The 57,671-nt window shown below is 50.5% G+C and carries 51 protein-coding genes, 1 pseudogene and 1 riboswitch (2 of these 53 cut by a window edge); of the genes and pseudogenes, 36 read left to right on the top strand and 16 right to left on the bottom strand.

Features of this window, described 5'->3' with window-relative positions; all coding sequences use genetic code 11:
• Positions 1–601: the 5' portion of a glutamine--fructose-6-phosphate transaminase (isomerizing) gene (gene glmS / locus MYS68_RS11705; RefSeq protein ID WP_248926009.1), read on the bottom strand. The gene continues 1,226 nt to the left of window position 1, outside the view; 601 of the gene's 1,827 nt are visible here — the first part of the coding sequence; its start codon is at positions 599–601; the stop codon falls past the left edge of the window.
• 419 nt (positions 602–1,020) lie between these two features.
• Between glmS and MYS68_RS11700 the strand changes: the two genes are divergently transcribed.
• The 5 genes from MYS68_RS11700 (at position 1,021) to MYS68_RS11680 (ending at position 6,807) form a co-directional block, all read left to right on the top strand.
• Positions 1,021–1,929, top strand: coding sequence for a decaprenyl-phosphate phosphoribosyltransferase (locus MYS68_RS11700; protein ID WP_275983463.1), 909 nt, complete (start codon positions 1,021–1,023; stop codon positions 1,927–1,929).
• Between the two features lie 15 nt (positions 1,930–1,944).
• The gene (locus MYS68_RS11695) at positions 1,945–2,298 is read left to right on the top strand and encodes an SMR family transporter (RefSeq protein ID WP_248926008.1); all 354 of its coding nucleotides are present in this window, start codon (positions 1,945–1,947) and stop codon (positions 2,296–2,298) included.
• Between the two features lie 24 nt (positions 2,299–2,322).
• Positions 2,323–2,766 (top strand): divergent PAP2 family protein, encoded by a 444-nt coding sequence (locus tag MYS68_RS11690; protein WP_248926007.1) that lies wholly within the window; start codon positions 2,323–2,325, stop codon positions 2,764–2,766.
• 73 nt (positions 2,767–2,839) lie between these two features.
• Positions 2,840–4,516, top strand: coding sequence for a hypothetical protein (locus tag MYS68_RS11685; RefSeq protein ID WP_248926006.1), 1,677 nt, complete (start codon positions 2,840–2,842; stop codon positions 4,514–4,516).
• A gap of 17 nt (positions 4,517–4,533) precedes the next feature.
• Positions 4,534–6,807, top strand: coding sequence for a glycoside hydrolase 5 family protein (locus tag MYS68_RS11680; RefSeq protein ID WP_248926005.1), 2,274 nt, complete (start codon positions 4,534–4,536; stop codon positions 6,805–6,807).
• Here MYS68_RS11680 and MYS68_RS11675 read toward each other — a convergent pair.
• Together MYS68_RS11675 and MYS68_RS11670 are read right to left on the bottom strand one after the other, a co-directional pair.
• Complete coding sequence (locus MYS68_RS11675) at positions 6,804–7,661, bottom strand: hypothetical protein (RefSeq protein WP_248926004.1); 858 nt, start codon at positions 7,659–7,661, stop codon at positions 6,804–6,806. The two genes, MYS68_RS11680 and MYS68_RS11675, sit on opposite strands and share 4 nt — an antisense overlap.
• A gap of 85 nt (positions 7,662–7,746) precedes the next feature.
• Positions 7,747–8,910, bottom strand: a complete 1,164-nt coding sequence (locus MYS68_RS11670; RefSeq protein WP_248926003.1) for an iron-containing alcohol dehydrogenase — start codon at positions 8,908–8,910, stop codon at positions 7,747–7,749.
• Between the two features lie 235 nt (positions 8,911–9,145).
• Between MYS68_RS11670 and MYS68_RS11665 the strand changes: the two genes are divergently transcribed.
• Positions 9,146–9,904 (top strand): glycosyltransferase family 2 protein, encoded by a 759-nt coding sequence (locus MYS68_RS11665; protein ID WP_248926002.1) that lies wholly within the window; start codon positions 9,146–9,148, stop codon positions 9,902–9,904.
• Positions 9,901–11,328, top strand: a complete 1,428-nt coding sequence (locus MYS68_RS11660; RefSeq protein ID WP_248926001.1) for an ArnT family glycosyltransferase — start codon at positions 9,901–9,903, stop codon at positions 11,326–11,328. The genes MYS68_RS11665 and MYS68_RS11660 overlap by 4 nt, the downstream gene beginning before the upstream one ends.
• Before the next feature lie 153 nt (positions 11,329–11,481).
• Here MYS68_RS11660 and MYS68_RS11655 read toward each other — a convergent pair.
• Both MYS68_RS11655 and MYS68_RS11650 read right to left on the bottom strand, forming a co-directional pair.
• Positions 11,482–12,839, bottom strand: a protein-coding gene (locus tag MYS68_RS11655) for an IS1182 family transposase (protein ID WP_248924449.1) whose coding sequence is annotated in 2 segments (ribosomal slippage) — positions 11,482–12,275 and positions 12,275–12,839 — 1,359 coding nt in all. Because the reading frame shifts where the segments join, the coding sequence is not laid out codon by codon here.
• A gap of 143 nt (positions 12,840–12,982) precedes the next feature.
• Positions 12,983–13,084, bottom strand: a complete 102-nt coding sequence (locus tag MYS68_RS11650; RefSeq protein WP_248926000.1) for a sporulation protein YjcZ — start codon at positions 13,082–13,084, stop codon at positions 12,983–12,985.
• 161 nt (positions 13,085–13,245) lie between these two features.
• Here MYS68_RS11650 and MYS68_RS11645 point away from each other — a divergent pair, with 161 nt between their 5' ends.
• A complete protein-coding gene (locus MYS68_RS11645; RefSeq protein WP_248925999.1) occupies positions 13,246–15,183 on the top strand; it encodes a TOMM precursor leader peptide-binding protein in 1,938 nt (645 codons plus the stop codon).
• 37 nt (positions 15,184–15,220) lie between these two features.
• Here MYS68_RS11645 and MYS68_RS11640 read toward each other — a convergent pair whose 3' ends face one another.
• Entirely contained in the window at positions 15,221–16,009 is a 789-nt protein-coding gene (locus MYS68_RS11640; protein ID WP_248925998.1) for a polysaccharide deacetylase family protein, read from the bottom strand.
• Between the two features lie 223 nt (positions 16,010–16,232).
• Between MYS68_RS11640 and MYS68_RS11635 the strand changes: the two genes are divergently transcribed.
• The 5 genes from MYS68_RS11635 to MYS68_RS38510 all read left to right on the top strand — a co-directional run bounded on the left by MYS68_RS11635 (position 16,233) and on the right by MYS68_RS38510 (position 19,031).
• Positions 16,233–16,577, top strand: coding sequence for an ATP-grasp domain-containing protein (locus tag MYS68_RS11635; RefSeq protein ID WP_248925997.1), 345 nt, complete (start codon positions 16,233–16,235; stop codon positions 16,575–16,577).
• Between the two features lie 82 nt (positions 16,578–16,659).
• Entirely contained in the window at positions 16,660–17,406 is a 747-nt protein-coding gene (locus MYS68_RS11630; protein WP_248925996.1) for an IclR family transcriptional regulator, read from the top strand.
• 176 nt (positions 17,407–17,582) lie between these two features.
• Positions 17,583–18,404 carry a class I SAM-dependent methyltransferase gene (locus MYS68_RS11625; RefSeq protein ID WP_248925995.1) on the top strand — a complete coding sequence of 274 codons (822 nt, stop codon included), beginning with the start codon at positions 17,583–17,585 and terminating at the stop codon, positions 18,402–18,404.
• A gap of 159 nt (positions 18,405–18,563) precedes the next feature.
• Entirely contained in the window at positions 18,564–18,899 is a 336-nt protein-coding gene (locus MYS68_RS11620; RefSeq protein ID WP_248925994.1) for a YciI family protein, read from the top strand.
• A 6-nt stretch (positions 18,900–18,905) separates the two neighbouring features.
• Complete coding sequence (locus tag MYS68_RS38510; RefSeq protein WP_275983462.1) at positions 18,906–19,031, top strand: hypothetical protein; 126 nt, start codon at positions 18,906–18,908, stop codon at positions 19,029–19,031.
• Between the two features lie 68 nt (positions 19,032–19,099).
• Here MYS68_RS38510 and MYS68_RS11615 read toward each other — a convergent pair whose 3' ends face one another.
• Positions 19,100–19,693 carry an HAD family hydrolase gene (locus MYS68_RS11615; protein WP_248925993.1) on the bottom strand — a complete coding sequence of 198 codons (594 nt, stop codon included), beginning with the start codon at positions 19,691–19,693 and terminating at the stop codon, positions 19,100–19,102.
• 291 nt (positions 19,694–19,984) lie between these two features.
• Here MYS68_RS11615 and MYS68_RS11610 point away from each other — a divergent pair, with 291 nt between their 5' ends.
• The 10 genes and pseudogenes from MYS68_RS11610 (at position 19,985) to MYS68_RS11565 (ending at position 31,221) form a co-directional block, all read left to right on the top strand.
• On the top strand, positions 19,985–21,133 hold the full coding sequence (locus tag MYS68_RS11610; RefSeq protein ID WP_248925992.1) for a GntR family transcriptional regulator: 1,149 nt from the start codon (positions 19,985–19,987) through the stop codon (positions 21,131–21,133).
• A 432-nt stretch (positions 21,134–21,565) separates the two neighbouring features.
• Complete coding sequence (locus MYS68_RS11605) at positions 21,566–23,455, top strand: ABC transporter substrate-binding protein (RefSeq protein WP_248925991.1); 1,890 nt, start codon at positions 21,566–21,568, stop codon at positions 23,453–23,455.
• Positions 23,456–23,560: 105 nt separating this feature from the next.
• On the top strand, positions 23,561–24,544 hold the full coding sequence (locus MYS68_RS11600) for an ABC transporter permease (RefSeq protein ID WP_248925990.1): 984 nt from the start codon (positions 23,561–23,563) through the stop codon (positions 24,542–24,544).
• Between the two features lie 14 nt (positions 24,545–24,558).
• Positions 24,559–25,707, top strand: a complete 1,149-nt coding sequence (locus MYS68_RS11595) for an ABC transporter permease (RefSeq protein ID WP_248925989.1) — start codon at positions 24,559–24,561, stop codon at positions 25,705–25,707.
• A 45-nt stretch (positions 25,708–25,752) separates the two neighbouring features.
• Positions 25,753–26,334 (top strand): annotated as a pseudogene (locus MYS68_RS11590) (ATP-binding cassette domain-containing protein); the annotation flags it as partial.
• A 51-nt stretch (positions 26,335–26,385) separates the two neighbouring features.
• The gene (locus MYS68_RS11585) at positions 26,386–26,832 is read left to right on the top strand and encodes an oligopeptide/dipeptide ABC transporter ATP-binding protein (RefSeq protein WP_338043669.1); all 447 of its coding nucleotides are present in this window, start codon (positions 26,386–26,388) and stop codon (positions 26,830–26,832) included.
• Positions 26,814–27,821 carry an ABC transporter ATP-binding protein gene (locus MYS68_RS11580; RefSeq protein ID WP_248925988.1) on the top strand — a complete coding sequence of 336 codons (1,008 nt, stop codon included), beginning with the start codon at positions 26,814–26,816 and terminating at the stop codon, positions 27,819–27,821. Before MYS68_RS11585 ends, MYS68_RS11580 begins: the two co-directional genes overlap by 19 nt.
• A 44-nt stretch (positions 27,822–27,865) precedes the next feature.
• Positions 27,866–28,573, top strand: coding sequence for a hypothetical protein (locus MYS68_RS11575; protein ID WP_248925987.1), 708 nt, complete (start codon positions 27,866–27,868; stop codon positions 28,571–28,573).
• A 135-nt stretch (positions 28,574–28,708) separates the two neighbouring features.
• A complete protein-coding gene (locus tag MYS68_RS11570) occupies positions 28,709–30,079 on the top strand; it encodes an AbfB domain-containing protein (RefSeq protein ID WP_248925986.1) in 1,371 nt (456 codons plus the stop codon).
• Between the two features lie 101 nt (positions 30,080–30,180).
• The gene (locus MYS68_RS11565; protein ID WP_248925985.1) at positions 30,181–31,221 is read left to right on the top strand and encodes an FUSC family protein; all 1,041 of its coding nucleotides are present in this window, start codon (positions 30,181–30,183) and stop codon (positions 31,219–31,221) included.
• A 71-nt stretch (positions 31,222–31,292) separates the two neighbouring features.
• Here MYS68_RS11565 and MYS68_RS11560 read toward each other — a convergent pair whose 3' ends face one another.
• Positions 31,293–31,949: a CAP domain-containing protein gene (locus MYS68_RS11560; RefSeq protein ID WP_248930883.1), complete on the bottom strand. Its 657-nt coding sequence runs from the start codon at positions 31,947–31,949 to the stop codon at positions 31,293–31,295.
• Between the two features lie 6 nt (positions 31,950–31,955).
• Positions 31,956–32,090, bottom strand: a riboswitch (cyclic di-AMP (ydaO/yuaA leader).
• A gap of 314 nt (positions 32,091–32,404) precedes the next feature.
• Here MYS68_RS11560 and MYS68_RS11555 point away from each other — a divergent pair.
• A complete protein-coding gene (locus MYS68_RS11555; RefSeq protein ID WP_248925984.1) occupies positions 32,405–33,922 on the top strand; it encodes a malate:quinone oxidoreductase in 1,518 nt (505 codons plus the stop codon).
• A 132-nt stretch (positions 33,923–34,054) separates the two neighbouring features.
• Here MYS68_RS11555 and MYS68_RS11550 read toward each other — a convergent pair whose 3' ends face one another.
• The 3 genes from MYS68_RS11550 to MYS68_RS11540 are packed head-to-tail and all read right to left on the bottom strand — an operon-like array spanning position 34,055 to position 35,895.
• Positions 34,055–34,963, bottom strand: coding sequence for an alpha/beta hydrolase (locus MYS68_RS11550; RefSeq protein WP_248925983.1), 909 nt, complete (start codon positions 34,961–34,963; stop codon positions 34,055–34,057).
• A gap of 13 nt (positions 34,964–34,976) precedes the next feature.
• Complete coding sequence (locus MYS68_RS11545) at positions 34,977–35,435, bottom strand: CBO0543 family protein (RefSeq protein ID WP_248925982.1); 459 nt, start codon at positions 35,433–35,435, stop codon at positions 34,977–34,979.
• A 16-nt stretch (positions 35,436–35,451) separates the two neighbouring features.
• Complete coding sequence (locus MYS68_RS11540) at positions 35,452–35,895, bottom strand: CBO0543 family protein (RefSeq protein ID WP_248925981.1); 444 nt, start codon at positions 35,893–35,895, stop codon at positions 35,452–35,454.
• A gap of 205 nt (positions 35,896–36,100) precedes the next feature.
• Here MYS68_RS11540 and MYS68_RS11535 point away from each other — a divergent pair, with 205 nt between their 5' ends.
• From MYS68_RS11535 to cysI, 3 genes are all read left to right on the top strand, one after another.
• Entirely contained in the window at positions 36,101–37,366 is a 1,266-nt protein-coding gene (locus MYS68_RS11535) for a M48 family metallopeptidase (protein WP_248925980.1), read from the top strand.
• A gap of 173 nt (positions 37,367–37,539) precedes the next feature.
• Positions 37,540–39,363, top strand: a complete 1,824-nt coding sequence (locus tag MYS68_RS11530; RefSeq protein WP_248925979.1) for an assimilatory sulfite reductase (NADPH) flavoprotein subunit — start codon at positions 37,540–37,542, stop codon at positions 39,361–39,363.
• Positions 39,364–39,391: 28 nt separating this feature from the next.
• Entirely contained in the window at positions 39,392–41,110 is a 1,719-nt protein-coding gene (gene cysI, locus MYS68_RS11525) for an assimilatory sulfite reductase (NADPH) hemoprotein subunit (RefSeq protein WP_248925978.1), read from the top strand.
• 46 nt (positions 41,111–41,156) lie between these two features.
• On the opposite strand, the gene MYS68_RS11520 is transcribed toward cysI, so the two are convergent.
• A complete protein-coding gene (locus MYS68_RS11520; protein WP_248925977.1) occupies positions 41,157–42,206 on the bottom strand; it encodes a sigma-70 family RNA polymerase sigma factor in 1,050 nt (349 codons plus the stop codon).
• 360 nt (positions 42,207–42,566) lie between these two features.
• On the opposite strand from MYS68_RS11520, the gene MYS68_RS11515 reads away from it, so the two are divergent.
• The 4 genes from MYS68_RS11515 to MYS68_RS11500 all read left to right on the top strand — a co-directional run bounded on the left by MYS68_RS11515 (position 42,567) and on the right by MYS68_RS11500 (position 47,431).
• Positions 42,567–42,929, top strand: a complete 363-nt coding sequence (locus tag MYS68_RS11515) for a hypothetical protein (RefSeq protein WP_248925976.1) — start codon at positions 42,567–42,569, stop codon at positions 42,927–42,929.
• A gap of 739 nt (positions 42,930–43,668) precedes the next feature.
• A complete protein-coding gene (gene ltrA / locus MYS68_RS11510) occupies positions 43,669–44,994 on the top strand; it encodes a group II intron reverse transcriptase/maturase (protein ID WP_248924450.1) in 1,326 nt (441 codons plus the stop codon).
• Between the two features lie 154 nt (positions 44,995–45,148).
• Positions 45,149–46,506 (top strand): IS1182 family transposase gene (locus tag MYS68_RS11505; RefSeq protein WP_248924449.1). Its coding sequence is split into 2 segments (ribosomal slippage): positions 45,149–45,713 and positions 45,713–46,506, totalling 1,359 coding nucleotides; the frame shifts between segments, so codons are not numbered across the junction.
• A 232-nt stretch (positions 46,507–46,738) separates the two neighbouring features.
• A complete protein-coding gene (locus tag MYS68_RS11500) occupies positions 46,739–47,431 on the top strand; it encodes a hypothetical protein (RefSeq protein WP_248925975.1) in 693 nt (230 codons plus the stop codon).
• A 32-nt stretch (positions 47,432–47,463) separates the two neighbouring features.
• Here MYS68_RS11500 and MYS68_RS11495 read toward each other — a convergent pair whose 3' ends face one another.
• Positions 47,464–47,727 carry a GTP-binding protein gene (locus tag MYS68_RS11495; protein WP_248930882.1) on the bottom strand — a complete coding sequence of 88 codons (264 nt, stop codon included), beginning with the start codon at positions 47,725–47,727 and terminating at the stop codon, positions 47,464–47,466.
• 606 nt (positions 47,728–48,333) lie between these two features.
• Between MYS68_RS11495 and MYS68_RS11490 the strand changes: the two genes are divergently transcribed.
• The 5 genes from MYS68_RS11490 to MYS68_RS11470 are packed head-to-tail and all read left to right on the top strand — an operon-like array spanning position 48,334 to position 53,288.
• Entirely contained in the window at positions 48,334–49,878 is a 1,545-nt protein-coding gene (locus MYS68_RS11490; protein ID WP_248930881.1) for an ABC transporter substrate-binding protein, read from the top strand.
• 20 nt (positions 49,879–49,898) lie between these two features.
• Positions 49,899–50,888 carry an ABC transporter permease gene (locus tag MYS68_RS11485; protein ID WP_248925974.1) on the top strand — a complete coding sequence of 330 codons (990 nt, stop codon included), beginning with the start codon at positions 49,899–49,901 and terminating at the stop codon, positions 50,886–50,888.
• Positions 50,885–51,730, top strand: coding sequence for an ABC transporter permease (locus MYS68_RS11480; RefSeq protein ID WP_248925973.1), 846 nt, complete (start codon positions 50,885–50,887; stop codon positions 51,728–51,730). The genes MYS68_RS11485 and MYS68_RS11480 overlap by 4 nt, the downstream gene beginning before the upstream one ends.
• A 33-nt stretch (positions 51,731–51,763) precedes the next feature.
• Positions 51,764–52,687, top strand: a complete 924-nt coding sequence (locus MYS68_RS11475; RefSeq protein ID WP_248925972.1) for an ABC transporter ATP-binding protein — start codon at positions 51,764–51,766, stop codon at positions 52,685–52,687.
• A complete protein-coding gene (locus MYS68_RS11470; protein ID WP_248925971.1) occupies positions 52,677–53,288 on the top strand; it encodes an ABC transporter ATP-binding protein in 612 nt (203 codons plus the stop codon). The genes MYS68_RS11475 and MYS68_RS11470 overlap by 11 nt, the downstream gene beginning before the upstream one ends.
• 78 nt (positions 53,289–53,366) lie before the next feature.
• Here MYS68_RS11470 and MYS68_RS11465 read toward each other — a convergent pair whose 3' ends face one another.
• The 3 genes from MYS68_RS11465 to MYS68_RS11455 all read right to left on the bottom strand — a co-directional run.
• The gene (locus tag MYS68_RS11465; RefSeq protein ID WP_248925970.1) at positions 53,367–54,842 is read right to left on the bottom strand and encodes an HD-GYP domain-containing protein; all 1,476 of its coding nucleotides are present in this window, start codon (positions 54,840–54,842) and stop codon (positions 53,367–53,369) included.
• A 185-nt stretch (positions 54,843–55,027) separates the two neighbouring features.
• Complete coding sequence (locus tag MYS68_RS11460; protein ID WP_248925969.1) at positions 55,028–55,936, bottom strand: hypothetical protein; 909 nt, start codon at positions 55,934–55,936, stop codon at positions 55,028–55,030.
• Positions 55,937–55,954: 18 nt separating this feature from the next.
• Positions 55,955–57,671, bottom strand: partial view of a zinc dependent phospholipase C family protein gene (locus MYS68_RS11455; protein ID WP_248925968.1) — the 3' portion only. 98 nt of this gene lie beyond the right edge of the window; the window shows 1,717 of its 1,815 coding nt (coding positions 99–1,815); its start codon lies beyond the right edge, outside the window; the stop codon is at positions 55,955–55,957.

Genomic DNA, 57,671 nt, shown 5'->3' with positions numbered 1-57,671 from the left:
GGGTATGCTCCAAAATGGCCGGGATGTCGGAGCCGATGAAATTTTCGCCTTCGCCGACGCCGATGATGAGCGGGCTCGCCCAGCGGACCGCAATCAGCTTGTCCGGCTCGTGCGCAGAAAGCACCGCAATCGCGTAAGCGCCCCTTAAATGGCTGACAGCCTTCCGGACGGCTTCGGGCAAATCCCCTTTATAATGATGCGCGATCAAATGCGAGATGACTTCAGTGTCGGTTTCCGAGACAAAACGGTACCCGAGCTGCTCCAGCTCCGCCTTCAGCTGCAGGTGATTTTCGATGATGCCGTTATGTACGACGGAAATGTTCATCTCGTTATCGGTGTGCGGATGCGAATTCGCATCCGAAGGCTTTCCGTGGGTAGCCCAGCGGGTATGGCCGATGCCGGCGAATCCGGACAACGGCTGCGCCTCAAGCCTCGTTTCGAGCTCGCTGATTCTTCCTTTCGACTTGCGGAGTTCCAGCCCTGTTTTCGTGTGAATAGCCACTCCGGCGGAATCGTATCCGCGGTATTCCAATTTTTTTAATCCGCCGAGCAAGATGCCTTGCGAATCCCGTTTGCCGATATAGCCGACAATGCCGCACATGCTTACTCCTCCTCTTTTCCAATAGGTCGATTGATAGTGTGTGTTCTGTATAACGAACACATGTGAGAAGTATAACGCAAAAAAAGTTAAAATAAAAATGTAGAAAATCGAATTAATTCATGTTAACGAACAAAAAACGCAATTATTCTTCCAAATACTCCAAAATACAACCGAATATTGTTCTTTATAAAGAATATTTTGTTCGTTATAATGAATTCCGGACGAGGGGCTGTCCGGCACCCGATTAGGCCGCCTCGTCACTCAAAATAAAAACACGTCTTAAAGAAGGCTGTTTTGCCGGCGCAAAAAATGAATCGAATGCTTACAAAATCGGTTTTTCGCCGGCGTCAAAAAACTAAGCGAATGCTTACGAAGTCAGTTTTTTGCTGGCGCAAAAAAAAATCTTAGGAGGTTTGCTCATGTCCCAAACCAAAGTGCACGTCAAGCTGGACGGCTGGGGAGCCCGGCCGGTTCCGCTCCGTTTTTTGGCTCTGATGCGACCCCGGCAGTGGACGAAAAATTTGCTCGTATTCGCCGCCCTGATCTTTTCCATCCGGCAAGCGAATATGGCCATGCTCGGACAAGCATTGGCCGGCTTCGTCCTGTTCTGCCTCGTTTCCAGCTGCGTGTATGTGCTGAACGATTTCGTCGACCGCGAACGCGACCGGATGCATCCGGAGAAAAAATACCGGCCGCTGGCGTCCGGCGCAATCCATCCGCAGACCGCACTGCTGTTTGGCTTCGTCCTGCTTGCGTGCTGCCTGCTTCTCGCGTTCCGGTTTCAGTTTGCTTTCGGCTGCGTGCTGTCCGTTTATTTTGCCGTCAATGTGCTGTATTCGCTGAAGCTCAAGCATGTCGTGATCATCGATCTCATCATCGTAGCGTCCGGGTTCGTGCTTCGCGCGGTAGGCGGAGGGCTGGTGATCGGCGTGCCGCTTACGCCATGGTTTCTGCTTTGCACGATGCTGCTCGCTTTATTTCTGGCCATCGGCAAACGCAGGCACGAGCTTGCATTGATGCAAAGCGGCTCGGGCTCGCACCGAAAAGTGCTGGAATCGTATTCGATGGAGATGCTGAATCAAATGTCGGTTGTCGTGACGACAGCGACCATCATGAGTTATGCGCTGTTTACTTTCACCGCGGGGCATACGATCCATCTGATGTGGACGCTTATTTTTGTGCTGTACGGATTGTTTCGGTACTTGTATTTAATTCATATGGAAGGCAAGGGCGGGCGTCCGGAGAAGCTGCTGCTCGAGGATAAGCATATTTTGCTGACCGTGGTGTTATACGGGTTTTCCGTCGTCTGCATTTTGCTGTTTTTGTAAGGGGGGGAAGCTGCGGTGATCCACTATGTATGGTTGATCGTTTCCGTTGCGCTTGGCGCTGCGGGACAAGTATTGATGAAATGGGGGGTCAGCGTCTCCAGGCCGGCCGGCAGCGGATGGTTGACCTGGTCCGCGGTGGCCGCTTGTTGGCCCGTTGCGGCAGGGCTTGCCTGTTACGGGTTAAGCTCGGTGTTCTGGTTATTCGCGCTCAGGAGATTTCCGCTCAGCACCGCTTATCCGATGGTCAGTCTCGGGTATATTGTGGTCATGGTGCTCGGTTATGCATTGTTTCAGGAATCGTTGTCGATGCAAAAATGGTTCGGCGCCGCCTTCATCTCCTTCGGCGTTTTGCTTATTGCGCGCGCGTAATCGGAAAGGGGGAAAGAAGGTCCTATGCAGTTGCAAATAAGTTCAGGTTTGCTGTACCCGCTGCTGCCTTTCATTGCCTGGCTTGCATCGGGAACGCTCAAGTATGCGATAAACACTATCCGACACGGGCAGGAAGCCCGGAAGCTGATCGGCAACGGCGGCTTTCCGAGCACGCACACGGCGGTCGTTTCGTCAGTCGCGATGCTGACGGGCTTCGATCAAGGCTGGAGTACGCCTCTGTTCGGCCTTGCCGTCGCCTTGACGTTTATCGTCATGATCGATGCGGTCGGCATTCGCCGTGCCGTTGGAGAGAGTGCCGAACGAATCAACGCGCTGACGCTCGAAATCTCAGCCGCTGCGGAAACAAAGAAGCTGAGGGAGAGGCAGGGACATACCCGGCTGGAGGTGTCGGGCGGTCTTGCGCTGGGAATGCTGCTTGGCTTCGTCGCCTCTCGGCTGCTCGTCTAGGGCAGATACATAAACCAAGGCGCGACCAATCGGCGTCCTGGATCATCAAAAAATCGGATGTGGGGAGTTGCTGATGAAAAACCGTATCGTATCCATAAGTTTGGTCACCGGAATCACGCTGCTCACTTTCGTAGCCGCCGCTTTTATGGTGCCGTCGCTGCTGTTTCTTCTCGGACTGCCGATCATGAAGGCGGACTTATGGCTGGCGGCAGGGGCAGCAGTCCTGATCTGCCGGATCTCCTCCATGAAGCTGGCGGAGGAAGGGCAGACAAACGTATTCGCCGTTTCGGCCGTACTGTCCGTTATCTTGTTTATATGCGCCTTCATGGTATGCGGGATGTTTTACGATTTGTCCTACGACGGGCAGTCTTACCATCAAGAAGCGATCATTCATCTGGCCGAAGGCTGGAATCCGGTTTACGATCAGCCGATCGATCTGCCGACGGGACAAAGCATCTGGATCAATCATTACGCCAAAGCAGCCGAAATTGCCGCTGCGTCCATCTACAAGGCGACCGGACTGCTTGAGCACAGCAAGGTCATCAACCTGCTGGCGATGGCGGCTTCCGCCATGCTCAGCCTGGCCGCTCTGCTGGTCTTAAGGCCTCAAAGCCGAGCTGCCGCACCGGTCGTAGCGCTGCTGCTGGCACTCAATCCGGTCAGCGTGTACCAGTCGTTCACCTTTTACGTCGACGGGCTTATCGGCTCGCTGCTGCTCTGTCTTCTTGCTTTAGGGTGTTTGATTGTTGCCCGGTCTGGCTGGCTGCTGCTGTCGGTATACACGCTGACGATGATCATGACGATGAATGTGAAATTTACCGCCATCGGCTACGCGGGAGTGCTGACTGTAGGACTGCTTGCTGCGCTGTACATGAGCGAGCAATTCACCGTGCTGAAGCGGCTTTTTCGCGTGGCGGCGCTCGGGGGACTGGCCAGCGTGCTGCTTTTCGGCTATAACCCGTACGTCACCAATACGGTCCGGGACGGGCATCCCTTTTATCCGCTCGCCGGGGAAAACGCCATCGACGTCGTGAAGAACTTTACGCCGCGCAATCTGGAGCGGATGAACCGCTTTGAGCAGGCTGTCGCCTCCTACTTCGCCGAGCCGATGGGCAACAGCACGGAAAAGAAGCCGACACGCTTCCAATGGCCGTTTACATTCAGCGCGAAAGATCTTCCCACCTACGCGGAAACGGACGTGGCGGTAGCCGGCTTCGGTCCTCTGTTCAGCGGTGCGATTGTACTCGCATTGATCGTATTGGCACTGGCGTTCCGCAAACGGCCCGGCATCACCTTGGCCGCCGTCGGAGTCATCGCCGTGCTCGCCGCTTCTTCCTTCATCAACCCCGCGGCCTGGTGGGCGCGGTATGTGCCTCAGCTGTGGGCAGTACCGCTTGTCGGCGCTTGGCTCGCATTCTGCTTCAGCGACAGCCGGATGCTGCGAGGAGCGGGCGCGGCGCTCACTGTCGTCCTTGCGGTAAATACGCTGCTCGTCGGCGCAACGTACACGTCGAAGCAGTGGGCTTGGAGCGAGGAGCTTCGCGGCCAACTGGCGCAGCTGCAATCGGCGCCTCAGCCGGTAAAAGCCGAATTTACGTACAGCTGGTCCAACCGGGAGCGGCTCAAAACGTACGGCATTCGGTTTACCGAGGAAACGCCGCTCTCCTGCAGCAGCGAGAAGGTGACGCTGATCAAATCGGGCACGACCCTTTGCGTGGAAAACAAAGGAGCGCAGGCTAAGGCGCAATGAAGACAGGGGAGGGTACCATGCGCGTCATTTCGGTGAAAAAAAACATTTTGTCCGGCCTTGTCATTTTGGTCCTTCTTGCCATTGCTGCGGCTTGCGCCGCGTTTTGGTTATGGGGGGGAGCGGTTCGAAAGGAAATGACCGGCGGAGAGAAAAACGTTCCCGCCTCCACCGTACCGGTGTACGAGGAGGGAGGAGTGAAGATCGTCTCCGCCGCGAAGGAAGGGCATTTGGAGGTATACGACGGGGCGGGTTGGCGGCCGCGATTTTGGTCCGGCGTGAACATGGGCGCTACGACCCCGGGCCATGCCCCGGGCGAACTAAGTCCGACCAAGGAGGATTACATGCGCTGGTTCGGACAAATCAAAGAGATGCATGCGGATGTCGTTCGGATATATACGATTTTGCCGCCGCATTTTTACCAGGCGCTGGAGGAATTCAATGCCGGCAGGGACGATCCGCTGTATATATTGCAAGGAATATGGGCGCCCGAGGAACAGCTTGCCGGTACGTCCGGCATGGGCGGCGATGTGCTGCAAAGCGATGCAACCGAGCTGTTCGGCAGCGAAATCCGCGACGCCGTTCGGGCCGTTCACGGACAGCTGAAGAGAAAATCCGAGCCCGGCCATGCTTCCGGCAAGTTCGACGCGAATGTTGCGCCTTATGTGCTCGGCTGGGTAATCGGCAATGAGTGGGACCCTTACACCGTGAAAGCGACGAACGATGCGCACCCCGGCATGAAGCCTTTCCAAGGTACATATTTCCAGGCGGCAGAGGGCGCCTCCCCGTTTGAAAGCTGGCTGGCTCAAATGATGGATACGCTCGCGCAGGAGGAGATGAAATTCGGCTGGCAGCATCCCGTCTCGTTTACGAACTGGGTGACGACCGACCCGCTGGCTCATCCGAACGAGCCGCTTGAAAACGAGGATATGGTCCCGGTAGATCCGATGCATGTAAGTCCGCAAGCGGACTGGAAGGCGGGGTATTTCGCCTCGTATCACGTTTATCCGTATTATCCGGATTTGCTGCGGTTTGAGGACAAGTATCAAAAGTATACAGACATCGAAGGGAACGTCAATCCTTATGCAGGATATTTGCGCGATTTGCGGGAGCATCATAAGGGCATTCCGCTGATCGTTGCGGAATACGGCGTGCCGAGCTCGCGAGGCATGGCCCACTACGGCCCGCTGGACCGCAATCAAGGCATGCACACGGAAGAGGAGCAGGGCCGGATCGATGCGGATATGTACCGCAGCATTTTCAATGAAGGCTATGATGGAGCGGTTCTTTTTTCCTGGCACGACGAATGGTTTAAAATCACCTGGAATACGATGGAGCTGGATGGCCCGCCGGCCCGCCGTCCGATGTGGCGAAACATGCTGACGAATGAAGAGCACTTCGGCGTGCTGGCGGTCGAAGCGGGCGGTTCGCCGGAGGACACGATCGTACTCGACGGAAAGACGGACGATTGGGAACGTCGTAAAGGGGCGGAGACGCGGGACTATCCGGGATACAGCCTCACGGTTTCGCATGACGAAGCTTATTTGTACCTGCTGCTGAAAAGCAAAACCGGCGACTGGAAGCCGGAGGAGCAGCCGCTGTATATCGGCTTCGATACGGTGGACGGAGGGAGCGCGAAGGCGGACAAAGCGCCCGGGATCAGTTTCAGCGGAGGACAGGAGTTTGTCATGAAGCTGGGCGGGGAGCGCGATTCGGCCATATACGTGGAAAGCGCGTACGATTACCACACGTGGCAGTACGGATTCAAAAACAAGATGATGCCCTGGCAGGAAGCTTGGTCCCGCGCGGATAACGGATTGTTTCTCCCGTGGCGTCTGCCGGTGAGCAAACCGCTCGTGCTGCCGCAAAGCAAGGTCAAGATGCCGTTTGAGGACGTTGAGCTCGGGAAGCTGCATGCCGGCACGACGGATCCGAAGAGCGCGGAATTCAACAATTTGTCCGACTGGTTCGCTTCCGGTTCGGTAATTGAAGTCCGCATACCCTGGATGCTGCTCGGGTTTACCGATCCCAGCACACATAAGGTGTGGCGTTACCCGTATGAGGCGGGCGCCTTTAAGACGGAGGAAAGCAAGGCGGTACGCGTGGAGCCGCATAGTTCCGGAAACCCGAATCCGGTTGAGCCTGCCGTGTACAAATGGGACAGCTGGAACATACCGGCTTCGCATGAGCGGCTGAAGAAAAGCTATCCAATTTTGCAGGACGCATTCGGCGAGCTCGGGAAGCGGGCTCCCCAAGCCGCTCCCACCGACTCAGCTGGCGCCCCGGGCAATTAATCGCCTAAGGCTCGCCAGCCGGCGTAATCGTGGACGGCGATGCCTGCATAGGAAGGCCGGTTTTTCAGCTGGCTGTCAAGGAGAGCGAGCTGGTGCTCCATTTGTTTCAGGCCCTTGGCGTAAAAGGTGATGTGCGGGGTGTCCGGCATGGCGTTTGTTTCCACGCCGATCCAAACCCGTTTGCCTAAACGGTCGCCCGCAGCCAGCTCCTCCCCAGCCAAAGCCATCACGTCCTCGGCTTGGTCGCGGTAGGACATTACGGCTGTTTCGTCAAGAGCGGCCATAACCGCTTCGCTGAGCGTGCCGCTTCCGTCCGGCAGCTTTACGCTGTCGAGCCAGAACGGCACGGCGGCAGCCGTCGTCAAGACGGAATTCTTTTTCACCAACTCATGAAAATATACAAGCGATTGCAGCCATTGGGCGGAAACCGCATCGCGGTCCGCGGTCCATTCCGGCAACTGGTACGGCTCGATATCGACCTGGATGCCGGTAAAACGTTCGCTTTCCTCAGAGGCGGCATTGTAGGAATTTACCCACCGGACCAAATCGGCGATATGCTGCCGGTGTTCCGGAAGCGCCCACTCCGGAGCGCCGTCCAGCGCATGCACCTGAATGCCTAAATCGGAAGCCGCCCGGATGAAGCTGCGGTAATCGTCCGGGTCAACTCCCGTATTGACCTGCAGGAAGATGCGCCCGACCTGCCGGTTTGCCGCGAATTGCAAAACATCGGTTCGATCTTCGCTTGTTCCGATGAGCGAAGTATGCCAAAGCCAAATCGCCTTCGGCTTTCCATGAGGCGCGGAATCGACCGAGGATAAAGGTAGGGGCGTTATAAAACCTGAAGTTAAATACATAAGTATGACCGCCATAATGACCATTCCTGAAGTTGTCCCTCCCATCGGATGCGAAACCGCACGTTTGCAAAGCCTTCACTCATTATCACTCATCGTCATAAGCTTGCTCTATAATTTGCATGTAATCGTCATAACCGATCGATCGCACATTGCTGGGCGTGGAATTGTTGGCCACAGCCAGCTCCGAGAGGCGCGGGAAGTCCTCCCGCCGAACGCCCGGCAATTCCTTCAACTTTGGAATCTCCAGCCGCCTCGTAAATTCTTTCACTCCCTCCACAAGCAGCCGAACGGCCTTGTCGTCCGAATCCGAGTCTTGAGCCAAGTTCATATGCCGCGCCATTTCGGCATGGACCGATTTCTCCGTTTCCGCATTGAATTGCAGCACATAAGGTAAAAACACCGAGTTCGCCACCCCGTGAGGGGTATCGTACAATCCCCCGAGCGCTTCGGCAAGACAATGGACGGCAGCGACATCGCTGGACCCGAAGCAAAGGCCGGCCAGCAGGCTGCCTTCCATCATTTCGTACCGTGCCTGCTCGTTGTTTCCATCGCGGAACACTGCAGGCAGGGCGGAAACGATCTTGCCCATCGCTCTTGCGCCGAAAGCTTGAGAAACCGGATTGGTCGCCTTGCATGAATACCCTTCGATCGCGTGGACCAAAGCGTCGACACCCGTTGCGGCCGTGACCGGCTTCGGCACCGTGAACGTCAGCTTCGGGTCGAGCACGGCCAGAAGAGGACGCAGGGATGCGTGCTTGAGCGTAAGCTTCCGATGCGTTGCCGCTTCGGTGATCACCGAGGAGCGGGTCACTTCGGATCCCGTCCCCGCCGTGGTCGGAACACATACGATGGGGGCAATATCCGCATACATCCTTTTCCCCTCGATATACTCGATGGGATTGCCGCCGTTCGGGCCGAGCAGGGCGATGGCTTTCCCCGTATCCATCGCGCTTCCGCCTCCGACGGCGACGACCGCATCCAGGCGCTGTTCGGTAAAGAGCTTCGCTCCGGCCAAACATTCGGCGTCCCGCGGATTTTGGGAAAGCGCATCGAACACAACCACGCGATAACCCGCCGATTCTAGCCGCTCCCGTATCGGCTGCATGATCCCGGCCTTTACCACTCCCGGATCGCTGACAAGCAGAAGCGCAGGCCCGATTTGCATCGACTTGAGCAGTTCGGGCAGCTGCTCCGATTTTCCGATTCCCATTTCAATTCTGGTATTGCAAAAGTAACTGAAATTGTTCATATGCGGGCGCCCCTCTCAAAAAATTCCTCGTCGCCCACTCATTTTACGGTAAACCGAATCGATTTACAACGAACCGGATGCGTTTGAACGATTGACGCCGGTCATTCACCTTAGCCCGCGGAAAGCTCGGCGCAAGTACGCACGGGGAGTGACCGTTCCGCTACTTGTCATTATTTTCTAAAAAGATGGGTAAGATATTAAAAATATGACTATGAATATGCCGAGGAGGAGCAGGATGGACTATAACATCGTCATCGGTCTTCCCGCTTATAACGAAGAACCGGGAATTTCGAAGCTTCTGGAGAAATTAAGCGATTTGGGAAGCCGATTTGACCGCGGTTTTTTTGTGGTTATCGTGAACGACGGCAGCACCGACGGCACTGAAAACATTTTACATCATTTCGCCAGCCGGTACCCTTTCATCTCGTATCTTAACCATCCGCATAACAAAGGGCTGGGCGAAGCGGTTAAAACAATGTTTGCCTATGTGTGCGAACATTTTAACGAATCGGATGTGCTGATTACTTTGGATGCGGACAATACGCATAACCCCGGCATTATTCCGGAAATGGTCAATAAACTGAAAAATGAACAGCTCGATCTTGTGATTGCTTCGCGATTCACCCAGGGAGGCAAAGAAATCGGGTTGTCATTGCCGCGAAAATTGTACAGCAGGGGAGCCGCGTTATTGTTAAAAATGTTTTTCCCCATTCACAACGTCAAAGATTATTCGAGCGGGTACCGCTGCTATCGCGTCGGGTATTTGAAGCAGGCGATGTCCGTATTTAACAAACAATTGGTGACGGCGACAGGCTTTGAGTGTATGGCGGAGATTATCGCGCGATTCAGTAAAATCGGAATTAAAGCAGGGGAATATCCGCTCGTGCTGCAGTATGATTTAAAGGAAAATAAAAGTAAAATGAAGGTGGCCAGAACGATAGCCGGTTATTTTCATTTAATCAAAAAAGTGAATCAAATGGGTGCTTTAAAATGATTATAAACTTGCGATCTTCGAAGAAACTGCTTGTTTTTTTCATTTTCCTGTTTATCTTGCTTTTAAGAATACCGAACATTTCGAATTCGCCTTACGAATACGATTCCTGGAGACAGTCGGACACCGAATCGATCGCCTACAATTTTGCGGAAGCCAAATTCAATATTTTTTATCCCGAATTCAATTACGACGGTCCGCCTCCCAATTATGTACAGCTTGAATTTCAGATCACGACATTTCTCATTGCGCTTCTTTATAAATGGTTCGGTTACCATTATGCGCTGGCGCGCACGGTGCCTATCGTTTTTTTTATCGGATCCGCGATTTTTTTATACTGCATAGGCAAACAGCAGTACTCGCGGCGCACGGCCGTTTTGGCCGTATTGCTTTATGGAATTTCGCCGGTTAACATCTTATATTCGAGAGCGATTATGCCGGAATCCGCGGCGCTTTTCTTTTTTATGGGAGCCTTCCATTTCTTTTCTTTATGGATCAAAAATGAGAGATTCTCCGTTTTGATGCTGGCCGGGTTGTTCACGGCATTAGCCATTGCCGAGAAAGTCCCGACGATATTTGTCGGCATCCCTATGATCGTCATGGCTCTCGTCAAATATAAAACAAAAGCGTTAACCGAGTGGAAGCTCTGGTTGTTTTTGTTAATTTCGCTCGTTCCGCCGTATGTATACTTTCAATGGTCGTATTCCATCGCAGAACATAAATTTGTAAGCTGCATAGCGAGCAAGCATGTTTTGCCGGACATGTTAACCGCCGTGTTCTCGGAAACGGCTATGCATTTTTTTTATAAAGAATTGCCGGCGGCGTTTACCGGCTGCGCGATCGTTTTATTTGTTGCGGGTTTGATCACGATCGATTGGAGAAAGCATTATGCCGTTGGCGCTTGGGCTCTTGCCATGATTTTGGAATTGATGACGGTCGTTGCGGTCATCAAATTTAATTATTATCTCATTTTGATAAGCCCGCCTGTCGCTTTGCTCGGCGCTGCCTTTTTATCATATCTGTATCAAAAGAAATTAGGTCCGGTATGGGTCGCCGGACTTTTGGCAATAATCTGTCTCTCCGGTTTTGGGCATATTCGCCCCATGTTCGATTCGCAACATACGGATGTCATCAAGCAGGGCAGGCTCGTGCAAGAGCTGACGGACCAAAACGATTTAATTGTAGTCGGGACCGACGATCCGTCCTTGTTAAACGCCGCCCGCCGAAAAGGCTGGAGAGTAACGAACGCGATTCCCGAGGATTCTATAGCGGAACTGCAATATTTTATCAATCATGGCGCGAAATATTTCGTGCCTTTGAAAGGGTTTATATATGGGGATGACGGGAAATTAAAGCGATATCTCGAAATGCATTTTAAAAAAATCACTCTGGAAGACGGATATACCGTATATAAACTTTCAAAATAGGTAGAATCCGATTAATCCATCTGCGATGAGATCCCCATAAAAATACAAAAAGACGCCCGGAGGACGTCTTCAGATTGTTGACAAAGCCCCGGTTTTTCGGGGCTTTTGTAGGATCATTTTTTGAATTTAGCCCTAAAAATAGAAGATCGCCTCTTATCCGGCCCTTTTAGCCAGGATATTGGCGATCTTTTTAATGTTTTGACATAGTGCAGTCAGTAATGCTTGCTGCTGCACTTTGTTTCGGCCGCGGAACCGGCAGTAGCGAAGCCCATGGAGCTCTTTGGCATCCGCGAAGCTTCGCTCAATCGTCTGGTATCGTAAGCGGTAGAGATATTTGCCGGACTTGCTTCTACCGTTTTGTTTTACCCACTCTTTACTATCCTGCCATACATGCCTGGTGATGACTTTTTGGTGATTCCGGGACCGGGTACATTCTTTGAGCATGGGGCAGTTCGCACAATGATTCGGATCCGACTTATACTGTCTGTAGCCTTCGCGATCCGTTGTCGTATATTTCAATTCGTGTTTTTGTGGACATATATACACATTGTTCTCCGCATCATACTTAAATCGCCACTTAGCCATTAATCCTTTAACTGGGGTAAAGGCTCTACCTCCGATGACCGCGTATATTTTCTTGTCTTGAAGCTTTTTGCAAATGTGCGACGTGAAGTAACCTGCATCCAGTGCGACGGCTTCCAGTGTTTTTTCGAATTTAAACTTCTTGATGATATGTTCCAAACGCTCTATGTAAGGGACAGAATCGTGAACATTGCCGGCAGTGACGTGGACATCCATGATGATGTTGTATTTGTGGTCGACGGTCCGATGATCGAGATAGAAAAAGCCTTCCGGCTTACCGTCCCGCACCATATAACCGCTCTCCGGATCGGTTGTGCTTACCTTCGTTAGTTTGGTTTCTTCCACCTCCTCTCGTGGCTTTAAAGCTTTTTTCCATGAGCCTCGCGATCGGCACGAATTGCTTCGTCCAGTTCTTCCATGTAGGCCTTCGTACTCTTGGTTACTTCCTCTTGAACAAACTTTCGTTTATTCGCATTGGCCTTAAGATGAGTTGAGTCGGTGATAAGTACCCGACCGGCAACGAGACGATGTTGAATAGCAAGCAGAACGACCCGGTCGAAGATTTGTTGAAGTACATCGCCTTCTTGAAGACGTTCACGAAAGTAGCTAAGGGTGCTATGATCCGGCACGCGATCCTTGAGCCCAAGCCCCAGAAACCATCGATAAGCATTATTAGAGAAAACCTCTCTTTCCAACCGTCGTTCGGAGCGAATGCCGTCAAGATACCCGATCAATAGCATCTTGAAAAGCATGATGGGATCTGCCGAGGGACGTCCATTATCCTCGCAGTAATAAGGACGGACTAAGTCGAGAATAAAGGAAAAGTCGATATGCTTATGTACTTTACGAAGAGGATGATCTGGATGAACCAGTTCCTCGATACACACCAATTCATATTCATTTTGGACATTCGGATTAGAGCGAAGCATAGGATCCACCGCCTTAAGAGTATATTTACATTATAACATATTAACGCGGTAATTTGTTAAAGATATTGAACGAAAAAGTAGCCTGTTGGGTTTTTCAACAGGCTGAAGACGCCCGGAGGACGTCTTTCTTTTTTTTCTGTTTGTTAGATCACAAACGCTCTAGTGATGATGACCAAGAGGATGAAAAGCACGAGAATAACGCCAATGCTGGTAAAACCGAAACCTGCACAGCTAAATGCGCTCACTATTTGTCACCTCCTCCGCATTGACTACAAACACAATATATGAGCGTAAACCGATTTTGACTGGACGAATGTAACGGTTTTATGTTCAAAAGCGTAACGACCGCTGTTGACGGTACATAAATTGTACGATGATGCAGCAGAAATACGTGGGAGGATTTGCAATGACGATAGCGGTGATCGGAGAAGGTTTGCTGGCGGAAATAGTTCGCAGGGAACTGTCCGCTCTGTATGAGGTCATATGGCAAATGGAACCTGACGGTAGCTTGCCGGAGACGGCGGAGTTGGTATTACTGATCCATGATACCGAAAATTCCGACACATATCGGAAAGCGGAGGAGCTTATGCGGCAGAAAGGCATTCCGTGGCTGCGCGGCTTTGTTTCCGAAGATGAGGCTATCATAGGGCCTTTGGTTCGTCCGGGTGCTGGAGGGTGTTTTCAGTGCGCCGATAATCGGCGTCTGCTAGCAGGGCGAGATGACGCGATAGCAGCGGCTTCGTTACATTCGCTGCTGACGACGGCGGAAATCCCCGTTAAAGACCGTCCGTCGTTCTCGGGCCTGGCGCATGTTTCCCACATGATCGTTAACGAATGTTGCCGGTTGCTCCGTGGAAAAAAAGCCCGTACGGAAGATTGCATATATATCGTAAATCTTCATACATTAGACAGTTCGCTCCATTTTATTTTACCGGACCCGTTGTGCGAGGTTTGCGGGCAACTGCCCGCGGATTTCTCAATGTCGGCTCGAATCGAACTGGAGCCAAGGCCCAAAATCGCTGCCGGCAGCTACCGATCCCGTAACATAGACGAATTGAAAACGGTGCTCGTTCGCGATTATTTGGATTCCCGGACCGGTGTCTTTAATGCCAAAACGATCGATCTGCTGTCGCCGTTTGCCGCGGTATATATGAATATGCCGTCGTTTATGGGAGACGAAATAACGGGAGGCCGAAGCCATTGTTTCGCGGAGAGCGAGCTGACCGCCATTTTGGAGGGGCTGGAGCGGCGCTGCGGTTCCGTCCCCCGGGGCAAACGTTCAACCATTCGCGATAGCTACAACAATATTGCCGCCGAAGCGCTGAACCCTGTCAAGGTGGGGTTATACAACGAGGAACAATATGCACTGCCGGATTTCCCGTTCGAACCGTTTGACCCGGATCGTCCTATGGATTGGGTGTGGGGTTATTCTTTTCTGCAGCAGCGTCCCATTTTGGTTCCGGAAAGCATCGCTTATTACAGCTGGACTTACGGAGAGAGCTTCGTGCAGGAAGGCTCGAACGGAAGCGCTTTGGGCGGAAGCTTGGAGGAAGCCATTTTATACGGGATTTTGGAGGTGGCGGAGCGCGATTCATTTCTAATGACCTGGTACGCTCAATTGCCCGTTCCCCGGCTGGAACCTGATTCTTCGGGCGATCGGGAGCTCCGTTTGATGATCGAAAGACTGAAAGCTGTTGCCGGGTACGAAGTTCGTTTGTTTAATATAACGACGGAAAACCGGATACCGGTTATTTTGGCGCTGGCGAAAAGCGGAGAGCCCGGGAAAATGAATTTGATCTGTGCCGCCGGATCCCATTTGGACCCCGTCAGGGCGGCGAAAAGCGCCATCCACGAGCTGTCCGGCTTAATAGGCATGCTAAATGAGAGATTCGAGGAGCGGCGGGATGAGCTGATGGAAATGTTCCATGAGCCCAATTTGGTGAAGCAAATCGAGGATCATGCGCTGCTGAACGGGCTGGCTCAAGCGGAGGAAAGATTTTGTTTTTTACTGGATGACCGGCGGCCGATGCAATCGTTTGCGGAGCAATTTAAACGGAAATCCGGCCATACCGATCTCACGGAGGATCTGAAAGATATACTTCACACATTTCAACGTTTGAATCTCGATGTGATTGTGATCAATCAGACGTCTCCGGAAATAGGGCGAAATCGTTTAAACTGCGTAAAAGTGTTGATTCCCGGCATGCTGCCGATGACGTTCGGGCATCAGTTCACCCGGCTGAACGGACTGGATAGGGTGCTGAGCATACCGGCGGAGCTGGGGTATGTGAGCGAACCGTTAAAGAGGGAACAGCTCAATCCGCATCCTCATCCGTTTATTTAATTTGTCATCGAAGACAGCCTTCGGCTCAACAAGAAGCTTACTCTGGGTTGTACGATTTTTGTAATTGGACAGGGGTATTCTTCTTATACTTCAGCAATTCGCTAACAGTGACGAAGCGATACCCTCTTTTTTCAAGCTCAGGCAGGATTAATTTGAGCGCATCGATCGTATCTGATTTTCCTTCCACCCAATCATGAAATAAAACAATATCGCCGTTGCGTACATGGTTTAATACGTTGGAAGCAATTCTTTGCACGCCGGGAGATTTCCAGTCCTCCGTATCCAAATGCCAGGACCACAAAACAACCGTATATCCGGATTGCCTTACGGTTTGCACTAATTTATCCGAATAGAAGCCGCCAGGCGGACGAAATAAGTTGGTTTTCACACCGGCTATACGGTTTATCGTTTCCTGGGTTTGTTCAAGTTCCCGCAGGATGGTTTCCTTCGGTGTGCTTCTTCGAAAATAAGGATGTGAATACGTATGGTTAGCCAGTTCATGGCCTTCCGCCAATTCGCGTTTCAATAGCTCCGGATTTCTCTCCGCTTTGTTCCCGACAATGAAGAAAGTTGCATGGGCATGGTACATCTTCAGCAAATCTAATATTTGCGCGGTATCCTCGGGATGAGGGCCGTCGTCAAAGGTCAGGGAAATTACCTTCTCTGCCGTTGGTACATTCCATACAACCTCGCCCGTGGACTCATAATATTGGCGGTTCTTTACCGGGGTTTCCGCTGACAAATATTCCGGCTCTGCACAAAGCAAACATAGAGCAGCGAGCAACACTCGCCCCCATATGTGATAGTTGGTAACGATGATGAACATCTCCTTTACTTTACTCTCCATATATTATTCCATGGAATAAAGGTTTTAACTTAACATTAATTTCCATTATGGATCCAATAAGAAAAAAACACCTTTTCTGGTTGACGATGGCGCAAGCGGCAATCTGCTCCGGCCTCTCCTCAAACCTCTGGGGCACACCTACAACTTCGTTGCCCGCAAGCTTGAGCATTATCAAAGTCCGTTAAGTTCGGAGAAGCATCCTGTGGTGCGCTACGAGGATACCGTTCTCGTTACGGAGACGAATGATACGCCGGGTTTAATCGAATTTTTGCGGCCTTATTCATTTGATGGCGTCATAACGGTCTATGATTATTACATTGAGACTGTAAGAAATGTCGCTGAAGCCTTTCATCTCCCTTGTCCTTTTCCGAAGGGTGTAAAAACCGTACGGCACAAACATCTGATGCGCCAGGCGCTGGACGTCGCCGGTCTTGCGAATCCGCGCTATCGTCTCGCGCAGAGCCGGGCTGAAGCCGAAATGGCCGCCGAAGCAATCGGCTATCCCTTGGTCGTCAAACCGGTGGATCTTGCATCCTTTATACATTGACTTGCATTTGAACCCGTGATAGTATCGAATGATACAAGTTAAAATACGGAACGGCGTTTATAATGATAAAGGATGTGGTATTTTGGAACAAAAATATGCGGTCCCCGCTCTCGATCGGGCGCATGCCGTCTTGTCGCTGCTTACTGAAGAGCCTTACAAATGGAAGCTGTCGGACATCTCCAAACATTTGGGCATCAGCAAAAGCACGCTTTACTCCTTGTTGTTAACGATGGAGCGCCTGCAGTGGATTCACCGTGACCGCAACGAGACTTATGCTCTGGGAAGCTCCTTGGGGGACTTCGGAAGCGCTTATTTTCGCCAGTTCGACCTTGCCCGGGAGTTTCGCCGCCTTGCGGAGCCGGTGATGCGTATCCTGCAGGAATCGGTGCAGCTCGCCCGTCTGGATGGAAGCGACGTTCTGTATCTTGCCAAAATCGAAGCGCCTTCTCCGGTTCAGATGGTGTCCGGCCCGGGAGTGCGGATTCCGGCCCACGCGACCGGTCTCGGGAAAGCTCTTATGATGGAAATGGATGACGAACAGGTTTGCCGAATATTTCCTGAGGAGACGCTGCCCAAGCTGACCGTGCATACGATCGGTTCCAGGGACGCTTTTTTGCAGGAGCTGGAAACGTCAAGAGGCCGCGGGTACTGTTTGGACATACAAGAGGGGGTGATGGGGTTTTGCTGCGTTGCCGCTCCGGTTCGGCGCAGAGGGGAGGTCGTTGCGGCGATCAGCTGCTCCATGCCTATTCATCATTGGGAAGGGAAGAAGGATATCGCCGTTCGCGAGATTTGCGCTTTGGCCAAGCAATTATCGACGACCATATAAGATTGATGCAATCCCGGTACGCTTTCGATGGCGGAACGGGATTTTTTTGTTGAAGCCGCCCATTTACGATTTCCGGCGAAACGGATGATATAATAAACACGTACGACATCCTTATTTTCCCAAAAAGTTAAGGGACTTAGGAGAAAAACGAATCTGCAAAATTTGGAGGGAGCGCCATGATTCCGGACGGTAATTTAAAAAGTAATATCGAACGTTTTTCCGGCTTTGAGGAGGTATACGATAAATTTCGCCCCCAAGCACCGAAGCTCGTGGTGGAGCTTCTTACCGGTTACCTGCAAAGTAAGCCTTCCGTCGTAATGGATTTGGGGTGCGGCACCGGGCTTTCCTCTTTTATTTGGAAAGATCGGGCGGATCGGGTTATCGGCGTCGAACCGAACGACGACATGAGAAGTAAGGCGCTTCAGAAGCTTCAGATGACGTCGAATGCCGATCATATCGCCTTTATTCCCGGCTACTCCAACCAACTCGAGGCCGATTCCGAAACGGCGGACATTATCACTTGCTCGCAGTCGTTTCATTGGATGGAACCGGCCAGCACCTTGAAGGAGGTGCAAAGGGTTTTGAAGCGAGGCGGTATTTTTGCCGCTTATGATTGCGACTGGCCTCCGACAGTTAACTGGGAAATTGAACTTCAGTATACCAGTCTGATCGAAAAAGCGGACACCATCATCGAACGGCTGGCGGACCAAGATAAAAAAGCGAACAAATGGAACAAAGATCACCACCTGAGACGTATGGCGGAGAGCGGGGTTTTCCGTTTTACAAAGGAGATTGTTTTTCACAATTTCGAGTCTTGCGACGCGGAACGATATGCGGGACTTGCCTTCAGCCAAGGCGGCGTTCAGACGGTTTTAAAACTCGGATCGGATGAACTGAACCCGGATATCGAGAAATTTCGGGCAAGTGTAGAAAATCATTTTCAGGGGAGGACGCTGGACGTCATGTTCAGCTACAGGCTGCGATTAGGGGTCAAATAAAATATTTAATTTAACGGTGCCGACGTAGTTTCCGGGAAGTACGTTGAACAGTCGTCATGACTTGGGGATGGTCCGGTTCGCCAGTGTTACATCCCGGCTCGAGTTTGGTTGAGTTCCAGTTAAATCCCACATACGAATGGAGGAGAGATGATGAAATACATGATGTTGACATATGAGTCGAAGGAGGACTTCGCGGCCAGAACGGACAACGGGCGTAAAGAACAATACTGGGCCGAATGGAAGGCATACTTTACAGCGATGGAAGAAGCGGGAATTCTCGCTTATCCGGGGAACATTTTGCAGCCGGGGGATTCGGCTCGTACAATTCGACGAGCCGAGGGGGGAGTCGAGACGGAAGGACCTTATGCGGAAACGAAAGACCAACTGAGCGGTTATTGCGTGATCGACGTTCCCGACATTAACCTGGCGACCGAATGGGCTTCCCGTGCCCTGGCCGCAGTGAGCGGAGCCGTCGAAATTCGCCCGCTGTGGTAGGCTGCCATGAGCGATCGTGAACTCACTCCGGAAGATCGTTACGCCGAGATCGCCAGGCAGATGCTCGAGCAGGATCCGCACGTCAGTTCGGATACCGACCGAACGAAGAAGCGGTTCGGCATGTCCGGCTAGCTCAAGATTGCGGGCAAAATGTTCGCCCTTTTGGCCAGGGAGCGGCTTATCGTCAAGCTTCCCGGGCTTCAGTCCGATTGATCGGACCTTGCCGCTGAAGCCAAAGCGTTTGTATCCGGCAAAAGTTCCGCCTCTTCCAATCGGGAGTTCAGCCGTTCGACGAGCTCCAGAAGCTGAAGAGGTTCGTGAATCGTATAATCCGGCTGCTCGCTTTCGTCGGCCGGAGCTTTGGGATACCGCGGCGTCCAGTCCTGAAATACGCTGGTGATGCCCAGTGCGTTGGCGCCTTTGATATCTCGGCTCAAATTGTTGCCGACCATAATGATCCGGCCGTAGTCCGCTTCGCTGAGATCCAGCGCGCCGACCGCCGCTTTGAACATCCGCGGGCTGGGCTTGGAGGCCTTAATATTTTCGGAATTGATCATCGCGGTGAAGCAATCGTACAGTCCGTGCTGCTTGAATAAATTTTTGAACGACTGGGCATTTCCGTCCGCCACTAACGCAAGCGTATACCCCCGCTCCGCCAACGTCTTTACCGTCACGTCCGCGCCGGGCACAAGCTCTGCGCGGATGACGATATCCTCGTCGTCGCGGATTTCCGTACTTTCATCAATTAACGTATCCCCGCTATCCAAAAAAATAATCAGCTTCTTTGTATTCATTCCTATCAACTCCAAATCGCGATAATTTCCATTTTACGTCTTTTGTGCAGTTTGCCGCGCTGTTTCGGCGCATTTTTCATCATATCATAATCTTTGGATCGCTATGCGATAACACTTGAAAAATTAGAAAAACTTAACATTTAAAAGAGCGGCTGGTAGGGATCAAAATGCGATTTTTTCAATATCCGGATTTGCTTAACAGAACCGCAATAAAGATGTGGAATATATATCAGTATTTATGTTAGTATATCAATGATATTTAAAGTGTCTCCATAGTAAAGGAATGAGACAATGAACCTACAACAGGGCGATATTCAACGAAAATCATTGCTTTATATGCAAATTGCCGAGAAAGTCAAAGAAGAGATCAGGATTCGAAATCTCGCGCCTCACGATCCGGTGCCGTCGGAAGGAGAATTGGCGCAAATGTTCGGAGTCAGCAGGATGACCTCAAAGCTGGCTTTGGAGGCTTTGACCAAACAAGGCATCGTGTACAGGCTGCCGCGCAGAGGCACGTTTCTCGCTGGAGATTACGCCAAGCAGGATCACGAGTCGATTCATTCCCTGGCTAACGAAAAGCAGGCCAAACCCAAGAAAAAAAGGATCGCGCTGGTTGTTCCTAATCTGGATGACTACATTTCGCGCATTATTCAATCTACCGAAGCCGCGGCCAGAGAACATCATTATCATCTGTTGGTGCGAATTACGAAGGATAAGGAAGATGAGAGTTCCAGCCTGCAGGAGCTGTACGAAGATCATATGGACGGCATCATTTTATATCCCAGAGGCCGTAAGACATGCAGCGAAATGGTCATGAAGCTGAGGCTGCTGGGTTATCCGCTCGTTATTATCGATCGGATTTTCCGGGAAGTGGAGATCGATTGCGTATACCACGACCATTTTCAGGGCGCCTATCGGCTCACGGAATATTTAATCGCCATGGGCCACAAGGAAATAGGCTTTATCTCCATGCCGTTTGACGGAGTGACCAGCAGGGAGGACCGGTACAAAGGGTTTTTGCAGGCGATGCTGGATCACAAGCTGCCCTTAAACAGCTATAACTTCTTTCTGAACTGCTCGGAGATGATGAACGACCTGAATGCGGCGAATCCTCAATTGGAAGACTTCATTCAAGGCAATGCCGCATTGACCGCTATCATGTGCATGGACGATTATTTGGCTGCCTCTTGCTTGTCCACTGCAATCCATATGAAGAAAAAAGTGCCCGATCAGCTGTCCATTGCCGGCTTTTCAGATATATTGCTGGCAAGCCTACTGCCCGTCCCTCTTACAACCGTTCGCCAACCGACAGGCCCGCTGGGACAAGCGGCCGTGGAACTGCTGGATAAACGTTTGACGGCTCCCGAAGGGAAGGCCGTCACCGTTAAAGTGGACACACTGCTCATCAAGCGCGATACTGTGAAAAGACTTCATTCCTGAACAACCAATTTCAAAGAGTCGTCAACATGGATACCCAGCATTTACTAAATCTATAGATGCAATCCATTGAATATATCACTGACATGTAATAATCTTTATTTTGTCAGGTGATATGTGCTAATGGCTGCTGATACGGATTTAGTGAATGCTTTTTCTTTTTTTAGGCAGCCCAAAACTTCCGATTTTCCCGTTGGATTGTTCAATTCCGGGTTGAATGGTCCTCGTGAAAATACAATGAAACTTATTTACTATGCGAGGTGAACGATTTTGCGCAGAAAGATCCCCATTGTGCTTATGGTACTTGTATTACTGGCTTCTTTCCTGGCCGCCTGCAACGGCAGCAGCAATGAAACTGCCAAACAAACAGCAGCCTCGGAAGCATCAGGAAGCAATAACCTAAATCCGGAAGCCGGGAAGACCGGTAACCAAGGAATGCAAGGAAATCAAGGGAGCCAGGGGAACAAAAGCAGCATCGCGACGATCACGACACTTCAGGAAGCTCCTACGCTCAAAAAGCTCGTACAGTCGGGTGCGCTGCCTGCAGTAGAGGAGAGACTTCCTGCCAAGGAAGACATTATGATCGAGCCTGTCGTCGAAGAGATTGGTCAATACGGCGGCGATTGGAAGATGGCCTGGCAGGGCATTGACGACAAGTGGGCTGTCGGAAAACCGACGGAAGAATCGTTGTTCCGGTTTACGAAAGACGGAAAAGACGTGGAACCTAACGTGGCCAAAGGCTACGACGTCAACAAGGATTCGACAGAATACAAGATTTATTTGCGCAAAGGCATGAAATGGTCGGACGGTAAACCTTTCACGGCTGACGATGTGCTGTTCTACTGGGAGCATATGCTCATCCCCAAAACGTTCGGCAAGGAATTATACGATTGTTACTATTCGGTAGACCCGGTATCCGGAGAGCGTGTACGGGGCGAAGTGACGAAGATTGACGACTACAGCTTTAAAGTCACTTTCAAATATCCCCATCCTCTATTCCTGAAAAGACTGGCCATCGACAACAAATGGTTCTTCGCGCCGGCTCACTATTACAAGACGATATTGCCGGAATTTATCGGCGAAGAGCAGGCTCTTCAGGAAGCGAAGAAACGCGGCTTCGGAGACGTGGCCAGCTTGGGACAATGGACAGGCTACTATTACTGGCTGTGGCCCGACAGACCGACCCTGCGACCTTGGGTTGCCAAAAACGATCCGCGGGATCAGCGCTTTGTTATGGAACGGAATCCGTATTATTGGAAAACCGATTCCAAAGGTCAGCAGCTGCCGTACATAGATCGCTTGGTCGCAGACAAAATCGCAGACAAAAGCCACTTTTTGCTGAAGGCCATGTCCGGAGAAACGAATCTCACTACATTCTCAGGATCGGATTTCTCCAATTATACCGTGCTGAAGGAAAACGAGGCCAAAGGTAATTACCGCGTGCTGCGCTGGGCAACCGCCAACTGGTCGAGCACGGGTCTTCAATTGAATCAAACTTACAAGGATGAGAAGTACCGCACCCTGTTTCAGGATATTCGCTTCAGAGAGGCGCTCTCCGTTGCCGTAGACAGGGAGCAAATCTCCCAAATCATTACAGCCGGACTGGCCGACCCGATTCAATCTTCCGTGCCGAAAGGGCTTCCACACTACCAGGAAGGTTGGGCGGATCAATGGGCGAAGTTCGATCAGGGCAGGGCGAACAAGCTGCTGGACGAAATCGGCTTGAAATGGGATGCCGCCAAGAAATACAGGACCTTTGCGGACGGCTCCGAGTTGACTCTTGTGTTCCATCATGCCGATAAGGGAGACGCCAACAAAGATAAGCTGGAAGAGTTGTTGAAAAACTATTTCGAACAAATCGGGCTGAAAACGGTTATTAAAGTAGTTGACGAATCATTGATGACCGATATGACGTTCTCCAACGATTTGATGGCGTTTACGAGAGATGTTTTCATGATTGATGTACCGCTGCGCCCGGACGAAATCGTCCCTTATCGGGAAGGGTTCCCTTGGTACGGGCAATACGGAGTGTATTACGCTTCCAACGGCAAAAAAGGAATTAAACCGGAAGGCGATATTCTGGCCCTTCAACAATCCTGGGACAAGCTGCGCGCCTCCACCAATCAAGAGGACATCAACAAATGGAGCGAGGAAATTATCAAGCTCCACCGGAAAAATCAATGGCTCCTCGGTTTTACAAGCGCGCTGCCTACCATGGTAGTCGCAAGCAACAACATGCGAAATATACCTAAAGAGCTCATCGATGCCGATGAATTCCGGAATCTGGGTCATGCTCACCCGGCGCAATTTTTCATCAAGCAATAAATTTTCCACAGGGACGATAAGCCGCAATGGAAGGAATAGCTTTCCATTGCGGCTCTCCTGATGGACATTTCGGATACAGGCGGGTTTCCGGGAAGGAGAAAGAGCATGCTGCAATACATTCTTCGAAGACTTCTGTTAATGATTCCGATTGTTATACTGGTATCTATTATTATTTTTTTCATCATTCAATTGCCGCCGGGAGATTTCGTAAGCCGAATGGTCGCGGATATGTCGCAAAGCGGCGAAACGGTAACTTCCCAGCAAATCGCCGAAATGAGGGCGACCTACGGCTTGGACAAGCCGATGTTGGTTCAGTATTACGATTGGATGAAGGGGATTATCACCAAGGGGGATTTCGGATATTCGTATTCATTTAATCGTCCCGTTCTGTCCATCATCCAGGAAAGGCTGGGCATCACGATTTTCGTCTCGTTGATTACGATGTTTTTCACTTATTGCGTAGCCATTCCAATCGGTATTTACAGCGCGGTCAGGCAGTATTCCTTCGGCGATTATTTGTTCAGTTTTATCGGATTTCTCGGAATGGCAACCCCCGGCTTCCTGCTGGCGATTATATTGATGATTTCTTCCTACTATACGTTCGGCGATCCCTTGCTCGGTCTCGTATCCCCGGAGTTTCTGGAGGGCGGCTGGAGCTTCGGCAAACTGCTCGATTTGCTCAAGCATATGGTCATCCCGATCATTGTGATCGGCCTTGGCGGCACTTGCGGACTTATCCGGATTATGCGCGGACAAATGCTGGACGAGATGAATCAGCCTTATGTTGTCACCGCGCAGTCCAAGGGATTGTCGGAACGTCGTATTTTACTGAAATATCCGACCCGCGCGGCGATTAATCCGATGGTCAGTACCATCGGTTGGTCGCTCGAATCGATCTTAACGGGCTCCACCATTACGGCCATCGTCCTGAATCTGCCTACGCAAGGACCCGTCATGTACAAGGCGCTTCTTAGTCAGGACATGTATTTGGCCGGGGCGTGGCTCTTGTTTATGACCGTACTGATTATACTGGGGACGCTAATATCGGATATTTTATTAGCTTGGCTGGACCCGAGAATTCGTTACTGAAAAGGAACGGGACTATGAAAATCAATCTTTCTCCTACTTTCAAGAGGTTTATATTTGCAAGCAAAAGGAACGAGTTGGACGACAGCTACTATATGGCCTCGCAGTGGAGGCTCATGCTGCGTAAGCTTAGAAACCATAAGCTGGCCCGCATCAGCATGTTCGTCCTCTTTTTCTTGTATCTGGGAGCTATCTTCGCTCCGTTCCTGTCTCCTCAAGGCTTGACCAGTTATGATGGAAAATACGTCAATATGCCTCCGACCCGGCTTCACATGATGGATGAGGAGGGGCGAATTCACGGGAGGCCGTTTGTTTACGGTATAAAAAGCACGCGGGACCCGGAAACGTTGCGGAAAATATATGAAGAGGATCGGACCAAACGTTACCCCTTGCGATTTATGGTGAAGGGCGAATCGTACCGGATTCTCGGATTGATTCCTTCCGACAATCACTTGTTCGGGGTCGAGCAGCCGGGACAGTTCTTTTTGTTCGGTACGGACAGCATGGGCAGAGATCTGTTCTCCAGAGTTCTTCTCGGCAGTCAAATTTCACTGACCATTCCGCTGGCAGGGGTATTGATCAGTATGATTTTAGGGGTGACGATCGGTGCCGTGTCCGGCTACTTCGGGGGTTGGATCGATTCGGTCATTCAACGTGTCATTGAAATCATCCGTTCGTTTCCGACGCTTCCTCTATGGATGGCGCTTTCCGCAGCGATACCGCCCGAGATCCCGGTAGTCACCATGTTCTTTTACATTACGATTATTCTTTCGTTTATCGAATGGACGGGGCTTGCCCGGACCGTTCGAAGCAAGTTCATTTCCCTGAAAAACGAAGATTATATCATGGCAGCCAAAATAGCCGGAGTCGGCAGCATGAAAATTATTACCAGACATATGGTCCCAGGTTTTATGAGCTACCTGCTGGTCAGCATAACTTTGGCAGTACCGGCTATGATTCTCGGAGAGACGGCGATGAGTTTTCTCGGACTTGGCATCCGATCTCCGGCAACAAGCTGGGGCGTACTTATCCAGGAAGCGCAGCAAATACAAAATGTGGCTTTATATCCGTGGAAATTGATTCCCCTCGGTTTTATCATTGCTACGGTACTGGCCTTCAATTTCTTCGGTGACGGACTCCGCGACGCGGCAGACCCATATAAATAGTTGCTGTTTGTGAAATTTCATCTCAATCTGCGAGGAACTGGTCCCATGACAAACTCTGAAATCCAAATTTCTCAGCAAACTTTGCTGGAGCTTAACAACGTGAAGGTTTACCAGCAAACGGAAGGCGGGCTTCTGAAAGCCGTTGACGGTGTGGATTTCACCGTAGCCAAAGGCAGAACTCTCGGACTTGTCGGCGAATCCGGTTGCGGAAAAAGCATGACCGGTAAAGCGATTTTGAACATTCAGCCGAAAGGTTTTGTTTGTTCCGGAAATATACTGCTGCATCAAAAAGGGGAACAGCCGGTGGACCTGGTTCGGCTTGGCAGAAAAAGCAAAGAGCTGCGCTCCATCCGCGGCGGTAAAATTGCGATGATTTTTCAGGAGCCGATGGCCGCATTTTCTCCCCTTTATACGATTGGGAATCAAATGATCGAGATGGTAAGGACTCACCGCGAGAAACAGCGCAAAGCGGCCGAATCGATCTGTGTACATATGTTGTGACTTGTCGGTATCCCGGATCCGGAAAGAGCCATGAACCGGTACCCCCACGAATTCTCGGGGGGGATGATGCAGCGGATTATGATCGCAATGGCATTGTCATGCCGGCCTGATCTGCTCATCGCGGATGAGCCGACGACTGCGCTGGATGTAACGATTCAAGCCCAGGTGCTGGAGCTGATGAAGGAGCTGCAGCAGGAATTTGGAATGGCGATGCTGTTCATCACCCACGATTTGGCTACGGTGGCGGAAATGTGCGATGAGGTTGCCGTCATGTACCTTGGCAAAATCGTCGAGAAAGCTTCAGTAAGCGACATTTTCTCCCGTCCGATGCACCCGTATACGAAAGGTCTCATCGGATCGGTCCCGAAGATCGGCAAGAAGCAAAAGCGGTTGGAATCCATCGAAGGAACGGTTCCGGTACCGATCGATTTGCCGCCCATCTGCGGTTTTTACGACCGGTGCAAGGAACGGATTCCCGGTCTCTGCGATCGGCGGGAGGCCCCGATAACCCGGCTCTCTTCGGACCACACGGTCAGATGCTTTCTGTACGCTGACGGACATAAACATTCAATTGACAATCTAACCGAAGAAACAGGTGACTCCGAATGTCCAAAACCGTTATAGAGGTCAAACAATTAACCAAACACTTCAAAATTCAATCCGGTTGGTTCGGCCAAACGACGAAAGCGACGGTAAAAGCGGTATCCGGCGTTTCTTTCGGCATCGGCAAAGGAGAAACTCTTGGCCTGGTCGGGGAGTCCGGCTGCGGCAAATCGACTTTAGGCCGTTGCATTGTCCGCGGCATCGACGCTACCTCCGGGGAAGTCCTCTATCATACGGAAGGGGGGCGCATAGTGGACTTCTTGCGGATACAAGGGGCTGAGTACAAGGAGTACCGCAGAGATATCCAAATGATATTTCAAAATCCGTACTCTTCGCTCGATCCGCGGATGACCGTGTACGACATTATTAGCGAGCCCCTTGCCGCCCTTGGAAAGCTCAGCAAATCGGAAATCGACGAACGGGTGCGTTATTTCGCAGAGAAGACGGGACTTAACGTTTCTTATTTGAGACGTTATCCCCATGCGTTTTCAGGGGGACAACGTCAGCGCATCAGCATAGCCCGCGCGCTGGTTAGTCAGCCGAGGCTGATCGTATGCGATGAGGCCGTTTCGGCTTTGGATGTATCCATTCAGGCGCAAATTATTAACCTGCTGAGCGACTTGCAGGACGAGTTTCAAATTTCTTATTTGTTTATATCCCATAATTTATCTGTCGTCGAGCATATTTCAAGCCGCGTAGGAGTCATGTACCTGGGAAAAATCGTAGAGCTGGCTAATACCGATTCTCTATATGCCGCGCCGAAGCATCCGTACACCGAAGCTTTGCTGTCCGCCGTACCGAAGCCTGAACCGGGTGTGAAAAATGAGCGGATCATCTTAAAGGGCGAGGTGCCGAATCCGGCGAACCCCCCTTCAGGCTGTGCCTTTCATACCCGATGCCCTTATCGGAAAGAGCAATGCGCGGTCAGCGCGCCGGAACTGCAGGAGATCGCCCCCGGGCATTATGCAGCCTGTCACTTCGCTTCCGAGCTGCAGCTAAGGGGAGTATAAACGGTATACGAGAAACGATTATTCTCAAAGAGAGGAAGATCCGTATGAACTCTATGGAAATCAATTTTGAATTGGCGAAAACATACGCCCCCTTGATTTACTTCGACGAAAGGGAACCTTTCTTCCCGGTCATGGTCGGCATTTCCCATTATGTACCCGGCGAAGCTTCAGCCTCCTTTCGCAGGGTGTTTGAATGGGACGGTGCGCCCCTGAGGACGATCATGGAGTACGCCATCTACTGGGATTATGATATTCAGCATCTTTACGAATTGGAGCATGTGTGGATTTATGTAGGGGAGAGCGGCGAGGTGCTGGACTGCGAGGCCAGCTTCCACGGAAGCTTTTTCAAAGGTTTGCTTAAGGACCGCAGCAATTTGGAAGGGAATCAGGTGAAGCTGTACTCGCAGCCCGGAAAGCATGCTTTTATGCCTCATCCGGATTACTTTCAATTACTGCCCAATCTCGTTACCTGCACCTCTAGAGATGCCGGAACTCACGGTATGATCATTACCGATGTGCTCAAAGGGAGACTCGAATCGACCCCCTTGATTAATCGGCGGGTAGAGCAATATTTGCGCACAAAAGCTTTTATCCCTTCGATGATTTTCAACAAATACGTACTTGAAGATAGTTTGTACGTAAGTTGGCCGGAGCTATGGCGAAATATTCCGGTTCGCATTCTGGATTGTTTGCGGGAGCTGGGCTGCGAGGATGAGATCATAAGCGGAGGGGCTGCCGCAAACTCCAAGTAACGATTCGCCGTGAAAGGGGGTGATGCCCGCTGGTATTGTAAGGGCTTAAGCTTCACGATGCTGCGACGACTCGTTATGCTTCATCTTGGCTAAGGCATAAAACAACCTTTTTATGGAAAAGGAGTGAATTCAAGCATGAAATTAAATGTTATGTTTAGAAATTTTGCCTTGGTTGTACTTATGCTAACTTTGTTGTTCCCGGGGGCTGTGGCGCTGCCGAAAAATGCTCACGCTGCCGTCAGCGACCTGGACCTTGCGTACCGCTGGGCCCCTTTGAATTATCATGATACGGACAGCAGCGATTATGAGGCGGATTATTTGACCGCCGTTGATTATGACGGTGACTGGAATACGCTGAACAACTGGGAAAACCTTCATGTTGATCATAATCGGCTCATCGGCAAAGCCTACTATTCCGTAGTTGAAACAAGCACTCACTGGTTCATCGGATACAATTATTTCCACCCGCGGGATTGGACGGATGTCGATTTCTTCGGGTTGGACCAACACGAGAACGATTCGGAGGGCATTCTTCTGTCGGTTCGCAAGGACGGTTCCGATTACGGCACTCTGGAAGCCATGGTCACCGTATCCCATACCGATTTCTTCTCCTTCACCCCTGCCGGGAGTCCCCTGAAGAACGGTCAAGAGACCATCGACGGCACCGTACGTATGCTGCCGTACGACGGCTACGACCATCCGGTCATTTTTCAGGAAGCCAAGGGACACGGGATTAAAGCTTGGGATGGGAATCTTTATACCAATACGGATGTCCTGCTTTACTATCCGAGCAAAACCACAGGTGAAGTTCCTTCCGGCGGGAATGACCGGGACGTTAAGTATCAGCTTGTAGACATTTTTGCGCCGCAAGGTCTTTGGGACCATCGTTTTGATCCGCAAACCTTTGCGCTGTGGGGGACGCACTATGGAGACAACGGGCAGGGGCCCAATATGGCCAATGCTTCATGGGGCTATGACGACAAGGACGACAAAGTGCCGCGCGGTTACTTGGCCCTGGATCCGGCTAGCCTGATTTCCAATTATTTCAGCAATCTGGGCAATTTCAGCACGACCTATACGAAGAATCCGTTCACAGCCGGAAAGGTTAATCGGATAGAAGCTTCCAACATCAGCGACGCCTTTATCCGCCACGCGAGCGGCAGGGGGAGAATCGATTCCGGAGTCAGCCCTGCCGCCGATGCGGAATGGAGAATCGTGAAGGGCTTGGCGGATCCGAACGCCATTTCTTTCGAGTCCGTAAATTTCCCGGGTGAATTTCTGCGCCACAAGAACGGGGAGATATGGCGGGAACCGTACAGCAACAATGCTTTGTACCTGGCCGATGCAACCTTCTATAAAGTACCGGGGCTTGCCGACAGCAATCTGGCATCCTTCGAATCCTATAATTTCCCCGGCAGATACATCAGACATCGCAATAGCTTGCTTTATAGCGAAGCGGTTTCCAGCGATTTGGACCGCAGAGATGCAACTTTCATCATACGATAATAGTTCCGGTTTTTCATCCATCCAGCCGTAACTATCGATTGGATTGGTTCTCTTCCTCTGGTACAATATGAAAAGTACAAACAGTCCAAGGAGGGGACACCATGACATTCGGAGCCCGCATGCTCAAGACAGGAATCGCTGTCACGCTGTCCCTGTACGTCAGCACATGGCTTCATTTTTCCCCGCCGGTGATTGCCGCGGTGGCGGCCATTTTCGCGCTGCAGCCCTCGATATACCGGTCTTGGCGGCATTTCCTCGAGCAGGTGCAGACGAACACGCTCGGCGCCGTTATTGCGCTGCTGGCCGGAACGTATTTCTCAAAGGAGCCGATCGCCATCGGCGTCGTCTGCATCCTCGTCATCATGCTCTGTATGAAAATCGGGATGGGAGAGTCCGTCGGTTTGACGCTGGTGACGGTCGTGGCGGTGATGGAGGCTTCCGGACAGTGGGAATTTGCACTGAACCGCTTCCTGCTCAGCATGATCGGGATATTATCGGCTTTTGTGCTCAATATTGCATTCATGCCCCCGGATCCGAAGGTGCAATTCAACAAGCAGATCCATTCGGTTTTCAATCAGCTGTCCTTGCTGCTTCGCACCGCCATTTCCGATGAGATGAAAGAGAAGGTGTTTCGGGAACAAAAGCAGGAGCTGGAGGATGCTCTGCACTCGCTTACGGATAAATATAAGCTGCTGGAAGAGGAGCTGAAGAAGCTGAAGCGGGCTAAGTACCGACGGACGCGTCAGATCGTTGTGTACAAGCAGCTGCTGCAATGTTTGCAGAAAGGCTACGAGGTGCTGGAGGATGTACATGAGCATTACTTTCAATCGGAGCGGACACCGGACATCGATATGAGCTATGACCGGCATTTGGAAAAGCTGATTAAGTTCAACGAGCATATTTTGCTCAAATTTGAGGAAAAGGTAAAGCCGGAAAGCTGGAACTCCGCGTCTGTCAAGGAAGCGAACGATGCGTTCATGAAGCACGCGACAAACTGCTACAACGAAGACAGAGACGGTTCGCTGCGGCTTTTTATCGTCGCCGCGGCGATTTACGATTACGGGTATCAGTTGATTCGATTGGATCGTCTGGTAGAGTGCATGGACACGGATGACCATGAACCGGCCGGTTCAGAAGGATAAGTATGGAAAAAGCAAAGCCAGGCTTGCATGAGCATGCCTGGCTTTGCTTTTTTGTTTTGGGAATACGTTCATTAATTCGCGATGAACTCCTGCACCCACTCGCCATTATAATAGGCGACCCCGATTTTCGTGTAATTCGGGCTCAAAATGTTTTGCTTATGGCCGGGACTGTTCATCCAGGCGTTCATGACCTCTTGCGGCGTCTTCTGGCCCATCGCGATATTTTCGCCCGCGTAGGTGTAGCTGATGCCGTAAGAATTCATCATATCGAACGGGGAGCCGTAGGTTGGCGACGTATGATCAAAGTAATGATTATTGTACATATCTTTGGCTTTATCGAGGGCCATTGCCGCCAAAGCTTGGTCGACAACGAGCGGTTTTACTCCGGCATTGGCGCGCTCTTGATTGACGAGAGCGACGACTTGATCCGCATAAGCGGACTGGGAGGAGGAAGACGGGGCCGCCGAGTTCCCGGTTCCCGGAGCGCTAGGCTGCGCAGCAGTGCCAGGGACGATCAGCTTCATGCCGGGCCAAATGATGTTCGGGTTCGCGACCTGCGGGTTCATGCGGATCAGTGTGCTGAGCGGGATGCCCTGCCTTACTGCAATTTTCCACATCGTGTCCTGTCCGGTCACGGTGTACGTTGATGCCGCGGATGCCGCTCCGGCTCCGACGACCATGCTGAGTGCAAGCGCACCCGCGATGATGACTTTTTTCATCTTCATGATACGAATCTCTCCTTTTTTTACGGCCTGCGAGGTTAGCTGACGGATTAGGGTCAAAGAGGAAACACCCCGCCATGGTGAGTGGCTTCACCCCGGTAAATGGGTCCCCCGCGCTTTCTGACGAAGCTTCGGCCTTATTAGCACTCAGCCCCAAATAAAGGCAAAACGGTGCCCTGGGCCTGAGTTCGTTCCATTGTAGCACGCTTGTCCGTAAGCTTCATTGATCAAAACTTTCCAGCACTTCTATAGGTAAAATCTGCTCGAATTAGGTTTCTTCGTCGCGCTTCTTGTCGTATGGCTTATAACTATCATATAATAGTAAAGACGTGTTTAATCCATAGGGTTAAAATAGAGCCGGAAAAGGGGTGTGACCTGGTCGCACCCTGGCTTGCTGTGGAAGCCTACGCACAGGCGCCACCATTTTTTTCTTCAAATACTAGCGTGATGGGACGGTAAATATGAGCAACAGACAAACTAAAACAGACGTTATCTTGATTGGTGCCGGAATTATGAGCGCAACTTTAGGGTCACTGCTGAAAGAATTAGTACCGAACTGGGAAATTACAGTGTTTGAGAGGCTTGCAAGCGCAGGAGAGGAAAGCTCTAACGAATGGAATAATGCGGGTACCGGCCACGCATCATTGTGCGAGCTTAACTATACCGTGGAAAAGTCGGACGGAACCATCGATATTAGCAAAGCTGTTAAAGTGAATGAAGAATACCAGGTTTCCAAGCAGTTTTGGTCTTATCTGGTAAAAAGCAATTTGATTCGTAATCCGCAAGATTTTATCATGCCGCTACCTCATATGAGTTTCGTACAAGGGGAACAAGACGTTGCATTTCTTAAAAAACGTTTTGAGGCGATGTCGGGCAATCCCTTGTTCCAAGGGATGGAGTTTTCCGACGATCCGGATAAACTGAAGGAATGGATTCCGCTTATGATGAAGGACCGGGGCTCGAATAAACCTATAGCAGCTACCAGAATCGAATCCGGAACGGATGTCAATTTTGGCGCTTTGACGCGCATGTTGTTCGCCCACTTAAAAAGTAAAAATGTCGACATAAAATTCAAACATAATGTGGATGATATTAAACGTACGAGCGACGGCTTATGGGAATTGAAAGTTCGTAACATCGACAGCGGTGCGGTCGAACGGCATACGGCAAAATTCGTCTTTATCGGCGGCGGCGGAGGAAGCCTGCATCTGCTGCAAAAGTCCGGCATCCCGGAAGGAAAAGGAATCGGCGGATTTCCGGTTAGCGGACTATTTATGGTGTGTCAAAACCCGGACGTCGTAGCGCAGCATCATGCCAAAGTATATGGCAAGGCAGCGGTCGGCGCGCCTCCGATGTCTGTTCCGCATCTTGATACAAGATATATCGACAACAAGGAATCGTTGTTATTCGGACCGTTTGCCGGATTCTCGCCAAAATTTTTAAAATTCGGTTCGATGTTTGATTTGATAACTTCCGTCAAACCGCACAATCTCGTAACGATGATGGCGGCAGGCGTAAAAAATGCTTCACTGACCGCATACCTGATCAAGCAAGTGATGTTATCGAAGGAACAACGTATGGAAGAGCTGCGGGAATTCGTACCGAATGCCAAAAGCGAGGATTGGGATTTGCTGGTCGCGGGCCAGCGTGTGCAAATTATTAAGGATACGGCTGCCGGCAAAGGAACTTTGCAATTTGGCACGGAGGTTATCAGCGCTGCCGACGGCTCGATAGCCGCCTTGCTTGGCGCTTCCCCAGGTGCTTCCACCGCCGTTTCCGTCATGCTTGAAGTTATAAAAAAATGCTTCCCGCAGCAAATAAAAACGTGGGAACCGAAAATAAAAGAAATGATACCTTCTTACGGCATTTCGCTATTGAAACACCCGGAACTTATCCAAGACATTCATGCTTCAACAGCGCGGATACTCGGTCTCAGTGAAAAAGTACCGGTACAGATGGCAAGCCGAACCGTATCGTAAAGAGGGAAACAGTGCAGCTTTTGCGCAAATAAGCTATACATCGAAGCCGGCCCAAGGGTCGGCTTTTTTCGACCCTTGCAGACCAAGACGAGTCAAAATTGAAGGAACTGATTGCATCGATGTGAGAAGTGCCTACATGGCGGTTACGGTTTCCAGCCAACTTTTGCATGCCGCAGTCCAGCCTTGCACAGGACCCTTGGTCGTACCCATGCCAAAGCCGTGTTTTCCCGATTTATACGCATGCAGCTCCGCAGAGACACGTGCTTTTCGCAGGGCAAGATAGAAGCTGACGCTGTGTTCCGCCGGGGTTGTAGTATCGTCGTCAGCAACCATGATAAAGGATGTAGGCGTATCCTTCGTAACCAGTTCATCGGTGCTGTACTTTTTCACCATTTCCATAAGCGGGGTAGGGAAGTCCTTATCTTTCCCGTCCCAGCCGTTCAAGGAAATGCAGGGATAACACAGAACCATAAAATCCGGTTTGGCACTGATCTGATCTGCCGAGTCGATAGGTTCATAAAATTTCCGATCGTAACAGGTGCCTAATGCAGAGGCGAGATGCCCTCCTGCGGAAAATCCCATTACACCTACTTTTTCCGGATTTATCCCATATTGAAAGGCCATGCTGCGAACAAGCCTGACCGCTCTTTGCCCGTCCTGCAAAGGTACGTCAAGCGCATGCTCATGTCCGTCTCCGGGCATTCTATGTTTTAACACAAACGCTGTGACCCCGAAGGAATTCAACCATTTCGCGATATCGGCGCCCTCCAGGTTCAGTACCTGCCTCCGGTAACCTCCGCCGGGGATGACAATAACGGCAACTCCATTTGGCTGTTCAGGGACATAGGGGATGACTGAAGGCGCGGTTACCCCCTGAACAACCCTTTTAAAGGTATGTTCCCAAGGTTCTTCAAAAATTTTTTCTTCCAGCTGTACTCTTTCCGATCCCGGAGCTTTGCCCGGAAACAGAAACATTTCTTTTTCCATGGAACAACCACCTTCCTCCTTTAAATCATAGCGGCTTGTTCGAATTTCAGCCATACGTTTTTTTATATTACCCGTTCCGTTCGTAGAACAGTCGCCTAATGATCTTTAAATGCACTCCCAGCATGACGAATAACACCGGATCCGCTATTGCGGAATACCATAATTTCCAACCGTTGTAATAGAACCATCCGCTTTTCAAGGCAACCACTTCATACAGCAGGGTGAACGCAGTCCAACCGAAAATATATAACACTTTACGCCCGACGCTTCGGCCGTAAGGGTACAAGTTCAGATAAAGGATGTTAACGGCAGGGAAAATCCCATATACGACCAACAGAGAAGGCCAGTTGAAACCTTTTCCGAAATAGCCGTAAAGGTCATATTTCAAATCCAATATCATGTCGGTTAACCATTGAAGAACGTAGGCAAAGATCGTTGTGATATAGAGTTCCTGTTTGGTCAATTTTTTCGGTATCCAATATGCAGCTGCATTCAAAACAATAACGGAAATATAAAGGAACAGCATGATTAGAGTCTCCGCATTATGAGATTCTTTGGACAATACGGAAATGCCACAACAAAAGAAGGAACAGCCAAGGGTGGATCAGAGCGGAGTACGACAGCTTCCATCCGTTGTAATAAAACCATCCGGCCTTTAAGGCGCATGCTTCATAGGAAATGGAAAAAGCTGACCATCCGAGAAGATAAAGCGTTTTACGTCCAATTCCGGCATTGTATGGAAACAGATTGAGAAAGAGGATACTCACAGCCGGAAACAGTCCGAAAATCGGTAGAAAGGAAGCCCAGTCCACTCCTTTTTGGAAAAATCCGTATAGATCGTATTTGATGTTCAGGATCAAGTCGGCTAACTGCTGAAGGCAGAACGAGAAGAAAGTTGTAAGGTAAAGCTGCGGCCATGTCATTTTTTTGGGAACGAAATATGCCAACGTGTTGAGGACAAGGATGGAGCCAAAAAGAAAGAGCATGAATCCCGATGCCGCCTTCCGTTTAAGCATTTCGGCGTATTATTAATGGGTATTGTACCCTGACGAAGGTAGGTTCAAACGATTAGTGACGATGTAATTTGGTTCATGGCCGAATCAAAGCTTTCTTTTTTAGTCGTATTGTTATAAAAATGCGAACGAAGCTTAAACTGGGATAAGAAACCTTTTTCGAGGGGAGGGGCTTTGCTTGAGCTTGAAAAAAATATTGTTGATCTGGGCGGGTATGGTGACGGTATATGCCGCAGTCGTTGCCTTTTATTTTCTTTCACAGGGCGAAGGGGCAGTACCGGGAGCTATGGCGGGAGGGCCGGCGGATCCGGCCACGTTTATGTCCGGGGAGCAGATTCACAATGTTCACCGGCTGTCAACGATCGAATATATCAGCTTTTTCATTTCGACTCCGATAAAATGGACGATTATGGCGCTGCTGCTTGCGCTTGGCGTTTCCGCGTGGTTCCGTGACAAAGCGGAAGACTGGTTCAGATTATCCGGCCTCAGGTTGATCGTCTTTCTGTTCCTGCTGCAGGTTACGCTTCAGCTCATCGAACTGCCGCTGGATTATTATTTGCACAGTCTCAACCGGGCATACGGCTTGTCCAACCAAGCAATCGGTTCGTGGCTCGGAGACCAGGCGAAGAGCCTTGTGATCGATTACTGCTTATCCGTTCCGTTATACGGCCTTTTGCTCTGGGCAATCAAAAAAAGTCCTCAGCGCTGGTGGCTTTGGGGCTGGATCGTCTCCATTCCGTTGACGCTCTTTTTCACATTCGTTCAGCCTATCGTGCTGGATCCGGTGTTTAACGAATTCAAGCCGCTGCAGGACGAGCAGCTACGTCAAAAAATATTAAAGCTTGCCGATGAAGCCGGCATTCCGGCGAATCAGGTTTATCAGGTGGACAAATCGAAACAGACGAATACGCTCAATGCCTATGTGAGCGGAATCGGCGCGTCAACAAGGATCGTGCTGTGGGACACAACGCTGCAGAAGCTGAAAAAAGACGAGATTTTGTTCATTATGGCCCACGAAATGGGGCACTACGTCAAACATCATGTATTGTGGGGCACTTTATACGGTATCGCTGAAAGTCTCACTGGCTTTTGGCTCGTTTACCGCCTGTACCGAAGGATCCATTCGAAGTTCGGCACCGAGCTGAATGTGCGCGGACCGTACGATATGGCAAGCCTTCCGGTGTTATTCCTGCTCACATCGGTGCTGACCTTTGCGGCTTCGCCGCTCGATAACGCCATATCCAGGATGCACGAACACAGTGCGGACCAATACGCTATTTCGCTCACGCAGGATAAAGACGCGGGAATCCGCGCCTTTCAACAGCTCGCGGCAAACAGCTTGTCCGATGTGAATCCGCCCTCGCTCGTGCAATGGTTTCTCGGCTCGCACCCTACACTCGCTCAGCGCATTGACTACGTGCAGCATTATCCGGTTATTCGTTAAGAAAAAAGCACAGATCGACAAATACATACAATTTTATAAGTTTAATAAGAAATCGTTATATTTTCGATCGTCTTTTTTGGAGGAGAATGTGGTATAGTTTCCATAAGATTAGTTAAACTTGCGGAAATAGATAGTGTCTAACCGTGAGGCATTTTAATGTGGGGTGGAGAACGTTGCAATTTCAGGTAAATAACAGTCCCTTTAGCCAGGAACAGGTCGATCTTCTGAATCGACTTATTTCGACCCTGAACGAGTCGCAAAAGATTTGGCTCAGCGGATATCTCGCCGCGTCGGCGGCGATTCAAGCACCTTCCGGTGCACTCGGGTTGTCGCAGCCGGCGCCAAGCGGTGTGCCGGCCGTAAGTAAAGAAGTGACCGTACTCTACGGCTCGCAGTCCGGCAATGCGCAGGGACTTGCGAAAAAGTCGGCGAAGGCGCTTGAGGCGAACGGTTTTGAAGTCACCCTTTCGTCAATGAGCGATTTCAAAACGAATCAGCTCAAGAAGGTACAGCAGCTGCTTATTATCGTCAGCACACATGGAGAAGGCGAACCGCCTGATAATGCGATCTCATTCCATGAGTTTTTGCACAGCAAACGGGCGCCGCGGCTGGATGGCGTCAGCTTCTCGGTCCTGTCGCTTGGCGACAGCTCGTACGAGTTGTTTTGCCAGACCGGCAAAGATTTCGATGCCAGGCTGGAAGAGCTCGGCGGAACAAGGTTGTTCGAACGTGTCGATTGCGACGTGGACTATGACGAGCCGGCGGCGGAATGGCTGCAGGGCGTGATTCAGCGTTTGAAGGAAGGACAAGGGGGGGCCGTTTCCGCCGCTGCTCCTTCAGCGGCAGCTGAAACGATCGCCTCGGAATCTGCCTATTCCAGAACGAATCCTTTCCAGGCCGAGGTCTTGACGAATATCAATTTGAACGGCCGCGGGTCCAATAAAGAAACGCGCCATATCGAGCTTTCTCTTGAAGGCTCGGGGCTTAACTTTAAACCTGGCGACAGCTTGGGCGTCTACCCTCACAACGATCCGGCACTGGTGGATCTTCTGCTCGAACATACAAAGTGGGATCCAAACGAGCAGGTAGTCATCAATAAACAAGGCGAGGTCCGGCCTCTGAGAGAGGCGCTGATCGAATATTTCGAGATTACGGTCCTAACGAAACCGCTGCTTGACAAGTTAGCGCCGCTTGCAGCGAATAAGAAGGTTCTTGAGCTGCTGGAGGCCGGCAATGAGGAGCAGTGCAAAGCCTACATCCACGGACGCGACCTGGTGGACTTCGTCCGCGATTACGGCCCGATGCAAGGAAGCGCCCAAGATGTGGTTTCCCAGCTCAGAAAAATACCGGCGCGTTTGTATTCCATTGCAAGCTCGCAGTCGGCCAATCCCGATGAGGTGCATCTGACCATCGGGGCGCTCCGCTATGAGGCGCACGGGCGGGAGCGTAACGGAGTTTGCTCGATTTTCTGTGCGGAACGATTGCAGCCTGGAGATAGGGTTCCCGTGTTCATCCAGCACAATTCGAACTTCAAGCTTCCGGAAGACCCGAGCACGCCGATCATAATGGTCGGCCCCGGCACAGGAATCGCGCCTTTCCGCTCCTTCATGCAGGAACGGGAAGAAATTGGCGCAACCGGCCGATCCTGGCTGTTCTTTGGAGATCAGCATTTCACGACCGACTTCTTGTACCAGACCGAATGGCAGCGATGGATCAAAGACGGCGTCCTTACCCGTATGGATGTGGCGTTCTCGCGCGATACGGAGGAGAAGGTCTACGTGCAGCATCGCATGCTTCAGCATAGCAAGGAATTGTTCACCTGGCTGCAGCAGGGTGCGGCGGTTTACATTTGCGGCGATGAGAAGCGGATGGCTCGGGACGTTCATCGGACTCTCGTGGACATCATCGAGAAGGAAGGCGGCATGAGCCGCGAACAAGCGGAAGAATATCTCGCAGCCATGCAGCAAAATAAACGATATCAGAGAGACGTGTACTGATTTGAGATAGAGAGGGGTACGACTTAGTATGGCAAATACAAAATTAACCGCGCCGGAAGGGCCACCAAGTGATGTAGAGCGCATTAAGCTCGAAAGCAATTATTTGCGGGGCACCTTGGCCGAATCGATGCTGGGACCGCTCAGTGCCGGCATTCCGGATGACGATAACCGACTGATGAAGTTTCATGGCAGCTACCTCCAGGACGACCGCGATCTTCGAAACGAAAGGCAGAAGCAGAAGCTTGAGCCTGCCTATCAATTCATGCTGCGCGTACGGATGCCGGGCGGCGTCGCTCAACCCGGGCAGTGGCTCGTGATGGATGAGCTGGCCCGGAAATACGGGAACGGCACCTTAAAGCTCACGACGCGCCAGACGTTCCAGATGCATGGGATTTTGAAATGGAATATGAAAAAAACGATCCAATCCATCCATCAGGCGCTGCTCGATACGATTGCCGCGTGCGGTGATGTGAACCGGAATGTCATGTGCAACCCCAATCCGTATCAATCGGAAATTCATGCCGAGGTGTACGAATGGGCGAAGCGGTTAAGCAACGATTTGCTGCCGCGGACGAGAGCTTATCACGAACTGTGGCTTGATGAGGAAATCGTTGCGTCGACTCCGGAGCAGGAAGAGATCGAACCGATGTACGGACCGCTTTATTTGCCGCGGAAATTTAAAATCGGCATTGCCGTTCCGCCGTCCAATGACGTCGACGTCTATTCGCAGGATTTGGGATTTATTGCGATTGTCGAGGATGGGCGGCTCACAGGCTTCAACGTTGCGATCGGCGGCGGGATGGGGATGTCGCACGGCGACAAGGAGACGTATCCGCAGCTGGCCAAAGTGATCGGCTTTTGCAAGCCGGAGCAAATTTACGACGTTGCCGAGAAAGTCATCACGATTCAGCGCGACTACGGCAACCGTTCGCAGCGCAAAAACGCCCGTTTCAAATATACGGTGGACCGGCTCGGGCTGGAGACGGTCAAGGAGGAGCTGGAACGCCGTCTGGGCTGGAGGTTAGGCGAGGCCAAGCCGTATCACTTTAACGATAACGGAGACCGGTACGGCTGGGTGCAGGGCGTAGGCGATAAGTGGCATTTTACGATGTTCATCCAGGGCGGCCGCGTTACGGACTACGAAGGTTATCCATTGATGACGGGCTTGCGGGAAATTGCCAAGGTTCATACCGGCGATTTCCGTTTAACCGCCAACCAGAACCTGATCATCGCCAATGTGTCGCCACAAAAGAAAGCGGAGATTACCGAGCTGCTTGAACGCTACGGACTGCACGATGGCAAACGTCATTCCGGGCTCCGCCGCAGCTCGATGGCCTGTGTGGCGCTGCCTACCTGCGGTCTGGCCATGGCCGAAGCCGAGCGTTACCTGCCCGTGCTGATCGACAAAATCGAGGAGATTTTGGACGAGAATGGGCTGCGGGATGAGGAAATTACGATTCGGATGACAGGTTGCCCGAACGGCTGCGCACGCCATGCACTCTCTGAGATCGGTTTTATCGGAAAAGCACCGGGCAAATACAATATGTATCTGGGCGCTGCATTTGACGGCAGCCGGTTAAGCAAGATGTACCGGGAAAATATCGGAGAGGAAGAAATTCTCCGTGAACTTCGTTTGCTGCTACCCCGGTATGCGAAAGAAAGGGAAAGCGGGGAGCACTTCGGCGATTTCGTCATTCGCACAGGCATTATCGCCGCGACAACAGACGGTACCAATTTCCATGATTAACGTTCGTTTAAAGAGCCACGGCAGGAATCCTGCCGCGGCTCTTTTATCACTTGCGGATGTTTGCTTTCTCAATTAATATTTTTAGTTTATTTCTAGCCCGATACAACATGGTTTTTATATTTGAATTAGACCAACCCGTGCAGTCGGAAATTTCCTGATAACTTAATTGCTTAAACTCCCGTAAGTAAATGACTTCCTGATAATCCGGTTTCAGCTTTGATATATGTTCTATAACTTCATTTAGCTGCCATTGAATTTCCGCATATCGATGCGGTTCATGAAATTGCGTTTGTATAAATTGGGCATGTTCGTCCAAATGAAGGGTTTTCAGTTTACGTTCTTTTCGATACCAGGATACAAATGTATTATGTGCAATCCGATAGATCCATGATTTTGGAGAGCTTTCCTGTTTAAAGGACTCTATTCCATTAAAGATGGATAAAAAAGTTTGTTGGCTCAGATCCTTGGCAATCTCTTTATCTTTTGTCAAATAACATAAATAACGATAAACGTCATGATTATATAACTCGTAAAATTCATGAGTGGTTCTGATTTGTTCCGCCTTTTTAACGGAAGAAGTTATCAACTGTAAAAGATTATTACCCATATGTTCAGCGAACGTCATAATTGAAAATGTCCCAATTTCCTTATGCGATAACCGCAAAGGGATGGAAAAACAGGATTTATCTTGAAGGCAATAATGAAAATGTTCATTCCCCGTTATTTTGACCGCCTCTTGAAAGCGAACAGACATAGATATCGAGTTGATTCCGGCATCCTGCTCTCTGAACTGCACGCCTTCCGTTATTCCCATTTTATGGATTAAATTTCCCATGGTAGTATCACAATACATTTTTAGAAGAAAGCCCTTATGGTCAGTAATCGCCAGTAAAAAAGGAGTGTCCTTGACTTCGCCAACAATATACTCGGTAAAGCGGCTGTTGCCGGATAAAAATTCATCCAGCTGAGATCGTTTTCTATTTAGTTCTGTTTTCGTGAGCCTATTTTGAGGGACAGGAACATCATTAGGATCCATCTCAAATTCGTTTTTACATATATTTTTCCATTGTTGGATATCTAATGCAAGTGTGGTCAAAGTAATCTCCCTTATCGCTATAATTTCCTATTAACAAGAATACCGAATATTAACATAATTTCAAAGGAAAATTATATATTTGTAGCATCGCAGGACGGCCACGATGCGATTGACGGATCGCAACGAAGTCCTTTGGCGGCGTTGAAAAGGGCGAAGGACGCGGCAAACCCGCTCATTTCACGCAGATATGAGTAACAGTATCTACAGAGACACAAATTGTACAAATATGGGGCACTGCCGGTTTCAAACTATCATTTATCGTGATTACAGCCTTTTCATAGAAAAATAGGTAAATAGACAGTCAATCGTTGCGTCTTGTACATTTACTGTATCATCCTGAAAGCGAAGGAGGTGAAACTTATGGCGATTCGTGCCCGTGCTCAACTGTCCTCCGCGCAAAAAGCATTGATCAAAAAGGTGCTGATGAAAAAAGTCAGAAAAGTTGTCAAAAAGAAGAAACGAGCTCTCCAAACGCTGGGCAACCTTCATATCATCGTTACGAATAATAACGGCGTCCCCCGTGAAACAACGAATTGGACGGCAACTGTAACAAGACCCGGAGTTACGATGACAGCAAACTTCGATGATTTCGGCGTCGCAAGATTCAATATTGCTACTTTAACAACAGTGTCTTATACGCTGCGTGTCAGAAATGCCAACGGCGATTTGGTAGCTACCCGATTGATTCCGGAGGACGTGGAAGCCTACGTTGTTCGGATTTAACAATCGTTTCATTTCAGTCTAAGGAAAAAGACCCCGATTCATTTTTGAAGAATCGGGGTCAGCCTGTTGAAAAACCCAACAGGCTACTTGTGCGCTTGGCAGCGCATCGTACTAACGGGTGAAAGTCCCGAGCGCACCGCGGGGTGGCGGAAGCGCATAGCCGACTGGTAGTGCTCTGGCCGTAAGGGAGGGTGCGGAGGATCAGAAGGCAAAACCCGGAACAGGCGGCATGAACCATGTTGGCTGGCGAAGCCGGATAACCCTGCAAGAGAAGGGGACGTCCTATACCACCATAGGCTTCGAAAGTTAGGAGGACTGGATTCGGGGGAAAGACGATGACGTGACCCAAGGAGGGCTTATCGTCTTCCGCATAGCGGTAAACTCTTTTCAAGGCTTATAGGGCTAAGACAGAATGATGGATGGTGAGCAGTCATACGAAGGGATAGTAGTGAGAAAGCTTGCCGGAAAAGCCGCAATGGCAAGTGAACCGACACCAACGTTGTCGGTGCAAGCTTAGACCCAAAAGGCAAAGACTTGGTGCGAAGCCCGGAACCGTGGAAGAAAAGCATAACCACCTAGGAAGCCGTCATGTGCCAGACAGAAGCCGGGGAGCCAAGAAGAGCGAAGAGCCGGGGCTGAACAAAAGGGTAGGCCGTCTGGGGCGGAGTACCGAAGGGGAACCGGAAAGGCTGAAAGATTAGCTATACGTCCGGAAACTGAAAGGGAAGGAACACGAGACATGAAGGAAGGAAAAGGAGAGGTAGGCTTTCGTGAGGGAGTAGAAGTCCCGAGAAAACGCAGATGGCACAGCCTCATCGACAAGATATGGGCGATGCCGAACCTTGAGGAGGCATTCCGGGAGGTCAAGCGCAACCGGGGAGCAGCGGGAGTAGACGGAGTGACCATAAAGGTATTCGAGAGTGAACTGGAGCGTAACTTAAGAACGCTTCAGCAGGAGCTGCGGGCGAAGGCATACAAGCCGATGCCGGTCAGGCGCATGTACATTTCCAAGGAAAATGGGGGTCAAAGGCCGCTCGGGATACCCGCAATTCGCGATCGCGTAGTACAGGCGGCGACCCGCCGAATCCTCGAACCGATTTACGAGGCGACATTTATGGAGTGTAGTTTTGGGTTTCGCCCGGGACGCAGTGCACACATGGCGCTGGAGAACATTCGGAAAGATCTCATGGATGGATACGTTTATGTGATCGACGCCGACCTGAAATCGTATTTCGATCTCATTCCACATGACAAGTTGCTTAAGGCCGTCAAGGAAGAAGTGGTGGATGGTAGTGTCCTAAAGCTCATAGAAAGCTTCTTAAAGTCCGGAGTCATGGAGAACGGAAGTTTTCACCTGAACGAGCAAGGAAGTCCACAGGGTGGGGTTATTAGTCCGCTTTTGGCGAATATCTACCTAAACCCGCTGGATAAGCTCATGACTGAACGGAAGCACCGTATAACACGGTACGCCGATGATTTTGTGATCTGCTGCAAATCCCAAAAGGGGGCAGAGAGGGTACTCCAAGGTGTTATTCGTCTACTGGAACAAGAGCTTGGGCTCAAAGTACACCCGGAGAAAACCAAGATCGTGAACAACTTGGAACAGTCCTTTATGTTCCTAGGTCATGAGTTTAAACCGGGATTTTGGGTTACTCCATCCTCGAAAGCCAAACAGAAATTTAAAGAACGCGTGAAAGCAATTACGCGGCGGAACCAAACGGTGAATGTGGAACAGCTGATCCGAAAGAAGTTGAATCCATATTTACGTGGATGGGGTAGCTATTTTGGCTGGGGCAACGTAGGAAGTCTGATGAGAGAGTACGATGCATGGATAAGGAGAAGGCTCCGGATGGTACAGTTGCGGAGCTGGAAAAAGCCGAAGAACTTCTACAGGGCACTAAGAAAGAATAAGTGGAGGGGAGAGCTTCCCAAGATGCGTATGTTCGCATGGAGAAGCTCGCTATCCAAGCCAGCCAGTGTTGCAATGCCAAACGATTGGTTCAGAGAAAGAGGTCTCGTTTTTCTCGTAGACATCTATAATGAACATCATCCCCAGCGGGGATAAGCGCGGAGGAGCCGGATGCGATGACCCGCACGTCCGGTTCTGTGAGAGGCCCATGAATTCATTCATGGGCCTACTCGATTTTCGTTCAATATCTTTAACAAATTACCGCGTTAATATGTTATAATGTAAATATACTCTTAAGGCGGTGGATCCTATGCTTCGCTCTAATCCGAATGTCCAAAATGAATATGAATTGGTGTGTATCGAGGAACTGGTTCATCCAGATCATCCTCTTCGTAAAGTACATAAGCATATCGACTTTTCCTTTATTCTCGACTTAGTCCGTCCTTATTACTGCGAGGATAATGGACGTCCCTCGGCAGATCCCATCATGCTTTTCAAGATGCTATTGATCGGGTATCTTGACGGCATTCGCTCCGAACGACGGTTGGAAAGAGAGGTTTTCTCTAATAATGCTTATCGATGGTTTCTGGGGCTTGGGCTCAAGGATCGCGTGCCGGATCATAGCACCCTTAGCTACTTTCGTGAACGTCTTCAAGAAGGCGATGTACTTCAACAAATCTTCGACCGGGTCGTTCTGCTTGCTATTCAACATCGTCTCGTTGCCGGTCGGGTACTTATCACCGACTCAACTCATCTTAAGGCCAATGCGAATAAACGAAAGTTTGTTCAAGAGGAAGTAACCAAGAGTACGAAGGCCTACATGGAAGAACTGGACGAAGCAATTCGTGCCGATCGCGAGGCTCATGGAAAAAAGCTTTAAAGCCACGAGAGGAGGTGGAAGAAACCAAACTAACGAAGGTAAGCACAACCGATCCGGAGAGCGGTTATATGGTGCGGGACGGTAAGCCGGAAGGCTTTTTCTATCTCGATCATCGGACCGTCGACCACAAATACAACATCATCATGGATGTCCACGTCACTGCCGGCAATGTTCACGATTCTGTCCCTTACATAGAGCGTTTGGAACATATCATCAAGAAGTTTAAATTCGAAAAAACACTGGAAGCCGTCGCACTGGATGCAGGTTACTTCACGTCGCACATTTGCAAAAAGCTTCAAGACAAGAAAATATACGCGGTCATCGGAGGTAGAGCCTTTACCCCAGTTAAAGGATTAATGGCTAAGTGGCGATTTAAGTATGATGCGGAGAACAATGTGTATATATGTCCACAAAAACACGAATTGAAATATACGACAACGGATCGCGAAGGCTACAGACAGTATAAGTCGGATCCGAATCATTGTGCGAACTGCCCCATGCTCAAAGAATGTACCCGGTCCCGGAATCACCAAAAAGTCATCACCAGGCATGTATGGCAGGATAGTAAAGAGTGGGTAAAACAAAACGGTAGAAGCAAGTCCGGCAAATATCTCTACCGCTTACGATACCAGACGATTGAGCGAAGCTTCGCGGATGCCAAAGAGCTCCATGGGCTTCGCTACTGCCGGTTCCGCGGCCGAAACAAAGTGCAGCAGCAAGCATTACTGACTGCACTATGTCAAAACATTAAAAAGATCGCCAATATCCTGGCTAAAAGGGCCGGATAAGAGGCGATCTTCTATTTTTAGGGCTAAATTCAAAAAATGATCCTACAAAAGCCCCGAAAAACCGGGGCTTTGTCAACAATCTGACCCCGATTCTTTTTTGAAGAATCGGGGTTTCTTCTTTCCACGCAACGCCCGAATAGGGTTGATGGGATGCGATTCTTATGGACATGATGCATTTTGCAATGCAGGTTCATAGCATAATTCATCAACAAAACCTGGGAGTGTGGGTGGTTTGAAAAAACATGCGCAGCGCATTGTGCAAGGCGGGATCGATTTTTTTCGGGCAAAGGAGAATCGAAGCGACATCCAGTTCGAACAATGCGGAGGAAGCCCGCGAACAAGCTTTGACGTAGAGGCTATTCCGGACGGCACGCGGGTAACATGGATTCGGGGGGATGTGCGGCAAAACGCGGTTATTCGTGAACCATTGGGGACTTTCGAATGCAATTACAATGCTTTCACTACGGGAGCTGCACTTGCCCGCCGATTGAGGCTGGTGAACGGAGCCAGATACTTGCTCGTTTACAACAGCGGTACGAAAACAATCCGAATTCGCAGAAAACCGACTTCGACGGAAAACATAAGGGTGATTCCCGACAATACGCTGAACGCGGATCTGATCGGAATCGGCAATGGACTAAAAGAAAGGCTTGGCTATTTTTTGCCCGAAAGGACGGCGATTTCGGTACGAGGCGGAGGCGCCGGGAAGCGGCTTCGCGTTCGCACGCTCGAACCCGGTGCAGATGAGTTGTTCAACTACGAGATTCGATTGAATCCTCGGAATTTCGGTTTGTTTGGGCTAGGAAACAGTGCGGGCAATTTTATCGTTTCTTATAATCAGGTGAGCCGGGTGCTTCGATTTGTCAGAAGGACAGCCCTGCGGAAAAAGGCGAAGAATGCAACCAAAGCCAGAAAAGAGCCCTGATCAGGGCTCAACCGATATATTCAAGATTATCGTTAGCATAGAAGGCTGCCTTCTGTACAGAGGAGACATTCATACGGCGATGCAGCCGGCAAACTGCTTTTGAACCAAGCTTCATCCAAATTGCGTCCGATGACCACGAATTCGCTGCGTTTTGCTTCCCCCGGCTTCCATTCCCGATCCGCAGTGGAGTCAAACAGCATATGTATGCCTTGGAAAACGACCCGCTGTTTTACGCCTTTAATGTTTAAAGCCCCTTTATAACGGAATGTATCGGCGCCGTGCTCGGAGAGCCACACACCCAAAAATCTCTCCAGCTTGTTCAGATCTTACGGTTGTTCTTCCTGCAATACGATGGACGTTACATCATCGTCATGATCATGGTCCTCTTCTTCAAGGAAGCCGGGCTCCAGTTCAAGCTTTTTTTTGCAAGTCAAATGCATCTATGCCGAGCACTTTGAGCGCCGGAGACCGTTTCACCCCGGCCGACTGGCGGAGTGGATGGTAGAAACGGAGACCGAAGCACGAAGTTTGTTTTAATCGGGATTGATATGAATAGCTTCGCCTATCGAATGCAGTATGAGTACGAGCAGGCGTACATCTCTTCCGTTTCAAAGCACCTGCTGAACAATAATCCATAACTCCAAATAGATCGTTGCGGACGGCATAATTGATCAAGTTCTTGTCAAAATCAATGACAAGAGCTTGATCCCATTTTCAGAAAATGATTCACAAATCGATGCATCTGTGTTACATTTTATATAAAACGTAACACGAACCTATATTTTTTTTGCTCTTTTACGTAACACAAAAATCATTATTCGTGTCACCAAATTAAAGACGAAGGGGGAGCTTGTTTGAGTAGGCGATGGTGTAAAGGATTTGTTTCAGTCCTCGTTTTTTCTATGGTCATTTCAGGATGTACATCCGCAAAAAAACAAGATACCGATGGATCGAAGAACGAACTTGTTCTGGCCGTCGGATCGGAGCCGGAAGCAGGTTTTGATCCTACTACAGGGTGGGGGCGTTACGGAGCGCCATTATTCCAAAGCACCCTGCTAAAAAGGGACCACGACCTAAAGATCGTCAATGATTTGGCGACGGGATACGAAGTGAGCAACGATCGGACGGTTTGGACGGTAAAGCTTCGCAAAGACGCCAAATTTTCCGACGGTAAACCGGTTACTTCCGCGGATGTCGAGTTTACATTTAACACAGCCGCCAAGAACGGATCCGTAATCGATCTCACGAACATGAAATCAGCGGAGGCGGTCGACGAGAATACGATTACATTTGCACTGAAAGAACCGCAGTCGACTTTTTTGTCGATACTGACAACTCTTGGAATTGTACCTAAACATGCGTATGGCAAGGATTACGCTCAAAAACCGGTCGGTTCGGGTCCTTTCAAGCTCATCCAGTGGGATAGAGGGCAGCAGGTTATCGTTGAGGCCAACCCGGAGTATTACGGGAAAAAGCCTTATTTTAAAAAACTTACCCTGCTTTTCTTAAGTGAAGATGCAGCCTTCGCCGCCGCAAAAGCCGGGAAAGTGGATATATCTTACATTCCTACCGCATTCAGCAAGCAAGCGGTGAACGGCATGCGGTTAGAGTCTCTGAAAACCGTTGATAACCGAGGCATCGTGTTTCCATACATAAGTTCCGGGCAAAAGACCAAGGAAGGGTATCCGATCGGCAATGATGTAACGTCGGATATATTTGTACGCAAAGCGATCAACGCCGCTGTTGATCGAAAGGCTCTGGTTAAAGGGGTGTTGGATGGATACGGCACTCCTGCATATTCCTCGAGCGACGGTCTGCCTTGGTGGAATCCTAAAACAACCGCGGAAGATGCGAACTTGGAGCTGGGAAAGAAAATACTTGCGGATGGCGGTTGGAAAGACAATGATGGCGACGGTATCGTGGAAAAAGGTACTCTCCGAGGACAGTTTAATCTCATCTATCCGGCAGGCGATTTGACCCGACAGTCTCTGGCTCTTGCCGTTTCCGATATGATCAAGCCGCTTGGCATTAAAATGAATGTGGAAGGCAAGAGCTGGGACGATATCAAAACAATGATGCATTCGAATGCAGTCATGTTTGGCTGGGGGAGCCACGACCCGCTCGAAATGTATAATTTGTACAGCACGAAATACCGGGGAGTCGATTACTACAATCCGGGTTATTACGGCAACCCGAAGGTCGACGAATGGATGGAGAAAGCTTTGAAGTCCGGAAGCGAGGAAGAAGCTCTGGACTATTGGAAGAAAGCGCAATGGGACGGCGATACGGGATTCAGCGCATTAGGGGACGCTCCATGGGCTTGGCTCGTCAACATTGACCATCTGTATCTGGTTAAAAACAATTTGGATATCGGAAAACAACCTATTCATCCTCACGGTCACGGTTGGCCAGTGACGGACAATATTGAAGAATGGAAATGGAAGTGAGGAGAACGGGGCAAGCGTCCATGGCGAAGCGACTTATTCGGTATACCGCAAATAAATTGATACGGCTGCTTACCTTGTTATTTGCCGTTAGCTTGGTTTCGTTCATACTGGTCAGCAACGCACCGATCGACCCCGTTCAAGCTTATATAGGGGCAGATTTGATGAAAGTGAGCCCGGAGCAGAGGCAGCAGATTACTGAATATTGGGGGCTGGACAAACCGGTCGGAGAAAGATTCGTTCACTGGGTCTCGGCAGCCATTCACGGGAATTTGGGAACTTCCATGATTTACCGCGAACCGGTCGATGAGGTCATAAAGGAGCGGTTTTTCAGCTCCATCGCTCTGATGAGCTCTGCGTGGTTATTATCGGGGATCGTCGGTTTTACTGCAGGGGTTGTCGCCGCTGCGCATCGGGACAGATGGGTGGATCGCTTGGTCAAATGGTATTGTTATACCGTTGCGGCATCGCCCACTTTTTGGGTTGGCCTGCTGCTGCTTATGGTTTTTGCCGTATGGCTTGACTGGTTCCCGGTGGCGCTGGGAGTACCGGCCGGCGTCATATCCGAACAAGTGACTTGGGGTGAACGGATACACCACATGATTTTACCGGCATTGACTTTAAGTGTGGTCGGCATCGCCCCGATCGCGCTGCATACACGCCAGAAATTGGTCGATGTGCTGGCAAGCGACTATGTTTTGTTTGCCCGGGCCAGGGGAGAGCGCGGGACCAGGCTCATTTGGCGGCACGGTCTCCGCAACATCGCTTTGCCTGCCGTTACGCTGCAATTTACCGCATTTGGCGAACTGTTTGGCGGAGCCGTGTTAACGGAACAAGTATTCTCATACCCCGGTTTGGGACAAGCGACGATCGAGGCCGGACTGCGCGGCGATGTACCATTGCTTCTCGGCACTGTCTTGTTCAGTGCGTTGTTTGTGTTTGCCGGAAACTTTCTTGCCGATCTGGTGTACCGCTGGGTAGATCCGCGCCTTCGAAGGGGGAGGTCCATATGAGATTCGCACATGTATCCGACTCTCTTTTCAATCGCAGGGTCAAAACGTTATGGATGACTTCGGCCGCGGCATTATTGGTGACAGGAACCGTGGCCGGGGGGTACTTTCTAAGTCCCGATCTGTTGTCTACCGAGTTGGAGGGGCGGAACTTGGCTCCATCTTTCGAACATCTATTCGGCACCGATTGGCTTGGAAGAGATATGTTCGCCCGTACCGTTAAAGGTCTTGCGTTAAGCATCGGCGTGGGCATGACAGCGGCGGCATCCAGCGTGATCATCGCTTCCACCCTCGGTCTTATGGCGGCCACCTTGGGACAAACAACGGACCGGATCATCTCGTGGATGATCGATTTATTTCTAAGCGTGCCGCATCTGGTTTCCCTCATCTTGATAGCTTTTGTATGCGGAGGCGGGTTAAAAGGGGTGATAGTCGGCGTCGCCTTTACCCATTGGCCTAGTCTGGCCCGGGTCATCCGGGCCGAGGTCCTTTCGCTTAAATCCGCCGACTACGTTCAAGTATCCAGACGACTCGGGCATTCGGGATGGTATATCGCCACCAAACATATGCTTCCTCATCTTGTCCCGCAACTGCTGGTCGGCTTGCTGCTGCTGTTTCCCCATGCCATACTGCACGAAGCGTCGATAACGTTTTTAGGTCTTGGGTTATCGCCTCACCAACCGGCCATCGGCATCATTTTATCCGAGTCGATGCGCTATTTATCGACCGGCATGTGGTGGTTGGCTTTCTTTCCGGGAATCAGCCTGCTGATCGTCGTGCGGTGCTTCGATATTGTAGGAGACAACCTGAGGTTAATGCTCAGTCCTCATCACACACATGAATAATGCTGTCAGCCGGTTGAAAGGGGAATTGTGGTTATGCCGCTGCTTGAAGTACGTGATTTGTCGGTGGTTTTTACACAATATGACAAGGGGCTGAGGCAAAAAAAGGTTCAAATCATTCAAGGACTCGATTTGTCCGTTGATCAAGGAGAGCTGGTAGCGGTAATCGGATCGAGTGGTTCGGGAAAAAGTTTGCTCGCGCATGCCATCCTCGGTATTCTTCCGCCAAATGCGGCAATAACGGGTGAAATCAGATACGACGGTGAACTTCTCACCGAAGAGCGCCGGCTCATGCTGAGGGGAAAGGAGATAGCGTTTATCCCCCAGTCAGTTACTTATTTAGACCCGCTGATGAAGGTCGGGGCTCAGGTCAGAGCTTCCGTTCGCGGTTCCGATGCGATCCGCGAGCAGCGCAAACAGTTTGAACGATACCGGCTTGCGCCGGAAGTCGAACATTATTATCCATACCAGTTGTCCGGCGGAATGGCTCGGCGGGTACTTGTGTCAACAGCAGCGGTAGGCGAGGCGAAATTGATCGTCGCCGACGAACCTACCCCCGGGCTGAATTCCGAAATATTAAACGAAGCTTTGAAGCAGCTGCGGGAGATGGCGGATAAAGGCTGTGCCGTGCTGCTCATCACCCACGATATAGATTCAGTACTGCCGGTATGCGATAAAGTCGCGGTATTTTACGCGGGAACGACGCTGGAGATCGCGCCTTCGGCAGATTTTAAGGATGACGGAAACTCTCTTCGGCATCCCTATACGAAAGCGCTATGGAGGGCATTGCCCGAAAACGATTTTGCTCCTATTGCCGGCTCTGCGCCGCAGCCATCCTCACTGCCCGGCGGATGTCTATTCGCGCCGCGCTGTGGTCAGGTGACGCCCGAATGCCTGATGGATCGGCCTGAAATGCGCGAGGTACGGGGCGGGATGGCGAGGTGCATTCATGCATCTTGAAGGAAAAAGTTTAGGTTATCGATATGATGAGAACAACCCGTGGCTGTTTAAGGGATTCGACATTTCTTTGCAGCCGGGTGAGGTTGTCGGGCTAACGGGTCCGAGCGGGTGTGGGAAAACAACATTGGCACGCGTCCTTGCCGGGTACGAAGTGCCTAATGAGGGGCAAGTGACCTTAGGGGATCTACCGGTCCCCAAGCACGGGTACCACCCGGTCCAGCTTGTGCTGCAGCATCCGGAGAAAGCGGTTAATCCCCGGTGGCGGGCAAAGCGCATTCTCGAAGAGTCGGGCCCGCTTGATGCCTCCATGTTAGAAGCTCTGTCGATCGAGCGGACATGGCTGACACGCTGGCCCGGCGAGTTGTCGGGAGGAGAATTGCAGCGCATTTGTGTAGCCAGAGCATTAGGACCGGGCACAAGGTTTATAATCGCAGACGAGATGACGACGATGCTGGACGCGATCACCCAGGCACAGCTTTGGCAGGCGGTTTTGGACATTTCCAGGAAGAGGAATATCGGGATATTGGTCATTAGCCATGAAATGAAGTTGATTCAGCGGCTGTGCAGTCGCATCATTCACTGGCCTTCCAGCAGCATATAGACCTCAGTCAAAGTCAACTTCAAGACTTTGACTGAGGTCTATTGGGATAGGAAGGCTCTCTATAAAAGAGCACAATTTTCAATCGGATATGCGCGCTGCTGCTGCACCCTGAGCTCTCAACACTCTTTCATAGGAATGTTCCATGGCCTGCGGATCAACCAATTCACCTTTATCGCATAGTTGTACGAAGGCGGAGACGCATTCGGGGTCGAAGTGGGTGCCGCTGCCCTCGACAATCACTTGCAGAGCGCGTTCTTGCGGCCAGGGTTCGCGATACGATCTTCGCGAGGTCAGCGCATCGTATACGTCCGCAATGGCGAGGATTCTTGCGAGCAGTGGAATCTCTGCGCCTTTCAGCTTGTCCGGGTACCCCGTCCCATCCCATTTTTCGTGATGGTGCCGGATGGCGGACAACTCTTCGGTCATGAAGCCGATATATTTGCACATTTCGTAACCTGTCACAGGATGCTGCTCGATCACGATTCTCTCGTCAGAAGTCAACTTTCCCGGTTTATTCAGGATCTCGCCAGGAACCTGTATTTTCCCGACATCGTGAATGAGACCGCCCCGGGCCAGCGCTCGCAGCAGTTCGGAATCCAGATTCATGGCCTGGGCCAGCTGCAATCCATACATGGCTACACGGTAATTATGACCCGCCGTATAAGCATCTTTCGTTTCCGTGGCGACAATCAGATTTTGCATGCTGCCGGAAATGCTGATGCGAAGTTGATCCAAAGCTTGATACCTTTTCACCTGATGTAATGTATGAGTTATAGATACGTTCGACCGATACTGGGCTATAATACCATACAACAGCAACAGGGCGGACACCGCAAGGATTGCATGATACAGCCACCAGGCCAATGTCCACATCATGGTTGTGATCATGACCACCTCTGTGATGGATAGCAAAACGGAACCAAATACGATAGCCGCATGCAAAGGAAATTTGACTATCCGAAATTGCTGAAAATATTTCTTGGCGGCCCAAAGATACAGGAAAACGGTGAGAAACGCCATCAAATAATTCAATGGCTCCAAATCGATGGGAATAAAATCGGACATGCCGGGATAAGCAAGAGCCGCGATATTCATCAAGACGATCATGGCGACCCAACCGACGACAACACTCCTCCGATGCTTCGATACATAGCGGATAAAGGAGTGGTCAGACGGAAAGGTCGACAGGAAAATCCATACCGCACACGTTGTCATTGCAACTTGTGAAGCGACACCTGCCAAGTGGTGTTGGTCAGGAATAATGAATCCAGGTGTCGAAAGTCCATGAATGAGAAAAAATCCGTTCAGGGATAAGATTGCTAATGCCAGCATGAGCACATTCATATCCCGAAGTCGAATTCCCGTCCAGCCAACGGCAACGGCACTGATGGCCAGCGCAAAGAGTGTCGGAGTAATGACGTAAAAGTGAAAGCGGGGGAGATCCCACATGGTACTGTGTCCAGGAAACGTTATTAGATACGCATACCCCAGAAGAAGAACAACAGTTGTTACATACATGGTTTTGACTAAATAGCTCGCTGAACGTAGCATCATCAACCCAACTTTCCATTATAAGGTAACATTCTACTAATATGTTCAAGATTCGACAAAGACGGTACTGAATCCTGCTGCAAACCCAAAAATGATATGGCAAAAGCAAGAGGCTGTCGCCTCGAGCAGATCACCTGCTTCTGGGACAGCCCCGCTGCATAAAACGGATATAGTTGAGAAGGAAGTTACTACGCCTGGATTACCCACCAAATACCGCCGATCACCTTTCTTTGAAGCAAATCCCATTGCGATACTTCCAGCAGATGAAGCTCACCGGGAACCGCATTCGGGTTCACCGATATATTGACTGAAGCTTGTGCAGTTTCCTGTGGATTTAATGAAACGGTTGCCGTGCCGGAGCCAAGTAGGGAACCGGTTATCGGCGTTGTTGTAGGGAGGGGCTGTTGTCGCCCGGGCTGAAGTCGAACGGTCACCTCGCCAAGCGGTACAGAAGCGAATTTGACCAATCCACAGCCAATTGCTCTCTGAACAGGCACATCGTTCGCGGCAACTTTTTTCCAATTAGCGGAAATGGAGAAACGGCCGCTTTCTTTACCGGGGTTTGCGATGGTGAACATAAAGCTTTTTGAGCTTTCGCCGTTCAGCTTCACAATATTGATGTTGCGTTGGGCAACGTGGCGATCTCCGTAAACGTCGAATACCGAACCGTCGAGGAATGTATCCGGAGGCACCGGCAAACATACTCTTGCAATCAGACAGCGGTGCCCGGCTTCCGATTCCTGCGGTATCCAGCTCAGTTGTACGGATTCCCGTCCATAGCCTGGAACCGTAATAAAGGCCGAGCCTATTAACGTTGCGGTTGCCGGTGTGATCACCGTGGAAGGATTGCACACGAATACTTCGACATAGGCGTCCGTTGCCGTTATGCCGCCCAGATTGTTTACATAAACTTCAACTTTTTGCTCGATTCCCGCGTTTGCTTCTCCATTGCGTGTGCCATCCGGGTGCAGTATGGCGATATCGGGACTTATCCAACCGGGAAGCCCGGCAGGAAGCGGCTCCATTCCGGTATCGGAAGGATTCGTACGAATAAATAAATAGGTTCGGCCATCAAAACCGTCTTTGGTAACAGCCATTAGCTCTCTCTCCTTCCATTATTCCACATACTTAACGTGAACGGGATTATTGGTTTCAATATTTTCAGGACTTAGAGCCCTCCATGTTTTCCAGGCGTAACCCCGGTCTCCGTCCAAATTGAAATTAGGAAGGTTTTGCATGCGGTCCTTAATTAGCCGTGCGGAGAATTCGACGGCATTGCCGAATTGCCCGCCGGACCAAGAGTGTTCATCGACAAAATGCGTCGCTTGCTGGTTATTTCCATAGGGCTCCGTACAGGTATACAGCATTTCTATGGATGCATCATACGGGAAATTTCCTGTAATAAATACTTCCGGAAATTTACCGAAAAACACTTGTGGTGCAGGTTCCGCATAAGGCTGCTCAGGCATGGTATGAGGGTAAACCAAATGATGCTCCGGAGTCAGCCAGCCGTGGGATTCTTGCTTTAACGGATAATCTCCATAACTCGAACGTTTGCCTCCGATAAGATAGACATATCGCGTGTTGAGAAACGCTCTGCCATAGGGCTGCTTATTCAAATCGTTCGGTTCCGGGAATAGATATCCGGCCAATACGAGCATGAACCGGAACTGCTCATAAAATTCATACATTGCTTTTTGGATGAGATAGAGGAAATATTTCAGTGTTTCGATGGCAACGGCGATTGGCAAGGTTAGAATATCGTTCAGGTGTGTAAGAATAAATTCCACCGTTTTCGCGATAACTTCCGCCAAATATTCCAGAAAAGCGAGAATGGCAGCGAAAATGCCGGCAATGTTGAAGCCGCCCCCAACACTTCCCGGAGGCGAAGGAAGGCTGCTTGCGTACTCGTTAAGCAGGTCGGTAATCAATGAATAGGGAGGCGGTACAGGGATCGGTTTACTCACACTGCCGATCTGGGTGCTGCGTTCGAACCATTTCAGCCACAAGCGGTATGTGCTGTCTAAATCTTCGGATCCAAGAAATGGGGGATGCTCCATGTTTCCGTAAGTTTCCTGCATCGCTTTCTTTAACAATTGGGCCAGCTTGTCGGGCAGTTTCTTCCCTTCAAATTCCACCAGCCGGGAATAGTAGCTGCCGGAAATCGCATTCGCGACATACTTATCTTCTGCCGGATCCAGCTTCAGACTTGTTTTGGTTGTACCGCTGTCCGGATACATATTTCTGGCATAGGCGTCTATCCAGTTTTCAACCAGTTTATGCCGATGCCAATGCATACGGTACGGGCCGCCTACGATGGCATTCACAAACGGATGACCGACGACATCGGTGCCAATGTGGCTCGCATACCCGATGACATAACGCTGCAGATCCTCGTCTCCTTGAGCCAGCTCCCACATTTTACTGCAGAATTGACCCGTCCTCCGATAATGCAAAAAGTCAAACCAATACCAGTCTTTTTCCTGCGCCCCTTGCTGAATTTTTGGATAAAAACCGTAAAATGCGTCTACATTGGAACCGACTGTTGCAGCGACTGCCATGAGGGCCGTCTGCGTAATGGTGTCTGCAGTTTCTCCAAGCTGCTTAAACAATCCCCGGAATATGGTGTCGTCCACCCAGCTTTCCGCCTCATCGATCGCATCCGCTACGGGTCCTATGGTCTCCTCGAAAAAGTCAATGATCGGTTCAATGGCGTCATACACTTTAAATACCGAATTCACAAAGCCGCTGAGCGCATCTCCGTATTCTTTAGCGGAAAAAAACAGAAAGTCCGGCCCAATGCTGCCAAAAGCCGCATAGGGACTTGCGGGG

The sequence above is a fragment of the Paenibacillus hamazuiensis genome (assembly GCF_023276405.1).
GTDB lineage: Bacteria > Bacillota > Bacilli > Paenibacillales > NBRC-103111 > Paenibacillus_AF > Paenibacillus_AF hamazuiensis.
This window is presented reverse-complemented; position numbering and strand designations above follow the sequence as displayed.

Excerpts from the sequence above, each read along its gene's own strand:
- MYS68_RS11700 (WP_275983463.1), top strand. The coding sequence starts at position 1,021 with ATGTCCCAAACCAAAGTGCACGTCAAGCTGGACGGCTGGGGAGCCCGG.
- MYS68_RS11690 (WP_248926007.1), top strand. The coding sequence starts at position 2,323 with ATGCAGTTGCAAATAAGTTCAGGTTTGCTGTACCCGCTGCTGCCTTTC.
- MYS68_RS11685 (WP_248926006.1), top strand. The coding sequence starts at position 2,840 with ATGAAAAACCGTATCGTATCCATAAGTTTGGTCACCGGAATCACGCTG.
- MYS68_RS11680 (WP_248926005.1), top strand. The coding sequence starts at position 4,534 with ATGCGCGTCATTTCGGTGAAAAAAAACATTTTGTCCGGCCTTGTCATT.
- MYS68_RS11675 (WP_248926004.1), bottom strand. The coding sequence starts at position 7,661 with ATGTATTTAACTTCAGGTTTTATAACGCCCCTACCTTTATCCTCGGTC.
- MYS68_RS11670 (WP_248926003.1), bottom strand. The coding sequence starts at position 8,910 with ATGAACAATTTCAGTTACTTTTGCAATACCAGAATTGAAATGGGAATC.
- MYS68_RS11665 (WP_248926002.1), top strand. The coding sequence starts at position 9,146 with ATGGACTATAACATCGTCATCGGTCTTCCCGCTTATAACGAAGAACCG.
- MYS68_RS11660 (WP_248926001.1), top strand. The coding sequence starts at position 9,901 with ATGATTATAAACTTGCGATCTTCGAAGAAACTGCTTGTTTTTTTCATT.
- MYS68_RS11645 (WP_248925999.1), top strand. The coding sequence starts at position 13,246 with ATGACGATAGCGGTGATCGGAGAAGGTTTGCTGGCGGAAATAGTTCGC.
- MYS68_RS11640 (WP_248925998.1), bottom strand. The coding sequence starts at position 16,009 with ATGTTCATCATCGTTACCAACTATCACATATGGGGGCGAGTGTTGCTC.
- MYS68_RS11625 (WP_248925995.1), top strand. The coding sequence starts at position 17,583 with ATGATTCCGGACGGTAATTTAAAAAGTAATATCGAACGTTTTTCCGGC.
- MYS68_RS11620 (WP_248925994.1), top strand. The coding sequence starts at position 18,564 with ATGATGTTGACATATGAGTCGAAGGAGGACTTCGCGGCCAGAACGGAC.
- MYS68_RS38510 (WP_275983462.1), top strand. The coding sequence starts at position 18,906 with ATGAGCGATCGTGAACTCACTCCGGAAGATCGTTACGCCGAGATCGCC.
- MYS68_RS11615 (WP_248925993.1), bottom strand. The coding sequence starts at position 19,693 with ATGAATACAAAGAAGCTGATTATTTTTTTGGATAGCGGGGATACGTTA.
- MYS68_RS11610 (WP_248925992.1), top strand. The coding sequence starts at position 19,985 with ATGAACCTACAACAGGGCGATATTCAACGAAAATCATTGCTTTATATG.
- MYS68_RS11605 (WP_248925991.1), top strand. The coding sequence starts at position 21,566 with ATGCAAGGAAATCAAGGGAGCCAGGGGAACAAAAGCAGCATCGCGACG.
- MYS68_RS11600 (WP_248925990.1), top strand. The coding sequence starts at position 23,561 with ATGCTGCAATACATTCTTCGAAGACTTCTGTTAATGATTCCGATTGTT.
- MYS68_RS11595 (WP_248925989.1), top strand. The coding sequence starts at position 24,559 with ATGAAAATCAATCTTTCTCCTACTTTCAAGAGGTTTATATTTGCAAGC.
- MYS68_RS11585 (WP_338043669.1), top strand. The coding sequence starts at position 26,386 with ATGAAGGAGCTGCAGCAGGAATTTGGAATGGCGATGCTGTTCATCACC.
- MYS68_RS11580 (WP_248925988.1), top strand. The coding sequence starts at position 26,814 with ATGTCCAAAACCGTTATAGAGGTCAAACAATTAACCAAACACTTCAAA.
- MYS68_RS11575 (WP_248925987.1), top strand. The coding sequence starts at position 27,866 with ATGAACTCTATGGAAATCAATTTTGAATTGGCGAAAACATACGCCCCC.
- MYS68_RS11570 (WP_248925986.1), top strand. The coding sequence starts at position 28,709 with ATGAAATTAAATGTTATGTTTAGAAATTTTGCCTTGGTTGTACTTATG.
- MYS68_RS11565 (WP_248925985.1), top strand. The coding sequence starts at position 30,181 with ATGACATTCGGAGCCCGCATGCTCAAGACAGGAATCGCTGTCACGCTG.
- MYS68_RS11555 (WP_248925984.1), top strand. The coding sequence starts at position 32,405 with ATGAGCAACAGACAAACTAAAACAGACGTTATCTTGATTGGTGCCGGA.
- MYS68_RS11550 (WP_248925983.1), bottom strand. The coding sequence starts at position 34,963 with ATGGCTGAAATTCGAACAAGCCGCTATGATTTAAAGGAGGAAGGTGGT.
- MYS68_RS11545 (WP_248925982.1), bottom strand. The coding sequence starts at position 35,435 with ATGCTGTTCCTTTATATTTCCGTTATTGTTTTGAATGCAGCTGCATAT.
- MYS68_RS11540 (WP_248925981.1), bottom strand. The coding sequence starts at position 35,895 with ATGCTCTTTCTTTTTGGCTCCATCCTTGTCCTCAACACGTTGGCATAT.
- cysI (WP_248925978.1), top strand. The coding sequence starts at position 39,392 with ATGGCAAATACAAAATTAACCGCGCCGGAAGGGCCACCAAGTGATGTA.
- MYS68_RS11515 (WP_248925976.1), top strand. The coding sequence starts at position 42,567 with ATGGCGATTCGTGCCCGTGCTCAACTGTCCTCCGCGCAAAAAGCATTG.
- ltrA (WP_248924450.1), top strand. The coding sequence starts at position 43,669 with ATGAAGGAAGGAAAAGGAGAGGTAGGCTTTCGTGAGGGAGTAGAAGTC.
- MYS68_RS11490 (WP_248930881.1), top strand. The coding sequence starts at position 48,334 with ATGGTCATTTCAGGATGTACATCCGCAAAAAAACAAGATACCGATGGA.
- MYS68_RS11485 (WP_248925974.1), top strand. The coding sequence starts at position 49,899 with ATGGCGAAGCGACTTATTCGGTATACCGCAAATAAATTGATACGGCTG.
- MYS68_RS11480 (WP_248925973.1), top strand. The coding sequence starts at position 50,885 with ATGAGATTCGCACATGTATCCGACTCTCTTTTCAATCGCAGGGTCAAA.
- MYS68_RS11475 (WP_248925972.1), top strand. The coding sequence starts at position 51,764 with ATGCCGCTGCTTGAAGTACGTGATTTGTCGGTGGTTTTTACACAATAT.
- MYS68_RS11470 (WP_248925971.1), top strand. The coding sequence starts at position 52,677 with ATGCATCTTGAAGGAAAAAGTTTAGGTTATCGATATGATGAGAACAAC.
- MYS68_RS11465 (WP_248925970.1), bottom strand. The coding sequence starts at position 54,842 with ATGATGCTACGTTCAGCGAGCTATTTAGTCAAAACCATGTATGTAACA.
- MYS68_RS11460 (WP_248925969.1), bottom strand. The coding sequence starts at position 55,936 with ATGGCTGTTACCAAAGACGGTTTTGATGGCCGAACCTATTTATTTATT.